This is a genomic window from Pseudanabaena sp. PCC 6802, assembly GCF_000332175.1.
GTDB lineage: Bacteria > Cyanobacteriota > Cyanobacteriia > Pseudanabaenales > Pseudanabaenaceae > PCC-6802.
In genome coordinates, this window is sequence record NZ_KB235914.1 from 3,028,105 (window position 1) to 3,085,457 (window position 57,353).

Here is a 57,353-nt window from a genome sequence, read left to right on the forward strand (position 1 = left end):
AATGCTTGCTCCGGGCGCAGTTCGCTCGGTAATGTATCCCATTTATTGCCGCCCACCGCCGCCAGCAAAACGGCATCGCTTGACTGGCACAGCGATAGCGTTTCCGCTGGCAAGGGATGTCCGGTCTCATCAATGGCAGCCCCACCAGCCAGCGCTGTTTCAAAGGAGAAGGATATCTCAAATTGTGGAGCGATCGCGCGCAAAACTGCTACTCCCACCTGCATAATTTCTGGCCCAATTCCATCACCAGGTAAGAGCGCAATCTTGTAATTCTTAGACATATCAGGCAAATTTAGGCAAATAATTCAAAGTTAAGGGACATTATATAGCGGTTTTCAATTGAGAACGGGTTTTATTTTTGGGGTGAAGGGGTTCCACCCCTTCTTGGGGGCAACGCCCCCAAACCCCCTACTCCTTCCGATCTGAAAACCGCTATAGCTTTCAGCGGTTAGCTTTCAGCTGTTATACCAATTCGCGAAAGCTATACTACGGAACTTAGATCCCCTGTTTGTTACTACAATTTTGGTATAAATTAGCTGCTGGCGGAGAAGCGGCGCACGGCAAACAGGCTGCCGAGCACGCCGACAGCGGAGCCAAACAGTAGCAGAATAATTGGCAACAGGAACTGGACGCGCAGATCGTTAAGCAGTCCTACAGTCAAAGATTTGATCAATTCCGGTTGATTGACGATCGCATCGGCCAGCAGGTTCAAAACGACCGATAACATGCCATAGGCAACTACGGCTCCGCCGATCCCGAATGCTACGCCTTGCAGGACGAATGGGAAATAGATCCAGGTGCTTGTCGCTCCTACCAACTGCATTACCTCGATTTCGCGGCGGCGCGCTAACACGATCAGGCGAATGGTGGTGCCGATCACGGCGATCGCGATCGCCGTAAATACGCTGGTAACAAGCGTGCCAATATTAGTCATAGCTTTGCGCAATTCCGCCAGGCGCTTGACCACCTCGTTGGTATACCAAACCTCATTCACGCCCTTCAGTCCGGAGATGCGCTTGGCAATTTCAGGTACGCGATCGGATGAAACGGCGCGGACTTTAAACTCATCTACGAGAGGATTTCCGCCTAGTTGTTGCGTTGCCTCTCCCATTTCAATTTTGCCAAGATCGTCTAACATGCGCTCCCAAGCCACATCTTTGGGAATCAGGTGCAGGGCTGTCACCCCGTCTACGAGCTTTAATCTCTGCTGCATTACTTCGGCACTGGCATCTTCATCCAGGTAGACGGATATTTCTAACTGGTTGCCCATCTGCCCCAGCAGTCCCTCTAACTGCCAGGAAACCTGCAAGCTGGCTCCAAACAGGAAAAGCAAAACCGCCACCGTACTCACCGCCGCCCAGTTCATCCAGCCGCCACGCTTGAGTCCCAAGAAAGTTTCCCGCAGTAGGTAATCTAACTTGGTCAACCATCTGGATATTTGCTTGCGTTCCATCACGATCTTTCCCCTCCGTTGCTGCCATTATCACTGCAATATATATAGCCATCTTTGAGATGCGCCACGGTATGATTGGCGGCGCGCACTAACTGCTCGTCATGGGTAGTCATCAGAATTGTCACGCCAAAAGAGTTGAGCTTGTTCAAAATCTTGATCGTTTGCCAAGCATTGTCCGGGTCGAGGTTGCCCGTAGGCTCGTCCGCCAGTAGTAGGGGTGGCGTGTTGACGATCGCCCTGGCAATACTCGTACGTTGCTGTTCCCCACCCGATAATTCTTCGGGAAAACAATCGGCTTTATGGGCCAGGCCCACCATTTTGAGTGCGGGCATGAGGCGGCGTTGAATTTCATCTTTGGCAAATCCCTGCGCCATCAGCACGAATGCCACGTTTTCAGATACGGTGCGGCGCGGAATTAATTTATAATCCTGAAACACGATGCCGAGACTGCGCCGCAGCATGGCTAGCTTATTCCCCTTAAGACCCTTGAGGTTAAAACCATTTACGAACACTTCCCCCTCCGTTGGTTGCTCCGCCCCATAGAGCAGTTTCAAGAGCGTAGATTTGCCCGAACCCGAATGTCCGGTGACGAACAAAAAATCACCCTTACAAAGTTGCAAGTTAATGTTTTGCAGGCCAGCAGACCCATTAGGGTAAATCTTCCGCACGTTTTCCAGCCTGACCGCGATCGCCTTGCGAGAACTGCGCGCCTGCGAGCTATCTGGCTGCACGCTTTCCGGCTGTGGGCTATCTGGTGCGGGGCGTTCCGTCTCCATGTCAGAACCTATATCCTCCTGCCTGCCAAATTTAAAAGGAAGTTTGAGCATGAATTAATTTTGGACACAGTTGTTGCGAGGATACATCATTTCCAGCGATCGTAAAAGCCCCACGCCGCGATCGCTCAGCAGAATTCAAGCCTAGAAATTTCTCCAGGCTTGCTCGGTAGCCTCATCTGCTGGGAATAAGCACTCAATTCGCAATTCTTGCAGAGTAATGTCATAGGGAGTGCCCAATGTGGCGGCTGATTAGCACGATCGCTTTTTTGGGCTTTGCATGGGTGGAATTGAAACGATTGCAAGTTTCGCGCCTATGGATGCTAGTGGCCTAACGTTTGGCATAGGACTTTCTTGCTCCCTGCCATTTTTCTTATACCGTCGCGAGTGCAGCCTCGGGCAGTAATCTCGGACAATAATCTCGGGCAATTAATGAGTAAGATACTAATTGAACGGCACCTGTAAAAATGCTCGTTCAATTGATTCTATTGATTTTTGGAGAGCGATCGATGACAGAGGTCGTGCTTTACATCGCAACTAGTTGCGATGGATATATTGCTCGCAGTAACGGCAGTATTGATTGGCTGTTAGACTTTGAGACAGCCCAAACCGACTATGGATACGGTGAGTTCTATGCATCGATTAATGGATTAGCGATGGGACGCAAAAGCTACGAGCAGGTGCTGAGCTTTGGCGAGTGGGCACATCCTGGCAAACCATCCTACGTATTCACTCGACAAAGTCTATCGTCCGATCGCGATGATGTATTCTTTACTTCGGCAACCCCGCAGCAATTTCTCTGCGAAATGGAGTCGCGGAACCTCCAGCGCATCTGGCTGGTGGGCGGCGCGGAATTAATCGCGGCATTTCTCGAACATCAACTGATTGATGAATACATCCTGTCAATCGTACCGATTTTGTTAGGGGAAGGCATTCCCCTGTTTATGCCGTTTGGTTCAGAGATGAGATTAAAGCTAATGGAAGTGAAGCGATACGCGAATGACTTGGTTCAGTTAAGGTATGTCAAATAGTCGCCTCGTTGACCTTACTCATATGCAATCCGAGTATGAATAAATATCAAGATCCCAGTTGCATCCTGTTAAATTGGGGATAATTAACAAAAGCATAGTTAGCGTTAAGCGTCCCTGTATGTTTATAGCGGTTTTCGTTTGAGAACGGGTTTTATTTTTGGGGTGAAGGGGTGGAACACGGCAGTGGCTCTAGCGGGGAACCCCCAAGACCGCCCTGCCTCCCCTTCTTGGGGGCAACGCCCCCAAACCCCCTACTCTTTCCGATCTGAAAACCGCTATAACTATGGAAAAGCTAGCTAGCAGTTGCCAGAAGGAGTTGTGAGGATCGGTAGAGAGATATAGTTAAATTCTATGGATGCGAGCGAACTCTTGCAACGGTATGCTACAGGAGAAAGAGATTTCAGGGCGGCAGACTTAAGTGACGGTGACTTAAGTGGCGCAGACCTGCAGGGCATTAATCTGAGGAATTCCATGCTATTCGGGATCGACCTGAGCGGTACCAACCTGATGGCAAGCGATTTGCACGGTGCCATGCTAAGACAGACAAATTTAACAAAAGCGCAACTTACTGGGAGTCGGTTAATTGGTGCGGACTTATCAGAAGCGATCTTGACCGATGTCGATCTGAGCGGTGCAAATTTGTGGCAAGCAACACTGCAAAATGCGACCCTCTGTAATGCCAACTTGAGCCGAGCGCACTTAAACCATAGCAACTTATCTTATGCGGATTTAAGATCGGCCAATCTGAGCCGAGCCAGTTTGAATGACGCAACCTTGACGCACGCCAACTTGGCTGAGGGGGATTTGAATCGAATTGACGGGATAGGAGCCAACTTGAAGCGATCTTACCTTCGGGGAGCCAATCTAGCACTCGCAAACCTGAGCAAGGCAATTTTACAAGAAGCGGACATGGACAGAGCTAACTTGGAAGGAGCTAATTTGAGCCAGGCCAATCTGCATCGAGTTATTTTGAATGGAGCTAATTTGACGGGGGCAAACCTGACGCAAGCCAATCTGATTGACGCTCAGTTGGTACTGGCGATTATGCGTGGAGCAAAGCTAGATGGGGCTGAGTTAATCGAGGCAAACTTGACCGAATCCGATCTGAGTTGGGCAAGCCTTCAGGACGCGAACTTAAGTGCGGCAACTTTGCACAAGACAATCTTGACAGATGTCGATTTAAGTTTAGCCATTTTGCGAGGTGCCGATCTAAGTTATACAAATCTGCAACAGTTGGAATTGCAAAATCTCAACTTAAACTGGACTGTGCTACCTTCATAAGGGAATTGCGTGAAAATTAAGACACCCTCAAACTCGACTGTGCTACCTTCTTAACTGCCATAATACCAATAACACATTGATGTCAATGACTGAAATATCTGTAAAACCTATGTCAACAACTTCGCTTGCTACAGAGCTAACTTCGCAAACGATCGCCCCTGACACCGAGCAATTCGATTCCTATGTCATGGGTACCTATGCCAGATTTCCCATATCGTTAGAACGTGGCAGCGGTTGTCGAGTATGGGACAGCAACGGCGAATCCTATCTTGATTTTGTGGCTGGCATCGCCACCTGCACGCTCGGGCACGCCCACCCTGCTATGGTAAAAGCTGCCACCGCGCAAATGCAAAAACTGCATCACGTCTCTAATCTGTTCTACGTGGCTCCGCAGGGAGAATTAGCCCAGTGGCTCGTGCAAAACTCCTGTGCGGACAAAGCCTTTTTCTGCAACTCTGGTGCGGAGGCAAATGAAGGGGCAATCAAGCTAGCGAGAAAATACGCGCACGTAAAGTTAGGGATCGACGCGCCGATGATTCTCACTGCCAATGCCAGTTTTCATGGCAGAACGCTTGCTACGATTACCGCCACCGGACAACCCAAGTATCAGAAAAACTTCGATCCCCTCGTGCCAGGATTTGACTATGTCCCCTACAACGATATTGCCGCTCTAGAAGCAACAGCAACCAAGTATGAAGGCAGGCTGGCAGCAATTATGTTAGAGGCTTTGCAGGGCGAGGGCGGTGTCTGTCCTGGCGATCGCGACTACTTCGAGCGCGTGCGTCAAATATGCGATCGCCACAAAGCCTTACTGATTTTAGATGAAGTCCAGGTTGGCATGGGGCGCAGCGGCAACCTGTGGGGATATGAAAACCTGGGAATCGAACCCGATATCTTCACCTCTGCCAAGGGTTTGGGTGGTGGAGTTCCGATCGGCGCTATGTTGTGTAAGAGTTTCTGCGATGTCTTCGAGGCGGGCGATCATGCCAGCACCTTTGGTGGCAATCCCTTTGCTTGCCAGATGGCTTTAACTGTTTGCCATACCCTAGAGCAGGACGATTTGGTTAATAATGCCAAAGAGCGCGGCCAGCAATTACAGGCAAACCTACATGCGATCGCTCAAAAATATAGCGATCGGCTAGATGGCGCGCGCGGCTGGGGGCTAATTCAGGGGTTGGTCATCTCGGAATCCCATGCACTTACATCTAGAGATATCGTTCAGGCTGGCATTGAACGCGGATTGCTCCTGGTTCCGGCTGGGCCGAAGGTGGTCAGATTTGTCCCCCCTCTGATCGTGACTGCGGCTGAAATTGAAGAGGCAACGGCTATTGTGACAGATGTCATGGCAAATCTAAGCTAGAGATTCTGTTGGCAATGCATCAATACGCTTACTCATCGTAGTTACAGCGGAAGAGCCGATCAGATGTCGTAAGTATGCGTACTTGCGCGTCTTGATGGGCGCAAATCCCATGCGTTCGTAGAGCCTGCGAGCATCGGGATTTGTATCTACTACATCCAGAACTACTGCTTGGAATTGATTCTGTCGAGCAATCTCAAATACAGCATTAATTAGGGACGTGCCGATCCCCTTACCTCGCATTGATGCATCCACGACGATAACATTGATAAACATTTCCGTTGGTTGGATGACTGTTGCAGCTAGATTAAACAGGAGAAAAATCAATAAGCCGCGCAGCCAGCCAAGTTCTTGGATAAAATGCGATCGCTGAAATTGAAAGAAGGGACGGTTCTCATATTGCAATCCCACAAATCCCACGAGTCGATCTTGATGAAGGGCAATCAACGCTAGTTCGGCATCCAGACTGCGTTCTAGAAGTGCAATACCCTGAACTTGGGAAACGCCGAGCGACTCCATTTGCCGACGGAATCCTTCGTAGCAAATGACTGCGGCTTGATGTCGCATTTCCTCAGGCATCCCGAGTTGAATTTCGATGTAGCTGTCTGATTTATCCACGGATATAGCGATGTATAGCGGTTTTCAGATCGGAAAGAGTAGGGGGTTTGGGGGCGTTGCCCCCAAGAAGGGGTGGAACCCCTTCACCCCGTCAATAAAACCTGTTCTCAATTGAAAAACGCTATCTTAGCCCTACAGGAACTGTTTGACAAGATTAATTTTATCTTTGTAAGGGGGATAGCGGAGCGGTAGATCGAAAAATCGCGATTTTTTTATGACGCTTTTGTAGTGTGAAAACGTATCAAACCCAGCCTTACCGTGATACTGCCCCATACCGCTATTGCCAACCCCACCGAAGGGTAAGGCTGGGTAAATGATATGTGAAATTGTATCGTTGATACAGCCACCACCAAACGATATTTCTCGTAAAACCCTTTCCTGATTGTCTCGATTGTTGGAGAAGAAGTAAAAAGCCAGTGGCTTAGGTTGAGAGTTAATTAAGGCGATCGCTTCGTCAAGATCCTCGTACTCCAAAACAGGAAGTAAGGGGCCAAATATCTCATCCGCCATAATTTTGCTGCGGGGCGATACGCGATCGATAACAGTCGGGGCAATATAACGCTGGGCAGGATCGCTAGTACCGCCAAAGATAATTTCCGAGGTTGCTTTGCAGTCGTCGATCAGGGTTGTCAGTCGCGCAAATTGCTTGTCATTCACGATCCGGGCATAATCTGGACTAGTTTGCGGGTCGTCGCCATAAAATTCCCGCACCGCCTCGCCGATGTGTTTTAATAATTCCGATTTAATTGCATGAGGAATCAAGAGATAGTCTGGGGCAATGCAGGTTTGCCCTGCATTAATAAACTTCCCCCACGTGATTCTTTTGGCTGCTAGTTTGAGATCGCAGTCTAGATCTACAAGGCAGGGAGACTTGCCGCCCAATTCCAGCGTCACAGGTGTAAGATGCTGAGCCGCTGCTGCCAGAACCAGGCGACCGATCGCCGCGCTACCTGTAAAAAAGATGCGATCGAACTTTTCTGCTAACAAGGACTGGCTGGTTTCTATTCCTCCTTCTACGACTGAAATAAAGCCGGGATGGAAGTGTTTGCTAATTATTGCCGCGATCGACTGCGATGCGTGCGGGGCAATTTCCGATGGCTTGACAATAGCGCAGTTGCCAGCGGCGATCGCGTTGACCAGGGGCGAGAGCGTCAGTTGGAGCGGATAGTTCCAGGGGCCGATAATCAGAACCACGCCCAATGGTTCTGGGTAGATGTAACTGGTAGCAGGCAGTTGCGTCCAGCTAGCAGCAACTTTTTGCGGCCTCACCCAGGATTTGAGATGCTTAAGAGCGTACTCGATCTCCTCCAGCACCATGAGGATTTCGCTCGTAAAGCCCTCAAAAGCAGGCTTATGCAGATCTGCTTTTAGAGCCTGCAAAATCTCAGTTTCGTGTTGTTTAATCGCCTGAGATAGTAACTGGAGCTGCTGGATGCGAAATTGTACATCCCTAGTTGCGCCACTGCTAAAGAACCGGCGCTGTTTTTCTAAGATCTCGTTTATCATTGGCGATCGCTCGGTTGCTGGCAAGAAATAACCCACCCCAAGAACTCAAAGTACCCGCGATGCGTTACATCTAACGCCTAACATATCCTACGATTGGAACGTTATTCAACCACAAGACCATAACAGCTAACAGCTAACTAAGCAGCGATTAAGCTATCGATTGTACTTTGTAGAGCCTCGACTAATTGTTGTTGTTCTTGAACGGACTCAGATGAGCCTTCTAGATTGACAATACTCTCCAAATTACCTCGCAGGGCATCCACAACATCCTGTACAGGGCGCAATATATCCTGCTGGGCTGCTACCCTACCTACAAGATCGGCAGTCAGTCGAATTTTTTCCTGTAGCTGCAACTCTAAAGTTTGAATTTCCTGGTAGTTTTGCTGGTGTCCGGACTTCATCCGATTCACGAGATCCTCTTGTTGGCGCAGTACTTCTCTTGCTGTTGCTACCGTACTTTCTACTTTTTTGAGTTCTTGTTCCTGATTTTGCTTGTTAGTCTCAATTTGCTCTACCAATGGCACCAGGCTTTGGGCAGGGCTATCAGGGCTACCTATCCCCTGGCGTTTTTCCAGAATCGATCGCTGTTGGTTCAAGATTGCTTGCCGCTCCTGGATCGCTCGCCGCTGACCAGCTAGGGTCTCATCCAGCATTTTGTATTCCTCTTCTTTAAATTCCTTCTCACTTTCCAACTCAATACTGGTGAAATCACTAGATTTTTCAATCCGGCTCTGTATCTCTGCAATCTCTCCCTCTAGAGAAGCCAATTCATCCTCTTGAGCACCAACATAGTTGGATGTCTTATCCAGCTCCTGCTGCCAGTTTTCCACCGCTGCCTCTAGCCGATCCAAAGGCATCTCTTCCAGTTCTTTCACCTCCTCCGGTGAGAGAACGTTAACCGTACCGCCAAAGCTTTCTACGATTTGATTAGCCTGATGTAATAGCTCTTGCTGTGCCTCTAACTGCCACTGCGCCATCGCCAGATTGCTTTCCTGCGATCGCACGATTTCTGTTTGCGCTCTCAGTTCGCCCTGGGCATCGGTCAAAGTCACCTGGGCTTGCTGCCACTGTTGCTTGCGAGTATTTAAGTCCTGCGTGAAGCGATTGAGTTCGTCCTGCAGTCTTTCTGACTGCGATCGCTGTAACTCTAAGGTTTGCCAAAACTGGGTCAGTACTTCCTGGCTATTGTAGAGCTGCTCTAGACAAGCGCTTACGCCCTGCAAGGAACCAGAACCTAAACTACCAGCTATCCTTTGAGCGATCTCGCGCAGGTAGTCAGCCTGTTCCTGGCTTAGCGTCGATGAACCCGCCTGTGCTTCAAATTCCCTTTGGGCGGCTTCAAACTGTTGTCGCCACTGCTCGAACTCTTCGCGATCGTGCCGCAGCTCTTCCTGTAACGCATCAACTTCCTGGCGTTTGGCATCGATGTATTCTAGTTCCTGTTCCTTTTGTTCCAGTTCCATCTCGCGCCGATGCAGTTCCTGGCTCTGATAATTTAAAGACTGCTTCCATTGCTCGATGTCTTCTTCAGACTGGCGGAATTTCTCTTGGGCACGGGTAAAGGTTTGTAGTATTAACACGAGCCGCTTAGTCGCATCCTGAACCCCTTGCACCTGTTTATTCGCATTTACCTCAGCTAAGACTAGTTGACCATCCTTAAGATCCTTAGTCTGGTTGGCATCCTGCACGGTCAGAATTTCTTCACTGCCTACAGCTTGCCAATTGTTTTCAGAGGTATTACGTGCAAGCAGTCGAATTTCAACTCTGGCACTGAGCATTGCTTGAGTTTTTCTAACTTCGGCTAAGTACTGCACGCTAACTCTTCTCCTAAATTCTTTAACTTCGTCAATGTTGGCTTAATCTTGAAAATTTGGCTCAGACTAAGTAAGCCTGAATACTTATGCTTGTTGCCGAATCTAGTAATTAATGAATACTAGCTCAATGTTTTTATTTTGGCAGACTATATTACATACTGTTCGCAACCTAAATAATATACAGCCTTAAATAATTAACTCAGTGCCTTAAATCTCTGGGATCGAGCGCATCGCGCAGACCATCACCGAGCAGGTTGTAGGAGAGCACGGTCAGAATAATCAACGCAGACGGAGCCCAGATCAACCACGGTTGCAGCACTATCACCGAAGCATTGGTAGCTAGAGAGAGCATGTTACCCCATGAGGGATCTGGCTGCTGAATACCCAGGCCAATCAGACTAAGCACGGACTCAGCAATAATAAAACTGGGGATAGATAAAGTGGCAGAAATAATAATAAAGCTAGCTGTCTGCGGCAAAATATGTTTCCAGATAATCCTCAAGGGACTGGCTCCTGTTGCCTTGGCAGCAGTAATAAATGTTGACTCCTTGATTGAAAGCACCTGCCCGCGCACTACCCTTGCTAAGCTAGCCCACTGCACGAACGAGACAATAAAAATAATCAGGGCAAATCTTTGGGCGTTGGTTAGCTGTTCCGGTAGGATCGCCGCTAGCGCCACTAACAAATAAATTGAAGGAACTGACATCAGTACTTCTACCACACGCATGAGAATCGCATCTAGCCATCCACCAAAGTAACCTGAAATTCCACCCACCAGGCTACCAATTAGGAACGATACGAACGTCCCTATAATCCCAATTGAAAGACTGATTCTGCCACCATACAACAGTCGCGTTAACTGATCTCGACCCTGATCGTCAGTACCCAGTAGGTTTAGCCTGCCTTCGCCACTAGTACTGAATAAATGACCGTTACTAAACAAGCGAATCATTGCTGGTTTGGTGCGATCGACAATTAACGATCGCTCGCCAGTTTCAAAGTTGACTTCACCTTGAGTAGTTGGGTAAACATGCGGACCGATTGATTCACCCTGTGCGTTTTGCCAGTAGATTTGAGTCGGTGGCAGTAGAGCGCTATTAGGTGGGCGATCGTCAAAACCATATGGGGTGATAAAGTCAGCTAATATGGCAGCGACATAAAAAATTATGAGAATCGCTGCACCCAAACAAGCTAGGGGGTTAGATCTTAGTCTTTTCCACCAATTCATAGGGCTTTATCTACAGTTATTTGTTGCGAATTTATTAGCTGTTAGTCGATTGGTTGAGTTCCCATCGATCTCATTACGCTGTCAGATGACCGAATAGATCTATCCTTTCAGAGCCTTATTGAAATTGCGGCGATAGCTACCGTTAAAAATTAGGGCTGGCCACAACAAAGCTAGCATTAGTTTATTGCTTGTAAAGTTTGTTTTGTCAAATCCAGACAGAAAGCGCCAAATTCCCCAAACATAAACACCGAGTAGAATTATTCCCACTAACTGAGGCATAATAATCGTCTCCACAATATAAAATTTCCAGACAGGTTTAAATCATATGTTAATATGTTATTCCGCAGATGGGCGGATGGCGGAACTGGTAGACGCACCAGACTCAAAATCTGGCGGGGCGACCCGTGAGAGTTCGACCCTCTCTCTGCCCATAGTTCGGTTGTAGCGAATATACTCAAGCAAGATCGCAAATAGGGAAGAGTTCTGCTCTTCCCTATTTGCTTTGCATGCAAAGATGTAGTACGATTGGCTCATGAAGGGGAGTAGCTAAACATCTGGCTAACCGTCAAAATGTCCGCCTGAATCGACATGCTGGCTACTGATTAAAGGTGCCCGGTTCAGGTGACAGGTGTAAAAGTTTTTCGAGCATCTGGCAGCGAGACCTTCACTAAGTTCGCAATCTTTTGTGAGCTTGGTGAAGCATTTCTCTGTCCTCACCAGGTTTACTCAAGGAGCAAGGCGAACGCGAATGAGTAACTTGAGAGAGACACTAAATGCTAACGAGTTTTACCGCAGGGTTATTACTGATTACGTTTTCTGAGCTGGGCGATAAAACATTTTTTATCGCCGTGATTCTGGCAATGCGCCATCCCAAGTCATTGGTATTTGCGGGCGTAATTGCTGCCCTTGCCTCCATGACCGTCATCTCTGTGCTGCTAGGGCAAGCTACCACCTTTCTGCCGCGAGATTACGTGCGCTATGGTGAGGTGGTGCTTCTGCTTATTTTCGGATTGTCGTTAATTTGGCAAGCCAGCCGCATGCCAAAACAAGCTTGTTTAACTGAATTGCAATCTGCTGAAGAGGCGATCGCTTCAAAGCCTAATAACCCAAAGCAATATAGGGGAATGCTGGGGATATTGCTAAAGGCATTCACCCTGACGTTTATAGGAGAGTGGGGCGATCGCACGCAATTCGCCACTGTTGCTCTAGCGGCAGGTAACGATGCGTTGGGGGTAACGTTGGGTGCAATATTAGGTCATAGTGCTTGCACGGTTATCGCGATAACTAGCGGATGCCTACTCGCAGAGCGGATTTCCGAGCGCGCGATCGCTTACATTGGCGGCAGTTTATTTATCTTATTTGCGGCGATCGCCTGGTTTAATTGAAACCACAAGGAATTTCTGAGTTTAAGCTGTGGTTAAGGATACAGTTTAGTCGTAAGTGGCTTGCTATGTTGGTTAGCTATAACAACACCTAGAGTAAATTGCCTGCGGGCATGTGAGGAGAAAAATAAATACAATGTGCAACACCTGGTTTCGCCATGTGCTGAGCATCCCATCGGGTTTATTGGGTGCCAGTCTGATTATGTTTGCCGCAGGGGCAAATGCCGAAGTTATTAAAAATACGGAAGCGAATTCTAGCATTCCACCCATCGTTGAAAGCTCCGTTTCCAAAACCACAGTTGCGCCAGCAGTTCAGACTGAGACTGCGATCGCGCCCACAACCAGTACTAACAGCCCATCCACCGTACCAGTAATCTCTCAAGTCGAGCCGACCACTCTACAGCAGATTAGCCAGTACAGTAATGAAGGGCGGATCGAGACCGCTCAGGTCACATCCGTATCGCAGTTGAGCGACGTGAAGCCGACAGATTGGGCATTTACAGCCTTGCAATCCCTGGTCGAGCGCTATGGTTGCATTGCCGGATATCCCGACAGGACCTATCGCGGCCAACGTGCCATGACTCGCTATGAATTTGCGGCTGGTGTTAATGCCTGTCTCGACAAAATTAACGAAATCATTACGGCTGGTCTAGCTGACAAAGTCAGCAAGGAAGACTTTGCCGCCGTCCAAAAATTGCAAGAGGAATTTGCCGCAGAATTAGCGGCCCTGAAAGGGCGCGTGGATACCCTGGAAGCCAAAACCGCGCAGCTAGAAGCGCAGCAGTTTTCCACCACTACCAAGCTGAGCGGCCTGGCCGTCTTTAACGTTACAGGTGCAAATGGCAATAATGTCAGACGCGAAACTGGACGTCGCGTGGGTGGGGGGCCTGAAGTGGAGACCGTCACCAGAAACCCCAACCTTACTTTCAGCGGTCTGGTCTGGCTGACCTTGAACACATCCTTTACTGGTAAAGACTCTCTAATTACGCAGCTCGCTGCCGGGAATGCGGTTTCGCCTGCCAACGCGTTTGTTTCCGCCGGACAATTCAACAACACGGGCGTACCTTACTTCGACCAAACCTCCGGCGCTACAGCGAACTCATTCATTCTGCGGGAGTTGTCGTACAGTTTCCCCATCTTCGGCGACAAGACGCGCTTGATCGTGGGGCCGCGTTTGAACTGGTACAAGTACTTTGACGATAATCGCTTCACCAGCATCTTTGATGGCGGTACGTTCAACTCCACCAGCAGTACTTTCTTGAGTGGAGTCAATCGTGGGGCTGGTGCGGTAATCGCGCATTCCTTCAACGATAATCTGGATCTGGCGTTGGGCTATCTGGCAGAAAGCAATGAATTTTTCACTAACAACGATGCGTCCAATCCCAATCGCGGTTTATTTGGTGGCACGAATATTCTGTCAGCAGAGTTGACCTATAAGCCGACGAAGGATATCAATTTGAGATTCCTTTACTCCCGCTACAATCTCCAGGATGATTTCCTGTCAACCATTGGCGGCGAGCCTCTGTTGGGTCTGCTCGACGATGGATTTGGCGGTAGGTTGAATAACGCTCAGTCCAATATCTATGCCTTCAACTTTGACTGGTTGGTGGCGAAGGGATTTGGTCTGTTTGGCCGCTATGCTTTCAACGACACGAATGTGAATGCGGCGATCGCAGCGCGGAGTGGAAATATCAATACTCAGACTTTCCAGATTGGGTTGGCTTTCCCTGACTTGTTTAAGGAAGGAGCAAAGGCGACGATTTCGTTTGTGATGCCCAATAGCATTACTGCTGGCAAGCGATTCTTTGTGTCTGGTTCTGGCGATGGCGGCACTCAGTACGATCTGGAGTTGTCCTATTACCTGCCACTGACCAAGAACATCGCGATCGCGCCCAACTTCTACTACATCTTCAATGCTAACAACTTCAGTGGTAACAACTTCTGGGTTGCCAATGTCAGCACTAGATTTAGCTTCTAGAGCAGATCTGCATAAGATTTTAGCACTCTCACATCGTAATACCCCCCTTCTCTAACTCAAGCGATGGAAGGGGTTTTTTGTGGCTGGTTATCCTTTTGAATATTTATAGCTATAGCCAATAGGCTTAGGACGGGGTGCAGGGGTGGAACCCCTGCGTGGGGGCGCAGCCCCCACACCCCCTGTCCTAACAGATCTGTCTACGACTATAAAAAGTTGTATTCTACGATACATTGAACTGTTGGTAACCTTGCTAGTGTCTCAGTAAGCTTTAACAAACTCTTTGTCTCTTTGAAACCAGGATACGCATTTAACTTAGAAGGGCGTTCCCACATAAGTTAAACTTTGCCGAAGCATCGAAAATTACATTAATAATAAATTGAATTCACGTAATGATGTGCTGGCGCGTGGTATAGCGCATCATTTTGTAGAGTTTACATGTTATTGCAGTTTGAGATCCAAAGCTATTCTGAGTTTAAAGGTGGCTATCTCGATCGCATTGCATTACTTTCCCTTTGCAGTCAGTAAGGAACAAATTTTGGAGGGCAACATTGGATAGAAACTCTTTGTACGTACATCGCCGTCAATTAATTCGCGGGCTGCTTGCTACTTCTGCTTTTGGCCTGACTTCTCAACTTTGGACGGGGTGTACGCCAACCGACCAAGCACCTGCTGGTACGCCAAGTCCAGGAACTACTCCAGCTAGCGGTACCACAGGTACGACAGGTGCATTGACAGTTGGTTTTATTTATGTTGGCCCCAAGGATGACTTTGGTTACAATCAATCTCACTTTGATGGGAAGGAGGCGATCTCCAGGTTACCCAACGTCAAGACTGTAGATGAAGCGAATGTCCCTGAAACTGCACAAGTTCAGGAAACCATGCTGAGTATGATTAACCAAAACGAGGCAACTGTACTTTTTCCCACTTCTTTTGGTTATTTCGATCCGCACATTCTGAAGGTGGCGGCTGATAATCCTAAAGTGCAGTTCTTCCATTGTGGCGGACTCTATCAAGAGGGCAAACATCCTAAAAATGTCGGCAGTTATTTTGGCTACATTGATGAAGCCGAGTATATTGCGGGTATTGTGGCGGCGCTGACCACTAAGTCCGGCAAGTTGGGATTTATCGCCGCCAAACCAATTCCTCAGGTGCTGCGCAATATTAATAGCTACACCCTTGGCGCTCGCAGCGTAAATCCTAAGGTAACCATGCAGGTAATCTTTACAGGCGATTGGGCTTTGCCCGTCAAAGAGGCTGAGGCTGCTAGCAGTATGATCGACCAGGGTATCGACGTTCTCACCTGTCATGTTGATAGTCCCAAGGTAGTAGTTGAAACCGCAGAAAAACGCAAGATCTTCTGTACTGGATACCACGTCAATCAATCTAAACTGGCTCCTAATGGCTATCTTACGGGTGCTGAGTGGGATTGGGGTACTGTCTATTCCAAGTATGTCGAGCAGTTGCAAGCTGGCAAGACTTTGCAAGATGGGGGAATTCCCCATCTCGTTCGTGGTGGTTTGAAGGATAAATTCTGCAAGGTGTCAGCCTATGGAAGTGCTGTGAGCGCTGCTACCAAAAAAGAAGCCGAAACTGCCTTAGCTAAATTTATGGATGGCAGTATGACGATCTATGCCGGTGAAATCAAAGACAACACGGGCAAGGTAGTAATTGCCAAGGAGAAACAATTGAAACAAACCGATCCAGATCTCGAAAAGATGGATTGGTTGGTGGAAGGTGTAATTGGCAGTACTAAGGGCTAAATTCTTTATGAGCAGTCTCCTTACTAACTGGCGATCTTGGGCTGAGAAAATCATCATCCCGATCGCGGCAATTCTATTTTCTCTCTTTCTATTTGGGCTATTTTGTGCGGCGAGGGGATCGAATCCCTTAGCCGTGTACGGGACGATTTATAAATCAGCCTTCGGTAACTCCTTTTCCTGGCAGGGTACTCTGGTGCGGGCAGCTCCTCTCATGCTCACAGCATTATGTACGGCATTGCCCGCTCGACTGGGTATGGTAATTATCGGCAATGAAGGTGCTCTGGTCATGGGAGGTGTTGGCGCGATCTGCGCGGGGCTTGCCCTGGGAACTTCCGTGCCCCCATTCGCCGCCCAAATTGGAATGGCGATGGGAGGAATTATCTTTGGTGGTTTATGGATTATGGCTGTAGGGGTACTGCGGTACTATCGCGGCGTGAATGAAACGATAAGTAGTTTGTTGATGAACTACATCGCGATCGCCGTTCTCAATACCCTGGTAGAAGGCCCCATGCGCGACCCTTCCAGCTTGAATAAGCCTTCTACATATCCCATTGCCGAAGCAAACTGGTTGCTGACTATCCCTGGTACAAGAGTACATTACGGTCTAATTTATGGTTTAATCGCTTGCGCGATCGCTTACTTCCTGATTCAGCGCACCACGTTTGGATTTGCCGTCCGCATGACTGGCGGTAACATTCGCGCTGCGCGGGTTGCAGGACTCCCAGTCGGCAAGTTAACCCTGATCGTTTGTTTTCTGGCAGGCTCTTGTGCTGGACTGGCAGGAATGGTTGAAGTTGCGGCAATTCACCATGCTGCAAATGCTTCTCTTAATGCCAACTACGGTTACAACGGCATTGCGGTTGCGTTTATCGCTCAGCAAAATCCTCTAGCAGCACTTCTCGTATCGATTCTGATTGGAGGGATTCTGGCTAGTGGTAGTGGTCTGCAAAGATCGTTCAATCTACCGGATGCAACGGTCTTGGTGTTTCAGGGCATCGTATTTCTGGTAATTTTGTTTAGCGAGTCGCTCTATGGCAAGTTCGACTTTTTTAAACAAAGAGAAGAACCGCCTGCTGCCGCTCCCCAGCCTCCACAGGTTGCCCCTGCTTCCTGAGATGCAGTGACGATATCTCAACATTAACCCTAAAAAGCGATCTGGAGAAAAACATCAATGGCAGCAGAAGCAACAGCAGATTGGTTGGGAGTGCCTTTGGCAATTATTGGAGGAACTCTAAGAGGAAGCGCTCCATTTTTGTTTGTGAGTTTGGGCGAATGCTTGACCGAAAAATCTGGAAAAATCAATCTAGGTTTAGAAGGAACGCTATTACTAGGCGCGATGACTGCCTATGCCGTTTCTTATCTCACCAGTAATCCCTGGTTGGGTGTATTGGCCGCAGGACTGTCTGGGATTGGCATGGGACTGATTCATGCCTGGCTATCGCAGTTACCACGGGTAAATGATATTGCTGTAGGCGTTGCCATGTTTATTTTTGGCAGTGGCATTGCTTCCTTCTACGGCAAGCCTTTTATTAAACCTCAAGCTCCTAAACTACCTCTGTTTGAGTTGGGGGCATGGAGCAATTATCCACCGCTACAGTCGGCACTCCAACTCAGTCCGATTTTGTTGATTGGTATTGCGATCGCTCCATTAATGTATTGGTTCTTTAAATCTACCCGTTGGGGCATGTACGTGCGTGCGGTCGGCGATAGTCCCAGTGCCGCCCGTGCAATGGGAATTTCCGTAATCTGGACGAGAACCTGCGCGATCGTGGCGGGTAGCTGCCTAGCAGGTATTGGTGGAGCTAGTCTTTCCCTTTATTATCCAGGTATCTGGCAAGAAACTATCTCTAGCGGTCAAGGGCTGATGGCAGTGGCTCTAGTAATCTTTGCGCGATGGAATCCGATTCAATGTTTGTGGGCAGCTCTATTATTTGGGGGAGCCCAAGCGATCGGACCCGCACTGCAAGCAGTCAGAATCAATGCTTTTCCTTACTTGTTCAACGCCGCTCCGTATATATTTACGCTAATTATCATGATAATTACCTGTTCTCCCAAACGGACGCTTGCAGGTGCTCCTGGTGCTTTAGGTACAAGCGACGCGTAAGGGCGAAGCATTCGTGCAAGAGAGTTTTTTTATCATGCAAGACTTATCTACACGAATGCTTCGCCCATCCAGGATCCCCACCCCAAACTAAGAACACCCTACAGCCTGTACAGACAATGTTCGTAGAAGCCGATCCCTACCCCTATCCCTATAACGGCGATCTCAAACCAGAGAATACCGTCTTTTTAATTATCGACATGCAAACCGACTTTTGCGGTATTGGTGGCTATGTAGACAAAATGGGATATGACATTTCCTTAACCCGCGCCCCAATTGAACCGATTAAAAACGTGCTGCAAGCCATGCGCGAAAAAGGCTTTCATGTCATGCATACGCGCGAGGGGCACCGACCCGATTTATCAGATTTACCTGAAAATAAACGGTGGCGATCGCGTCGAATCGGCGCAGGCATTGGCGATCCAGGTCCCTGCGGCAAAATCTTAACCCGTGGCGAACCAGGGTGGGAGATTATCCCCGAACTTGCCCCTTTACCCAGTGAGGCAGTAATCGATAAGCCCGGAAAAGGGTCGTTTTACGCAACGGATTTAGACCTGTTATTAAAGCGTAAAGGCATTCAAAATATTATTCTGGCAGGGATTACCACGGATGTCTGCGTGCACACGACCATGCGAGATGCCAACGATCGCGGCTATGAGTGCTTGCTACTCTCAGATTGCACCGCAGCTACAGACCACGGCAATCATTTAGCAGCATTAAAGATGGTCAAGATGCAGGGAGGCGTATTTGGTAGCGTGTCTGATTCTGAAGCATTAATTACAGCAATTAAACAATTGTGAGATCGAAGTGGTTGGAGGGCAGTTTTTTAACTAAAGGAGAAAAGTGATGTCAGATAGTATATCCCATGAATCAACGGATTTAGTCAGTCAGATCGAGAGCGAAGTAGCAACCGCAGTAGCCAATGGTGCAGGCTCCAAACCGCAATCTAATACGCGCGATCGCGTATCCGATCTCCCTCCAGAAGTTGAGGTTGTCAATCTAACCAAGCGGTTTGGCAATTTTACTGCAGTCGAGCAAGTTTCTCTCAAGCTCAAGCCTGCCACCTTCCACGCTCTACTCGGAGAAAATGGGGCAGGCAAAAGCACTTTAGTGAAATGTATGATGGGCTTTCACCCCGCTACCCACGGGGATATTTTGATCGGCAAGCGATCGCGTGAAATCAATAGCCCCCGCGATGCATGTAAATACAGTCTTGGTATGGTCTATCAACACTTCACCGTTGTGCCAGCGATGACCGTGGCTGAAAACCTGTTGCTCGTGCGCCCCGATATACCAATGGCGATCGACTGGTCAGCAGAGTATGAGAAATTGGAACGATTTATGGCAACTTCACCTTTCCAGATCGATCTAAATACACCGATTTCCCAGCTTGCTGCGGGGCAAAAGCAAAAATTAGAGATTCTCAAACAACTTTATCTCAAAAATCGGGTTTTAATTTTAGACGAACCTACATCCGTACTCACCCCACAGGAAGCAGACGAAGTTTTAGGCCTATTAAGAGAAGAAGTCAATGCCAGTCGCTTAAGCGTACTCATGATCAGCCATAAATTCCGCGAGATCGTGAAATTTGTGGATGAAGTAACAGTCTTGCGGAAAGGTAAATTCGCAGGACATGGATATGTGAAAGACCTCACCGTAGCTGACATGGCAGCCATGATGTTGGGGGAAAAACGCGAACCCAAAAAAGTTGCCAAAACAGAAACCAATCCCGAAACACCAATCCTGGAAGTTAAAGGTTTGTGTGCCAATAAAGATAATGGATTCCCTGCTTTAGAAGAACTAGATTTAACCATCCGAGGTGGAGAAATTGTGGGAATTGCTGGTATATCTGGAAACGGGCAGAGGGAACTGGTGGAAGTCTTGTCCGGACAACGCATTCCCACTGGCGGTCAGGTTTTGGTAAACGGCGAAGTCTATGGTGCCACAAGAGCCGAGATGCAAAAGCATCATGTCTATGCCCTGCCAGAAGAGCCTCTACGCAATGCCTGCGTTCCGCATATGAGCGTAGCCGAAAACCTGGCTCTACGCACATTCGATCGCCCTCCCCAATCTAAAGGCATCTTGTTGATTTTTAAAGCCATTAGAGATATGGCTAAGCATCTCATCAGCGTCTTTTCGATCAAAACTCCTTCTCCTGACACTCCGATTGGCAATCTATCAGGTGGAAACGTGCAACGCGCCGTGTTAGCTAGAGAACTTTCAGCCAACAAGATTAATCTCTTAATTGTCGCGAATCCTGTATTTGGACTCGACTTTAATGCGGTGGAATACATTCACGGACAGCTTGTGGAAGCTCGCAATTGCGGCGTAGCAGTGTTGCTTGTCAGCGAAGATCTCGATGAAATTCTAACGTTATCCGATCGCTTTATGACGATTAGCGGTGGCAAGTTCACCTATGAGAGTACGCCCTCTGAGGCTGACTTTGCCACAATTGGGCAAAAGATGGCAGGACATTGAGCTGAAATTAAATATAATGCTAAAACCAGATCGAGCTTTGATTTTCAAAGATCTATTCAATATCCATCAAAACCATCACAACCTGCCTTGGCAACCATTTCGAGAAGGCATAGATATCTATCGATTATATGGAGATGGTACGGGAGCGAGCGCGGCTCTACTGCGCTATCAAAAAGGTGCAAGCGTTCCCAGACATAACCACTCTGGCTTCGAACATATTTTTGTTTTGTCTGGGGAACAGAGCGATCGCAACGGCACCCATGTAGCTGGCACCCTGGTGATTAATCCTCCAGAAACCAGTCATAGCGTCACTAGTGAATCCGGTTGCATTGTTTTGGCGATCTGGGAAAAACCCGTCGTGATGCAAGTAGATGTCTAATAGCTCTTATCCTGGCTGGCTGAGCGAACCTCAAAGAAAGCGATATCTCTATCGATTAACTTCATAAATACTCCTACTCCTTGACGATAGATTACCAATTACTAATTAAATCTATGACTACGATCGCGGCTCAACCCTATGATTACAAACTTCCCACATCAGGGAAGTTCGCATTAGTAATTATCGATATGCAACGGGACTTTTTAGAGCCTGGTGGTTTTGGCGAAGCTTTGGGAAATGATGTGAGTCTGTTACAAGCGATCGTTCCCACCGTCAAAAAATTATTAGAAGCCTTTCGCAAGCACGGTCTACCAGTAATTCATACCATCGAATGTCACGCCCCCGATCTATCAGATTGCCCGCCCTCAAAATTGCATCGAGGCAAATCCGAACTAAAAATTGGCGATGAAGGCCCTATGGGAAGAATTCTGATTGTGGGAGAGAAAGGAAATAGCATTATTCCGGAATTGGAACCCCAGCCTGGAGAAATCGTCATCGCGAAACCAGGTAAGGGTGCTTTTTGCCGCACCAATTTGGAGTCTATTCTGCAAGACCAGGGCATCACACATCTTTTGTTTACAGGCGTAACTACAGAAGTTTGCGTTCAGACAACGATGCGCGAAGCCAACGATCGCGGCTATGAATGTTTGTTAATTGAAGATGGCACCGAAAGTTATTTCCCTGAGTTTAAGCAGTCAACCATTGCCATGCTGCGCGCTCAAGGTGGAATTGTGGGTTGGACGACGGATGCTGCCTCTGTCCTGCGATCGCTTGAGGCATATAGCTCTAGCTAAAAAGCTCAGTACAGGAGTCCATTGTATGCAGGAGAGGAGGGAATTATTTTTGTGGGGGATTTCCCAATAAGGGTAGGATAGAGTTGGCGAAGATGGCAGCTTGAGTGCGATCGCGCAGGTTGAGACGACCGAGAATATTAGTAACGTGATTCTTGACGGTACCTTCAGAGATATAGAGCTGGACTGCAATTTCGCGATTGCTCGCACCTGATGCAATTAGGTGCAATACCTCCCGTTCCCTAGCAGTGAGTTCGGCAAAGCCAGGAGGCAGATTGGAGGTGGGAGCGGGTTGGGGGGGCGATACTTTTGTCGATAGCTTGGTCAGGATACCAGGCCCAAATTGGGCATAGCCCTTGTGGATGGCACGGATGGCGGCGGCTAATTCCTCTGATGGTGTATCTTTAAGCAGGTAGCCAGTTGCTCCTACTCGGAGCGCTTCGGTGACGTATTCATCATCATCAAATGTAGTGAGCACCAGTACTTTAATCCCATCATACTTTTTGCAAATTTGCTGCGTTGCTGCCACCCCATCCATAATTGGCATCCGCACATCCATTAGTACGACATCTGGCAGGGCAGATTGACTGTCAAGCATTTCTAGAGCCTGCAATGCCGACTGTCCGTTATCAGCTTCAGCGATCGCTTGCAGATCGTCTTCCAATTCCAATAGTGCCTTGAGACCATCGCGAATGAGGTTCTGGTCGTCCACCAGCATGATGCGAATTTGAGATGTAGGTTCTGATTTACTCATGTTTAATTTTGCGGTATTGATATATACCCTTATTATCAAAGGTCGCAGGGGCGCAGCCCCCATTTTAGTTTTATTCCCCTCTCCCTGAGGGAGAGGGTGCAGGGGTGAGGGTTTCCAGATTTTCCGCGTAAGGCGAGTAATTAAATGGGAATATCATTGTAATAGATCGATATTATCCGATTTTTGGCGATAGGGGAATTTGGACAGAGATTTCACAACCATTACCTGCGGAACTGCGTAGATTAAATCGTCCTCCTAATGCTAGCGTGCGTTCGCGCATTCCTTGCAGTCCAAATCCCGTTCTATTGCGGTCTGCATAAAATCCCCTACCGTTATCTCGTATGGTGAGACATATAGCTAATGGCATGGATTCCAGCAGAATTTCAACCTGGAGTGGATCGATACTTTCGGGATCGATCGCATATTTGCAGATGTTAGTGAGCGATTCCTGGACAATGCGATAAATGGCTATATTGACCTCCATCGGCAAATTGAATGACAGTTGAATGCGGCATTTGGGCGCTATACCTGTTGTGCGTTGAAATCCTCGAACCAACGCATCGATCGCTACTTCTAAAGCTTTTCCCTCTAAAGGATCGGCACGCAGGGTGGAGAGCGAGCGCCTTACCTCCTGGAGAGCGGTCGAACCCAGTCGCTTGGCTTCAGCTAGAAAGCTGTGGGCGCGCTCGGGGTTGGTTTTCCCTAATTTCAGAGCAGTTTCTAGTTGAATATTCAATGCTGTGAGGACGTGGCCGAGAGAGTCGTGGATATCTCTGGCAATGCGATTGCGCTCCTGGAGCGTAGCTTGATCTTCAATTCGGAGAGCATAGGCTCTCAGTTGTTCGTTAGCGATCGCCAGGTTCTCTCGGCTCTGACGCTCCGCCAGCAAAGCATTCACCAACAGTAAAACGAAAACCAAACTCAGCAAAAATAAGAGCGTCAGACTAATCTGCAAGATCGATAATATACCTGGTAGATTTCGGATGTTAGGTAGCACTGTATTCTGAAAGCGTTCTCCTAGTCCTACTCCAAACAAACCACAACTGACACAGGCGATCGCCAGTCGTCCTGGCAGCATAAATCTCACGCAGCTTCGCATTGCTAACACGAGACAGAGCAGTGGGAATAGCCTGATCCCGCCGATGAGAATCGCTATCAAAATCAGTCCGCTCTCAATCGCAGTATAGATATAGCTATATCCAATAGGCTTAGGACGGGGTGCAGGGGTAGAATCCCTGTGTGGTGGTGTAACCCCCACACTACCTGTTCTCATAGATCTGCCTGCGACTATAAAAGACTTGCTGGATGCTGCAATGTATCCAGGTGGCACTAACCCCATTAAACTAAATCCAATCGTACTCGCAAAAGCGATCGGTACCGACCGAGGTACCCTATACAGTGGTGTGGGGGCGATTTCCGTAGTAATTGCGATCGCTAAAAGCACCCACTCTAAATAGAGAAGCAATGGCAAAGGGTGAGAGCGTTGTGGGTGATACTGATTCACGGTTTTGGAGTTGGCGATCGCAACAGCTAAGTTTCATAGAAAATCCTGTCCACAGTGTAGAACGATCTTTGGGATGCAAGATAGCATCTTCTGTCACGATCGAGATCGAGTTCCCCATGACCAAAGTCATGACTGCAATTGGCTCCAAGTAGCTGCTTGTTAATTTAAAGCGCGATCGTTTGTCCTGTAATGCGCTCTCTCTTTGATGTAAGGCAAAAAAGCTATCAGAAGGCAACGCAATTGTCGATAGGCAAAACGCTATTATGTGCTTAGTGAAAGTGTTCGATCTAAACCTACAAGTTTGCGAGGTCTAAGCCATGACGATCGCCTTAGAACAACCAACTACCAAAACGTTCCAGCGGTATAACGCCACTTGGCATGACTACGAGCTGCAACGAGATCGGGATGATTGCCACAAAATAGCCTTTAATAAAGGATGGTTATGGGTTTATATGGGATACGAAGGGCCAAACCACGCTCGCTTTAGTGACTTGCTCACAATCGTATTTGGTTTCTGGGCATTTCTACACCCCGATCCGGTTCTGGAGTCTTTTGGGCGTTGTCTGCTCGAAAGACCTGACACCCAAGCTTGTGCGCCGGATCTGGTTCTATATAAAGGAGAAAATATCCCTAGATGGAATGCTGGCGAGCCGCGCCGCATTGATTTGAGTCGCGATCGCGTACCCGATCTAGTAGGAGAGATTTCCGATACCACGCTCAGTTTAGACCTTGACGAACAAAAGCGCCTCTACGCTAGTCTGGGAATTGCCGAATATTGGGTAGCTGATGTTAAAGGATTGCGACTGTTTGCATTTGTACTGACGGCGACAGGCACATACGAAGCGATCTCCGAATCGCGAGTACTCGCTGGCTTGTCAATTAGTTTAGTCGAACAAGCACTAGAAAAGCTGGCGGAAACCACAAATACAGTTGCCGCTAATTGGTTTATGCAACAAATCCAGGCTACACTTTTGTCGCCCGAATAGCGATCGCTTATTCGTCGTACAGGCTGCCATCTGGCGCGATCGCTCCCTGTAAGTTTGCATATTTGAGATCTGCACCGCGCAGGTTCGCATGGGATAGATTAGCTCCGCTCAGATTGGCTCTTCTGAGATTCGCCCATCTCAAATCTGCCCCTTGGAGATCGGCTTCGCATAGATTTGCACTGCGCAGGTTGGCACCGCTCAAATGCGCGAGTATTAATTTTGCTTGTCTGAGATCGGCGTATGCCAGGTCAGCATTAATTAATTCCGCTGCGTAGAAATTGGCACCGATCGCTTGAGCATGACCCAATTCAGCTTCCAGAAGATTTGCTCTAAATAAATTAGCTCGGCACAGGCTAGCCGTACAAAGATCCGCACCTCTAAGATTTGCTTCCCTGAGATCGGCAGCTATGAGGTTAGCAGCATAGAGATCCGCACCTTGAAAGTCGCTTTGACTTAGATCTGCGCCAATGAGATTGGCAGATCTAAGACTCACCATCCTGAAGTCTATATTGGGTAGTTTGGCACTAACCAGATTGGCGTTGGCAAGGTCAGGATGTACTTGGGGATTGCGCCTGCGCCATTCCATCCATCTCGCAGTGCCTAGCTGAAGTACGGCAAGATGCTCTGTAGACATAACTAATTATTCATTGCGTCCGTGTAAGTGATGTTCCCGCCCTGGGGACATTTCAATGGCTGTGAGAGCAGCCTCGGCTCCAGCTAAAATATCCCGTTCTTCGCCGCCGAGATACAAGCGCCCAAAACTGCCTACAGCATTAATTTCTAAAATGTTTATGAGGGCAGCTTTTTCGGCTTCGTTGGCAGCTAGAGCTGCATAGGCAGCAGGCTGCACCTCAAGCACGTATAGAGTTTGACTGGCCAGAATCATTTGGCCGCGTCTAGTGCGGTTAATCAACTGCGTTTGGTGGGCATCAATGTTGCGGATAATTTGACTGGAAACTACCTGTGGCTTCAGGCAGTCGTGTTCCCTGGCTCCGATCGCTTCTAAAATTGCCCTACCGGCTGCCCGCGTTTCGCCTTGACGGCTGGAATGTATTTCCAAGAGACCGTAAAGTCTTTCTACCACCTGCACGCCCGGACGGACTGAGGCGGACTTGAGTGCCACATCGGTAATGCGATTGATTTCAATCCCAGGCGATATTTCAATCCACAGCGAGGTATCGCCTGGCAATGGTAAAAAACCAAGCGCTACCGTGCCCATATAGGCAGCATGTTGTGGTTGCAGGTTATCGAGATATACATAGCTGCGAAGATCTACACCCAAGGTCTAAATCTCCCCGTGCCGCAATCTTTCAAGGCATCGTTCGAGAATGGGGCGATTGGCTCCGCCACGCCAGCTAACGCAAAGCCGAGTTTTTAAGTTCAACCTGATTGGCTTCCTATATTTACTAATTTGCAAAAAGATCGTAGCCTGGATCGAGCCTAAATACTAGGCAATTTCTGGACGGCAAACAAAAACACCCTGTAATTTTACTTACAGGGCGCACTAACCTAAAAATAACTGTGAATAAATATTAAAGTGCGAGTGAGCGTGGCGCATCATCCAACTGGGTCTTTTTCTGAATAGCCAATTCGCATCAATTATCCCTGGCAACTAGAAGGCGCGGCTACACAAACAAAGCCCGCCTGCGCGGGCTAAGGGATATGATATTAAGCAGCAATGGCATCGCCAGCGTCAGCTACAGCTATTGGTTTTGACTGAGTTTGACCGCCTACCTGCACTTTAACTGTCTTTTTAGATTCTGTCACTAACTTAGGTAGCGCTATTGTCAGAATTCCATCGCGATAATCCGCTTGAACTCGATCGTGAGCTACTGCTACTGGCAGTGAGAAAGCGCGATGGAATTTACCATAGTTAAACTCAGACCAGTAGTAGCGTCGATCTTCCGTGGGCTTTTGGTAAGGACGATCGCCAGAAATTACAATGGATTCCCTCGTTGCCTCAATATCGAGATTGTTGGCATCAACACCGGGGAGATAGACTCTCAGAACGATCTGGTCTGGACTATCTAATAATTCGGCTCTGGGCACCCAATCGCTTTTTACACTTTTAGGACTGCGATCGATGTTACCTATTTCTTCAAATACGCGATCGATTTGACGGCTGAGCGTGCCAAAGTCATGTAAAGGATGTAAGCGAATCATCATTGACCTTATACCTCGATAAAATCTGCGATTATGTGCGATCGTGCGATCGAGACAAACCAGCAAACTGGTTGTTCTATTTGTTGTTTAGCGACTTCGATTTATCGCATGAGCTAATTGTGCAATAACTATCGAGAAACGCAGGTATGGTGAACCGCCCTACATCGGGTAGGGCTTACCTTACCCGCTTGATATTCAGATATTGCTTCAGCAGCTAATTGCTCGAGTAGATCTGGGGAACGAGCAAATGCCTCATCCCAGAGTGCTTCATCCTCGATTTCTTCTAAAATCATAGTGGCGATCGCATCTTGCTCGTGTGGAGATAACGTTTTAATTGTGCGATCGCCCGTTCGAGTAATTCCGTCATTAGCTTACCCCGTAGTACTTACAATACTTTTCGTAGTTGCATCCTAGCACCAGAGCATACAGAATAAACCAAGATTGAGGTTGTGTGGATTGCAAAGTGCAACCGCAAACGGGGTAGTGTCTGGACTACCCTGGCATCGATTTTGTTCTTTATCTATGAATTGGGCTTGCTAGACCGATCTGGATTTGCGGGTTTGAGCGACTGTGGCGTAGTGGATTTAGTCACGGCGGTTGGTTTTGCCTGCGACGATTTTTTGGGCTGGGTAGCAGCGGGCTTGGTTTGGGTGGGCTTGGACTTAGCCCCCGCTGTGGGCTTAGTTTGAGAAGACTTAGCGGGCGGCTTGTTGGCGGCAGGCTTCGTGGATGATGGTTTCGTGGGTTTGGTTGCGGCTGGCGGCTTCTCAGGTGCTGCTACTGGCTTCGTCGCCGTTGATGGCACGATTTGCGGCGGCGACAGCGGAGAAGTGGCAGGGACTAAATTAACCGACCCAGCAACGCGATTTTTGGCGACTTCGTTACCTATGACGTTATAGGTAACGTTTGTAGCATTATGTAAATCCATCGTCTTATTGCCTTTGATGATATTCATCCCAGGACTAGCTTCTGTGCCTAAGTCAGGGTTGGGTTGACCGTTGCGATCCTTGAGAATGACTATGCCATTGCGCTTGCTATTCGCAATCAGATTTCCACGCAGCGTTGGAGTGGCCAGGTTTGAAATTACAATTCCATCAACATTGTTGACAATGCGGTTGCCAGCAACTACGACCTGCGATCGCTGTCCGATCGACAGCCCGAATCCGGTATCGTCAAACTCATTCCCTTTGATATCGCCGAAACTCGAACCTAAAGCTGAGATGCCGCTAGCTCTATTTTTAGTGAAGAGATTGCTCGTAATAGTAGCGTTGGCCGTTCCCGTGAGGAATATACCATCGTGGGTTGTGTTGACAAAAGTGTTATTGGTAATTTGCACCCCCTGACTGGACTCCACCCAGAGTGCATAACCCCTAGCATTACTATTAGTCAGAGTAATCCCAGAGATTTGAGCGTTTTTTGCCGCTAGCATGGCAATATTCTGGCGAGCAAAAGTAGGGCTGATAAATACGCCACCGCCCTTAATTACGATATCTTCCCCCTTAGTACTGCTATTTCCTTGAATTCTTACGCCAGGTGTTAATTTGAGGGGAAATACTTCACCAGATTCAACGCTGTACGTACCCTTTGCCAGCATAATTGTCGTTCCAGGCTGAGGATTAGAGTTGAGAGCAGCAGTAATCGTACGAAATGGAGCGGTTTGAGAACCAGCCCCAGCCGCATCAGTACCGTTGGGCGAGACATAGATAACAGCAGCGGTTTGTTGCGCTACCTTAATGGGAAGGCTGGAATTACTTAAAGTATTAGCCAAGGTCGCCTCAGCCAAGACAGCGGCTGGCTGAATCCCAAAGGCGAGCAGCACGAACAACCCAACAGTTCTCTGAAACTTATGCATAGTCCTAATATTCCCAATTTAACGATCGCTAGAGATTTAACGCTCTCCCTTGACGCAGGCGATCATACCTTAGTTTCTTGAAATTACAAGTCGCCTAAAGGCATAAATGTTATAGAGACTCTTTTCGCCTTCAAACTCTTCTGGATTTTATCGATCCGAGCGCGTATGAATTCTTCCCATTTGCGAGTAAAAACGCAAGCCTGACTTTTGGAGTCTTGCGCGCAGTTGCGATCGCTTATTTCCTTGTAAATCGGTAAAGCTTGTTGATAGGCTTCTAAGGCTTGCTTGTAATGCCCTAAAGCACTATGAGCATCGCCCAGGGTACTGAGAGATTTAGCTGCTAGCTCGTTGTCTTTAAGTTCTCGGGAAATAGTTAGCGATTCTTCTAGAAAGGCGATCGCTTTCTGATGGAGTCCGAGCAGGTTGTGACCCAGTCCTAGATTGTGTAGAGATTTAGCTTCTCCCGAACGATCTTTAATTTCTCGATAGACGATCAGGGCTTTCTGCCACGAATCAACCGCAGATTTAAATTGGTGAGCCCGATATTGCCAATTGCCAAGTAGTCTCAGTCTATCTGCTTCGGCTGCACGGTTCTGGTTAGCCTGAGCAAAAAAGGTTGGTGAAGGATAAGGTGTATGGAAGAAAGGATAAATAAATATTGTCATTGGAGCTAATTATTGGGCTTGCAATGTAGCGCTCCTATATGAATTGTGAAATTTCTTAGCTGACCGCCGATCGCTTCATTTCGGATTGCTATAGCTCAATATAACCGCTCTAGGATGTAATCGGTTACGTCTAACAAGGACTGCTTGTGTACGGATGTTGGCAGCCACTCGATCGCATTAACTGCTAACTTGGCATGTGTCTTAGCTAGATCCCTAGAACGTTGGATGCCATCGCTCTTTTGCACTAAAGCTAAAGCATTAGCTAAATCGCCCGGCTCGTTAAATCCACCGTCAATTAACTCCTGTAGCTGAGGATATTCCTCCAAAGCAAATAGCACGGGTGCGGTTAAATTACCCTGCTGTAGATCCGAACCAGCAGGCTTACCCAAAGTCTCAGTAGAACTGGTGAAATCCAAAATATCATCCACAATCTGGAAGGCAATGCCAAAATGCCTGCCAAAATTAAATAGCTGCTCTGCCTGCATGCTATTAACACCGCTCAGCACCCCTGCCGCTTTTGAGCTACCCGCAATTAAAGACGCTGTCTTGTAGAAACTTTTTTCCAAATAGTCCTCAAGCGTTAAACTACAATCAAAAGCCGTTAAGCTTTGACGAATTTCCCCCTCAGCAAAATCCGTAATTACCTTAGACAAAAGCTTTACCACTTCCAGATTGTCTAAATTAGCTAAGTACCACGATGACTGAGCAAACAAAAAATCTCCCGCCAACACCGCAATACGATTGCCAAAACTGCTATTAACAGTCGGAATACCGCGCCGTAACTCCGCCATATCGATCACATCGTCATGCACCAAACTCGCAGTATGGATCATTTCCGTAATTTCAGCCAGGCGACGGTGACGCGGTGTAATGTCATGGGCGATCGTCGTGGCGCGAGACACCAGCAACACGATCGCTGGGCGCAAGCTCTTGCCCTTACCCTCAAATAAATGCTCTGCGGCTGCGTACAAAATCGGGTGCCTTGCCCCAACCAGATCCTTCAGATTGGCAGTTAGAGTGCGGAGATCGTCTTTTACCGGCGCGAATAGTTCGGCTGCTGGAGTCATGGGGGTGGGCTGCATAATTTTAAAAATCGATCTTATGGATTTTACATATCTTCATATATTGTAGGAGAATGTTGAGGAAGTTGCAGTCAAAGTAAAGTAACTTCAGCTTTGGGGTATAGGAGCACATGCCTAACTGCATTATGCAGAATCGTAGGACATGCCGATCGCATACCACAAACACATAACTGTCAAGTCCCTAAACAGGTAAACCTAATTTGCATGCTGGGACGATGTAAAGGTATGATGCCTTGTGTGGTATACACTATCAACAAAGCATAAAAATTTATTAAAATTTTTACAACTGCTGCTCGATCTGATCTACCTAACTCGGAAACTACGGAATGATGCCTCGGATCCTCATCATCGACGATGATCCCCTAATATCGGAAATGGTCACGGTAAACCTTGAAATGGCCGGCTATCAAGTCAGTCAGGCTTCTGATGGTATAAAAGGTCAAGCTCTCGCAATTCAACTAATGCCAGACATGATCGTACTCGATCTAATGTTACCTCGTGTCGATGGGTTCACAGTATGCCAACGTCTCCGACGAGATGAGCGTACTGCTGATATCCCAGTCCTGATGCTTACAGCTATGGGACAGACCCAGGACAAAGTAGAAGGCTTCAATGCTGGTGCCGATGATTACCTCACCAAACCATTTGAGCTAGAGGAAATGCTAGCGCGAGTAAGAGCCTTACTGCGGCGAACCGATCGCATCCCGCAAGCAGCTAAGCACAGCGAGATCTTGAACTATGGTTCGCTAACCCTTGTACCAGAAAGATTTGAAGCTATTTGGTTTAACAATACCGTCAAGCTCACCCACTTAGAATTCGAGCTGCTGCACTGTCTATTGCAGCGTCATGGGCAAACAGTTTCACCCAGCGAAATTCTCAAGGAAGTGTGGGGATACGAACCCGATGACGATATTGAAACCATCAGAGTACACATTCGCCATCTCCGTACCAAGCTAGAACCAGATCCGCGCCACCCCAAATACATAAAAACCGTCTATGGGGCAGGTTACTGCTTGGAACTACCAGCAATTAAGGATGAAGATGTGGATGCAGAAGCACCTGAGTCTGCATAAGCGACTTCTAGGTATCTCCCTATAGCTAGGTCGCACGGGCTAGCAGTAGTCAGTGCTACAAAGCTTCGGAACGCAATCTTGGATTATTCAGTAGAGTTCTAGTACACCAAAACTTTTTTTGGAGGGGGTGGAGGGGGTGAAATCCCCTGCTGGGGTCTTTGCCCCTATTCCCCCATGTTGCAAAATTTATGACTTGCCACACTAGCACGAAAATAGATTGATTAATCTTGTTGTGCCATTTATGTATAAAAATAACAAAGGAGATTTTAAACAAATAAGGCATGAAAATATTATTTGCGGCAGCAGAAGCATCACCGATTGCCAAAGTTGGTGGTATGGCAGACGTAGTAGGTGCTCTACCCCAAGTACTCCGCAAAATGGGGCATGATGTGCGGATTATAATGCCTTATTACGGCACGATACCTGATAAGTTAACTGAAACTCCTCAACTGGCATGGCAGGGTACTGCAATGTTTCAGGATTTTGACTTGTTTCAAACTGTGCTGCCTGGAACCGACGTGCCCCTCTACTTAGTTGGTCATGGTTCGTTTATCCCAGCCCGCATTTACTACGGCGAGGATGAGGATTGGCGGTTTACTTTATTTGCCAATGCCTGTGCTGAGGTGGCCTGGAATTTCTGGAAACCTCACATTATCCACTGCCATGATTGGCATACGGGCATGATTCCTGTATGGATGCACGAAACCTCAGACATTGCCACGGTTTTCACAATTCACAACTTGGCCTATCAAGGTCCCTGGCGCTGGCGACTGGAACAGATGACATGGGTGCCCTGGTTCATGCATTCCCACAATACGATGGCGGCGGGCGTTCAGTTTGCCGATCGGGTAAATACGGTTTCGCCCACCTATGCCCAGCAAATTGGGACACCTGCCTACGGTGAAGGTTTAGATGGCGTGTTGTCTTATCTCAATCCTACTGGGATTCTCAATGGGATTGATACGGCTAAGCTAGATCCTGCTAAAGATCGCTACCTGACCAAAAACTATACGGCAGATACCCTCGAAGACCGCATGTACAATAAGATTGCGCTTCAGGAAGAAATTGGACTACAGGTGAATAAGTCTGCCTTCCTGGTTGGCATGGTCGGTCGTCTCGTCGAGCAGAAAGGCTTAGATCTGTTAATTCAAGTTTTAGATCGGTTCTTAGCCTATACGGATGCTCAGTTTGTGGTGCTGGGTACGGGCGAGCGCTACTACGAGACGCAAATGTGGCAAGTAGCTTCGCGGTTCCCCGGTCGGATGTCGGCTCAGATTTTGTTTAACTCTGCCCTATCGCAGCGTGTCTATGGTGGTACAGATGCTTTGCTCATGCCCAGCCGCTTTGAGCCTTGTGGTATCAGCCAGATGATCGCATTGCGTTATGGTTCTGTTCCCATCGTCAGGCGTACGGGCGGTCTAGTCGATACGGTGCAGCATTTTGAGCCAATGCACGAAGCTGGCAACGGATTCTGTTTCGATCGCTACGAGCCGCTCGATCTGTATACCTGTTTAGTAAGAGCTTGGGAAGGCTTCCGCTTTAAAAACGATTGGCGTAAGCTGCAACAGCGAGGCATGGCAGGCGACTTTAGTTGGGATACTTCTGCCAAGCAATATTTAGAGTTGTATCGCTCTATTCCCAGCGTGGCAAATGTCGTTTAGATAGCTGTTGTCGCAAGCGCCCCGGTTTGAAAGGGAGGAGTGGGAGCATTGCTCCCACCGGGGTAAAATCCCTAAAGATTTATTGAAATCGCATCGACGGGGCAGGCAGGGATGCATTGCTCGCAAACGATGCAGCGCGATCGCGCGAAATTGAGTTTAAAGGTTTGTGGCTCTAGTTGCAAAGCGCCGCTAGGGCAAACGCCCGTGCACAGACCGCAGTCCACGCATAGATCTCGGTCGATCGCGATCTCGCGACCGTGTAAAGACACTTCGATATCCTGCGATCGCATCCATTCCACCGCCGACTCAATTTGATCGATGTCGCCCAGTAGCTCTAAAACCATCTTGCCCATTTGGTTGGGAGCTACTTGAGCGCGAATAATATTAGCGGCTACATTAAAATCTTTTGCCAAGCGATAGGCGACGGGTACGTGAATTGTGCTTTTGGGGAAGGTAAGATTTACTCTTTTTTTCATATCTTTAGCGCTTGCTTTAAAAGCCGGAAAGTTTACAATTGCAGGTAGTTTTGTCGATCGCTGATGTTATAGCGTTTTTCAATTGAGAACAGATTTTATTGACGGGGTAAGGGGTGGAACCCCTTCTTGGGGGCAACGCCCCCAAACCCCCTTCTCGTTTTTATCTGAAAACCGCTATAAGCAAAACTATAATCTCGATGGACGCAGTTAAATGCAGTTAAATTAAGACTTGAGGGTCGCAGGGGCACAGGCTCCTTTATGGTTCTTTTTCCCTAGTGGGGCACGGACATGGGTAAGGTATTTATATCAGCAGGTCACGGTGGGTTTGAAGGTACGTTGCGCGATCCTGGCGCGATCGCCAGCAGCACTACAGAAGCGGAAGAACTGATTGCTACCCGCGATTTGATCGTAACGGAGCTGCGCTCGCGAGGAATTGCAGTTGAGTCTCCTGATGACGATCTTAGCTTAGTCGGCACGATCGCCTGGATTAATGCTAGAGCATCTCGGCAAGATATAGCGCTAGAAATTCACATGGATGCGGCAAGCGATCCTAGTGCGCGGGGCACTTCTGCCTACTACATCGCCAATAATGGCGATCGCAAGCGCCAGGCAGAAATGCTGATCAACTCAATCATCCGACGGGTGCCAGAATTACCCAGTCGCGGCTCTCAACCAGATACGGCTGCTGCTGTGGGCAGGCTTGGCTTTTGTCGCGATGTCATCCCACCATCAATGCTGGTTGAGTTAGGGTTCTTGACCAACCCTCAAGATCTGCGTCTGATCCAAACAAGGCGGCGCGATCTCGCGATCGGTTTAGCTGATGGCCTGCAAGCCTGGCTGCGCGAAGTCACGGAAATCACGCTAGAGACAAAGCCAGTTGGGGAAACCCCTACTGTTACCACGCCGCCTGCGCCTATTATTTATCCCGAAGCTACCATTGACCTCAACGGGCAGATCTATGAGGAAAAGGCAATTATTGTCTCCGGCAATGCCTATATTCCCATCGATCTGGTCGATCGCCTCAACATCGATGTAGCTCAAGCCCCCAAAGTCCGCCGCCTTAGAGTCAAAAATGTGATTTACGTGCAGGCGATCGCCCTGCGCGACTACAACCTGAGCGTATCTTGGGAACCGAAAACCCGCACGGTGTTTGTCAGGAGCATTCTCAAGTTCTGTAGCGGTCAGATCGATCGAATTATGGGGCATGGGCACACCACAGAAATCCAGATGCTGATGTTTTTGAAGCACAACAACGATGATGCACTGGCTCAATATAAAGATATTGCCAACCTCTACCGCGAGGAAGCCACGATTGAGGGGGTTAACTATGATATTGCCTTCTGTCAGATGTGCGTGGAGACGGGTTTTTTACGATTCGGCGGCGATGTCAAACCCAGCCAAAACAATTTTGCAGGGCTGGGGGCGGTTGGCAGTGGGGCACAGGGACCTAGTTTTCCAGACCAACGTACGGGCGTGCGAGCGCAAATTCAGCACCTCAAAGCCTATGCCAGCACGGCACCGTTGGTGCAATCCCTCGTCGATCCGCGTTTTAGGTTTGTCACGCGCGGGATCGCACCATTAGTAAGCCAACTAACAGGACGCTGGGCGGCAGACCCCGACTACGACAAAAAAATTATGGCGACACTGCGTCGTTTATATGAATCAGCAGGGCTTTTGTAGGAATCTACTACCTGCGAAGAACTGACGTAATAATCACTGTAATCGTGGCGCTGGCAATCAATGTGAAGGCAAGTTGCACTACCCACTGGGTAGCTTGCTGGTAGTTACTGGAGTTTAGACTAAAAGGCAACAAGAAGCATCTCGCTAGATAGAAACTAGCGAGAGAGAGGATAAAAGGGAAGAAGTTGAGCTAAGCAGTTGCAGCGGAAGCTTTTTTGAGGGGCTTGGCATAGCGTTTTTTGACAGTAGGATAACGAATCCGTTGGGTTCGTTTTTTCCCAAGAGGCCAACCTGGAGACTTACCGCGAGGTTTAGGGTCAGGGGAAGGAGAGCCAATCCTGACCAAAACTAAAGCAAAAGCATTTGCAACTCGACCAGGAGACAATTTAGTCATCGGTTTCTGCCAAGGCAGAGGAGAGTCTTGGACAAGTTCACGAGCGAGCCACAATTGCCAAGTAAGTAAAGGCATCAAGTCCGACCAAGTCTCCATCTGAGCAGGGGTAGAAAGCTGAGGGATTGTCCAATGGAGACGTTGACGCACCAAGCGATACCAATGCTCAATGGCAAATCTGCGCAGATATTTTTGCCATACCTCACTCAAGATTGGCTCGTCTTTAGCGACCCAAATCAACCACAGGGGTTTCGATTCAGGCATATCAAGACGTTCGACCAGAATGAGTGTAAAGGGATGGTCTGCGGCTTGCTTTAAGTGCAGGTTTGGCCATCGACGAATTTGCAATCGTCCCAGTTTAGGCTCTGCAATTGTGATGTCTGCTTGGGGAATAGACCAAGTGTCAGAGTCTTTGAGGCTAAATTTCTCTCCATGCTTATGGGGTCGCCCATGCCCCTCGTAATCCTTTGGGGCATGATACAGAACCCGGTTGGGGCGTAGCCTGAGCAGCTTGATACACGGGATGTCTGCTGTTTGCTGCAAAAATGGTGCGCACCCATACTCGCCATCCCCCAGGAAAAGCACAGTCCCAGGAATTTCCGCACAAACCAAGCGTAACTGACTAGCGGCTTTCTGAATCGGGTTCTCGAAACTGGTGATCCGCTCATGCCGCAACGGTAAGGCAAAACTCCCTTCTGACTCTGGAATCCAGGCAATTGTGCTGTATCCTTGCCCCACCGTAACAGGTTTGCTTCCTACTCCCGGTTGAGGTTGATGTTCGTAGGTGCGTTCTTGTAATGTCACCGCATAGGGACGCGACCAGGCTGTATGGTCGCCCGCCAATATCGTCACCTCTGCTGCCGGCATTTGCTGTATGTATTGCTTCATCAAGTCTTCACGTGGAGGATGACTATCTTGCAGTGCTTCATAGATACTCGACCACTCCCTCCGAAATAATGGGCTTAACGAAAGTTCCACAAACGATGAAACACTCCGACTCGTCAGTACCGCATCCATCAAGTCGAACAGCGCATCTCTCCCGTTCCCTATAATTTCGTACGTGTACTTGCGAAATTGCTCAAGTTTATCCAAACTAATCATGATGAAGCTGTTGATTTTATAGTCTTTTCAGCTTCCATCATCAAGCGGTCAGTCTGCAATGGCTGGCTGCTTTTTACCACTTTTTAGTCTAAACTCCAGTAGTTACCGAAGCGATCGTTGAACTTTTCATTATTGCTGGTCAACTTCTCCACGTCTGTGGTTAACCTATTGAGGCGGTCGTTAAACTTCTCAACATCAATGGTTAACTTGTTGAGGCTATCTAAAACTTCCTTCTGAAAATCGCTGTCCGGTAAAGTATTCATAATCAATACGCCTCTAGATCTTGCTCTGAGGTTATGGTACTCAACAGTCCTTCGCAAGCGTCAAAAAGCAGGTCGATGACATAGTCAAAGCCATCAGCACCACCATAGTAGGGATCGGGTACGTCGCGATCGTCAAAGCGGCTGCAATAGCCACACATTAGTTGTACCTTATCTCGGTAAATACCATCTCGATCGAGTCGGAGAATATCGCGATAGTTCTCTCGATCCATAGCCAGGATCAGATCGAATTTCTCAAAATCCTGGCGGACAAACTGCCGCGCCGAGCCAGTCATCTCCAATCCGCGTTTGCGGGCGGCGGCATGCATGCGTCGATCCGGTGGCGAGCCGACGTGATAGCCCGCCGTACCAGCCGAATCGCAGATAATGCGATCGCCCAGACCAGATCGTGCCACCAGATGGTTCATAATATTTTCCGCCGAGGGCGATCGGCAAATATTTCCCAAACAGACAAATAAAAGTTTCAGTGGCAATTTCTGAAGTTCTCCTTTTTTCGATTTCAACGTTTTCAAAAAACTGCAACGCAGTTTTTTGAAAACGTTATTAAACGTCCTTTGCCGCAGAGCCAGAATAAACCAGACCTTTATGAAAATCTACGGTCAGGCGTTCGCCATCGCGAATATTTTGCGTGGCTTTTGCCACTCCTACCATCACTGGAATACCCAATTTCCGGCCAATTACGACCGCATGAGAATCTAAGCTCGATTCTTCGGTAACGATCGCAGCAGCGTTACGAATGACTTCGACATAGTCGACATCAGTATGCTTGACAACTAGAATCTCCTTGGGATGGAAGTCTTTGACATCAAGATAATTACTAGCAACGCGGGCGCGACCGCTAACCACACCTTGCCCAACACCTAACCCCTTGCCTACGACGGCAGAAACAAACTCGACCTTAATTAAATCGGTGGAACCAGCTACACCGGGCAACGTGCCAGCAGTCATGACAACCAGATCTCCGGCTGTGACTAACTTGCGCTCTTGAGCTATGTTTATAGCTGCTTCAAAATTTTGGCGAGCCGATGGTAAAGATAGGAGCATGAGAGGCTGTACGCCCCACACCAGTTGCAATTGCCTCGCCACATCCACCTGAGAGGTCACGGCCAAGATAGGAATAGGGGGACGGTATTTGCTGACATTACGTGCCGTAGCACCAGTTTTGGTCAGGGTGACGATCGCAGTAGCGTTGAGTTGGACGGCAATTTTACCGACCGCATCGCTAATAGCATTGGGAACGGAGCTACCCTCGCTCTGAACGGGATGGAGATTATGCTCTTTTTCAATGCGTTGAGCGATTTTATCCATCGTTTCCACGGCTTGAATGGGATACTTACCTACCGCAGTTTCATTAGAGAGCATCACGGCATCGGTTCCATCAATAATGGCGTTGGCAACGTCAGAAATCTCTGCTCTAGTCGGTCGGGGATTGCTTACCATACTATCCAACATCTGAGTTGCCGTGATCACGGGTTTGCCAAGCTGATTGGCTGTTCTGATCAGACGTTTTTGTAAGAGTGGAACTTCTTCGGCTGGCATCTCTACGCCTAGATCCCCTCTAGCAACCATGACGCCATCGCAGAGGGAGAGGATTTCGTGCATTTGAGCGATCGCTTCGTGTTTTTCGATTTTGGCAATTACATTGGCACTCTTGCCCGAAGCAGCAATCAGATCTTTAATCTCTTTGATATCCTCTGGATTGCACACAAAACTGAGCGCTACCCAGTCCACCCCTTCAGTTAAACCAAAGCGCAGGTCTTCACGATCCTTATCGGTCATGGCTTTCACCGAGAGGTGAACGTTGGGAAAGTTGACACCCTTACAATCTGATAACACGCCACCAATAACAGTACGGCAGTGCAAGCTCTCAGATTCTAAGTCAGCGCTCTCTACCTGCATTTCTACCTTGCCATCATCCAGCATGATCGTGGCTCCGACTGGCACCTCTCGCGCCAACTTGTCATAGCTAACCGAGCTAATCGTCTGGTTGCAGTCCACATCTCGACTGGTAAGCGTAAACATATCCCCCTTATTCAGGATTATCGAGCCATTTGCAAACCTGCCCAGACGAATCTTGGGACCTTGCAGATCCTGGAGAATGGCAACGGGTTGGTTCAGCTCCGATGAAATCTGACGAATAGTGCAAATATTGCGGTGGTGATCGGCATGAGTGCCGTGCGAGAAATTAAGCCTCATCGTGGTCGCACCCGCCTCAATCAGCTTGCGGATCATCTCAGGGCTGCTAGTTGCAGGCCCAATTGTGGCAACAATTTTTGTGCGGCGAAATACTTCTTTTACAGTCATTTATGGATTGGGTGCGTTAGAAAGAAGCTCATTTAGGTACGTAGCTAAAATATATGCCATATACCTTTTGCTTATTTCATTATATTTTTGTGAATACTAACATTATTACTGGCGACCATAATAATATTTTGGCGTGGCGGGTATTATAGCGTTTTTCAATTGAGAACAGGTTTTACTGACAGGGTGAAGGGGTTTCACACGGCAGTGGCTCTAGCGGGAAACCCCCAAGACCGCCCTGCCTCCCCTTCTTGGGGGCAACGCCCCCAAACCCCCTTCTCGTTTTCATCTGAAAACCGCTATAGCTATACGAAATCGCGTTAAGACGGGTTGCAGGAATGATCCCCCCTCCAGTGCGTATCCTCTGTATCCTCTACACTCTCACTGCAACCAGATCGCGAGATCGGGTGCAGCTACCACTGCAACACAATACCTTGGGAACTGAGGTGGTACTGCAATCGCGGCAGCATGAACCATCGAGTCACCACAGCTTGAGGAGTAAGGCTGGGATCGCCCTGGCGCAAAATCCAAGCCGCAGTTGCCCCCGCCGCTGCACCTACCGACCATTCACCCACATGAATTCTAGTAGAGGCATTAACAATATGGGTCACTGCAATACTTTTACCACCGATGAGGAGATTATCAATTTTCTGGGGGATTAAACCCTCTAAAGGGATAGAAATGGGACGAACGGATTCTTCCCCCACAGGTGCAGAACTGGCCGATCGCGATGGTTCCCAGTTACGATATCGGCAGCCGTGAATGTCGATCGCATAGTGAGTAATACCAACTACAGAACTGCGGAAATTCCTGGCACTAGAGAGATCTTTACGGATATCCTGTTCCCTTAAGAAAAACTGCGCCTGACCGTATGCCGGCCTGCCTAGAATGCGCCTGCCTTCACGAATATAAGGATAGATGCTCAAGCCTGACTCAGTAGGCATGGGCGTACCTCTGCCTGATAAATGAGAAAGGGGGAATTGAGGTGTAGTATATTTCTCAACCAGCCATTCTGAAAACAGTAAAGCATGATTCTCGCCTTCCTTGAGCGCATCTAAATTTAGACCGCCCAACCAGTTTTGACGCTGCCCAGAAGCCTGAATTTCCCAATCCGTCATAATCAAAGGTGGACTCATAACCCCCCAGTCATTGCCCTTGTTCCAGTTTACGATCGTGACATCTCCAGTGGAAGGATAGGATTTAAACGGATTAGTGCGTACCATGCTGATAATGCGGCGATAGTTAAACATGCTGCTGGGGCCAAACATGGGATAGCGTCCTAAGTCATAGTCCTCGCGATGTTCTTGTTTCGATAGTCCTGGTTGTACTTGCTTGAGTCGCTTAAGCGATTCTCCTTTATCATCTCTCACTATCAGTGCAAATGGGAATGTGAATGCCTGCGTGCAATCTGAATTATCCGCTACGGCATGTAATTCACCTGTAGTAGCAAAGCCTTCCGTCCCAAGACGGTGCGGGATATTAGCCCAGCCAATCAACTCGCCCGTGTCCGTGGCATCAATTACGATCATGTCCTTACCAGGGGGTGGTTGGAGCTTGATTGGGGTTTTCACAAATACGGCATCGCTTTCCCAGCGATACCAGGAGGACAGTTCGCGTGACAGCCTTCCCATTGGTAGGTAGTTGGGATTGCGCGCTTTACGCCTGACTGCGTGAATTGCCAGGATGCGATCGCCACTACGGTTAAAGTCAGCCCCTTTAAAGGCGATTTCTGTACCCCAACGACTACCTGGTGCCAGAGTAGCAGCTTCTTTAAGGATTGTCTCGGCAGCCGCAGCACCTGCGGTGGGAGGAAAGCAGAGGGTACCTACCCAGCAACTGTTGGTATGAGCGACCAGAGCGCTGGGATTAGCATGGGCAAGGGCAGGTGGCAGAGCGGTCTGCGCGGCGATCGCATTTTTAAACCGCATCCAACTGGTAGAGAAAGCATGTTGCTTGCGCATCAGCAGCGATTCGTCGATCGCGCTCACCCCTTGCGAGCTTACCTGTCCGCCTAACATGGGGGTCAGCTCGATCAAGCAAGTCCGCACCCCTGTTTCCATAGAGTGGTAAGCTGCCGCCACACCACCAAGCGAACCACCCACAATCGCCACTTCACACTCCCAAATTTCAGGATTGCCAGCAGGAGCTTGCACTATCGGCCAGCCATTGACATCTTGATGCGGGTTAGTTGAACTGGGCAAAGCTTTAGCTCTGTCAGGCGATTCGGCCAGGCGCGTCCAAATTGCCGATACGCTACCACTAATAACTAAGCCAACTAAAACCATCAAAAAAAACTTGGAAAATCGGAACTTAGGGGCAGACAATTTCATTAAAGTTGGCATATCGTGCTAGTTAGCGGTAATCGAAATTAGTGAAATATAAATGGTAACGATTGGTTAATTTGGCAGTACACTTGGCAGCACTATGTCGGCATAATCAGTCTAAATAGTTGGAGGCTATGAAGTTTTTCATCCCTCTGCCTATTGTATAGAAAAGCTATACCAGTTATGTTTGCAAAGCAATTTGCTCGATATAGCTCTCCGGCTAGAAAGCGATCGCATCATCATCAGTCAATCATAGTCATGGTTAAACAGATTCTTGTAGTGGACGATCAAGAAACAGTTCTAGGTGGAACTGTGGGGCCGCTTCAACAACAATACCCAGAAGCGGAAATTTTGACCGCACAAAATGCGCGCAATGCCATCGATCTGGCAGACAGAAACCAGCCCGATCTGGTGGTGATGGACTTATCCATGCCACAGGAGCATGGGGGGGAGGCGCTCAGCGATGTGGGGTTGCAACTGCTGCGCCATCTGATGACCAAATACAAGCAACTCAATATTGTGGTGCACAGCATCGATCCGATGCCTTTGGTGCGCTTGCGTCCCGCGATCGATTCCCATGAGGGTGGGTTTACCGTCGTCAGTAAATCCATGTCGATTTCCGAGATGCTAACCAGGGTGGATTGGGCGGTACAGGGACTCAACTATACCCCCCGCGAAATTCGTACGGGCGTTGAGGTCAGAGAAGAGTGGTTGGAGGTGCTGCACCTGGCTTTTAACGAAGCATTAACCGACAAAGCGATCGCCGACTACATGAAAGTCTCGGAGCGCACGGTACGCAATTACTGGAGCAAAATGCAGGATGCTTTGGCTGTATACCCCGAACCTGGTAAAAATATTCGCGTGCAGACTGGCAAACGTGCTAGGGAAGAGGGGTTAATTGACTAGATGCGTCAATCTTGAAGTGCTTGTCTCACTACCAGATTAATTAGCTGTAGATTGCAATTAGTGAGACGCGCTATAATCGCAACAGACATCACTCCATGCATAAACCTATTGGCTTGTTCCTAATGAATTCATACCTCCAGGTTAGTGATGTAATTGACTGGCAGCACCCGACAATTTTGCAGTTAGCCCAGCAGGTTGCATCCGCATATACATCGCCCACCGCAAAGGCAAAAGCTTGTTTTGAATGGGTGCGCGATCGGATTCAACACAGTAGCGATTACAAGATGAACCCCGTCACCTGGCGCGCTTCGGACGTGCTGAAGTATGGAACGGGATATTGCTTTGCCAAGAGCCATTTACTAGCGGCATTACTGAGGGCGATCGCTATTCCGGCTGGCTTTTGCTATCAAAGATTGAGCGTCTATGACGATGGCGAACCCTATAGTTTGCACGGTTACAATGCGATCTACTTGCCAGAGTTTGGCTGGTATCGAGTTGATGCGCGTGGCAATCGCTCGGATATTGACGCTCAGTTCGCGCCACCAGTAGAGAAACTTGCCTACGAGATTCGATTAGCTGGGGAGGCTAACTTTCAGAATATTTTTGCCGAGCCGTTGCCGATTGTATTGGAGGCTTTACAGAGTTGCAGCCAATGGGATGAGATGCGCAGAAATCTACCGGACGTTCCCTTGGAATCTCTAGAGAAATACGGTCTTTCCAGGTGTTTGAATTAGTCATACCAAATCCGCACGAGTTATCCCTATATAGCGTTTTTCAATTGAGAACAGGTTTTATTGACGGGGTGAAGGGGTGGAACCCCTTCTTGGGGGCAACGCCCCCAAACCCCCTTCTCGTTTTATCTGAAAACCGCTATACTGCTTGGCGACTGAAAGTCGCGGCTACACAAGCAAAGTCCGCCTTTGCGGACTCAAAGTAAAAGGGGGAAAATCAAAAGGATTTGGTATTATGTCTGCTTGCCCAGATATACTTCAATTACGCGGGGATCGTTCTGAACTTCGGCAATGCTGCCTTCGCAGAGAACAGAACCCTCATGCAATACAGTTACCTTGCGGTCGAGCTGCCGCACAAATTCCATATCGTGTTCGATGACGATAATGGAGTGCTTTTCAGCTAAGGAGAGCAAGAGTTCGCCCGTAGCTTCTGTTTCAGCATCGGTTAAGCCAGCAACGGGTTCGTCAACCAGAAGCAGTTCGGGAGCTTGAGCGATCGTCATGCCGATTTCTAGCCATTGTTTCTCCCCGTGTGAGAGCAAAGCCGATTGCATGTTGGCTTTACGACTAAGTCCGATTTTGTCTAGTAAATCGCTAACCTGGCGTTTCTCTGTCGCCGATTTGTGCTTAAATAGCGTGCCAAACACATCCTTGCGACGGTTGTAGGACAATTCTAGATTTTCCCTAGGCGTGAGATTGAGATAAACTCTGGGTGTTTGGAATTTCCTGCCAATCCCTTGAGCGGCAATCCGATCCTCGGAGAGCGATCGCAGGTTTCTGCCCTTAAATAAAACCTTACCTTGCGTGGGTTTTACCTTACCGGTGATGATATCCAAAAAAGTGGTCTTACCAGCACCATTGGGGCCGATCACTACGCGCAATTCGCCCTCATCCATACTAAAGTTTAGATCGTTGAGAGCTTTGAAACCGTCAAAGCTGACAGTGAGGTTTTCAATTTCTAGAATCTTTGCTTTCATAACTGCTTGGATCGCTTACTTCTAAACTGGAAACTTCCTCTAAGTTGTCTTCTAAACTGGGATAGGTAGTGGAGATTCTGCGCTTGCCCAGTAAAATTCTGAATCGCTCGATACCCTCAGTTCTCAGCCAACCGACAACGCCATTCGGCAATCCCATCACCACCAGCAAGAAAAGTCCACCAAGGAAGAACAACCAGATATCGGGGAACTTCTCTGACAGTAGGTTCTTGGCCGAATTAACCATGACAGTGCCCAGTACGGCACCGACTAGAGTGGCACGACCGCCTACAGCTACCCAAATTACCATTTCAATCGAAATGAGAATTCCCATTGCACGCGGCGAGACGGAACCGTTAAGTCCCGTGTATAGCGCCCCACCTAAGCCAGCGAGAGCGGCAGAAACTGCAAATACCAGAACCTTATAGCCCGTAGGATTGTAACCAGAAAATCTCACTCGACTCTCATCATCGCGAATCGCTACTAGCAGGCGACCGAAAGTGCCACTGGTGAGCCAGCGACACAGGGCATAGGCAAGCGCGAGGAAGGCGATCGTCAGGCAGTAGAAGACATATTTGGTACTGGGCGCGCTGGCGGTTGCTCCCAGGATAGTTTTAAAATCTGTCAAACCATTGGTGCCGTTAAAGAAAAGCAACTGACCGTTCAGGAAATAAACAAAGATGATCGTTGCGGCTTGAGTCAAGATGGAAAAGTAAACGCCTCGGATGCGATTGCGGAAGATCGTATAGCCCAGCAGTCCGCCCACTAACGCAGGCAGAATTACAGTTGCGGCAGCGGCAAATGCAAACGAGCGAAAGGGACTCCAAAACCAGGGTAGTTCCGTGACGCTACCATACAGGCTCATAAAATCCGGTAACTGGCTGGTGGCATCGGGAGGGATCTGGAGTTTAATGTGCATGGCGAGGGCATAACCACCCAAACCAAAAAATATGCCATGTCCCAGACTGAGCAAGCCCGTATAGCCCCAGATCAAATCTATACCCAGAGCCACGATCGCATAGGCGAGAAATTTGCCTAGCAGTTCCAGCCAGAAGTTATTTAGCAGTCTGGGCATCACGAGGATCAGAACCAGGGCGATCGCTACAACAATCGCTACTTCGAGCAGCAGCTTACGTTTTTGCCAATTGGAAGCTGTGGGCTTTGGTGCAACTTCAGAAGTCATTTATTTATTAATTTATAAGAAACCGCGTTAGGCATCGACCGTACGACCCTTTTCAGGAAATAAACCCGTGGGTTTAACTTGCAAGAAGATAACGATCAGGATAAATACCATTACTTTTGCCATGTTGGCATCGGCAAAAACCTTAAAGAACTCAACTAGAGGTGGTGCGAATGAGAATAACGGTATCAGAATACCCGAACCAATTATGTAAGAAGCGATCCCGATTGCCATAGCGCCGACAATGCTACCCACCAACTTACCAACCCCACCAACCACAACCACCATAAAAGTTTCCACAATATAGTCCTGACCAGTATTAGGACTGACAGAACCAATTAGGCTTACTGCCACACCTGCAATACCGGCCAGACCGGAGCCTAGGGCAAAGGTAAGGGCATCTACTGTTTTGGTGGGAATCCCCAAGCAGGCGCTCATATTACGATTTTGGGTTACTGCCCGCATGCGCAATCCCCAGGACGATCGCTGCAAAAACAGGTAAATTCCTAAAACGCATAACGCGGTTAACCCAATGATAAATAGTCGAGTGTAAGGTAACTGAAATCCTAGTTCTACACCGCCCCGCAACCATTTCGGTGCCGTAACTGCTACACCCTGCGCGCCAAACCAGGGCTTGGTCACGGCTAACTTATAGGTCTGAGCCAGAAACCAGCCCGTAGCGACGGCAATTCCGGTAGATAGAGCCAGCAGCCCAGGTTTTGTCCACGCCGTGATGCGATCTAAGCGCTGCAAGATCCACGTTGCCCCAAAAAACAGCAAGCAAAAGATAGCCAGCGAGATTGCCAAGACCAAATTCACGCTGCGGATAAACTGCTGCAAGATTAAACTCACACCCCAGGTTGCCAGAAGGGTTTCTAACGGTCGTCCGTAGAGATGCCGAATTACGCCTTTTTCCAAGACCAGACCCACCAGAGCCGTTACCAGGAAAGCCAGCGGTATTGCCAGAATGATGTAGAGGTCGTAGAAGGAGATCCGTATTGTCTGAAAAATATCGATAATGTAACTGTTCTCGAAAGGCTTAGCTGCAATTTGAACGACATAGGTAGTGTATGCACCCAGCATGATCAGTTCGCCATGTGCCATGTTGATTACTCCCATCAGTCCAAAGGCGATCGCCAATCCCAATGCCGCGATTAACAAAACCGAACCAATACTAATCCCATTAAATAAAGTCTCTAATACCTTAACCAAGATCTCCAATGACTTTCTGCTCCCATCGCAAATAGTAATTAACCCAGTATTTCGGGACACCAGTAGGGTGGGCATTGCCCACCCTACTAAACAAACTTATAAAGATGAGCCTGGATTAACCATGCAACCCAAGCTCATAATCTATCAATACGATCGAGAAGGAGGAGTATTAAATTTTATACTTCCCGCCCTTAGATTTATCAGCCCAGTTACAGCCATAGCCTTTCGTTTCCGCCACGAACTGATTCCAAGGTAGCGGATCGACCACTTTCGGAGTTTCATACACGATCTTAAACTGACCGTCTTCGGCAATTTCACCAATCCGCACGAACTTGGAAAGGTGATGGTTGTTGTTCATAGTTACCTTGCCTTCAGGGGCATCAAAGGTTTGACCGTAGGCAGCTTCTCTTACTTTTTCGAGATCGTCGGCGGTACCAGCCTTTTCTACAGCCTGCTTCCAGATATAGACCATGATGTAGGCAGCTTCCATCGGGTCGTTGGTCGGGCGATCTTTACCATATTCCTTTTGGAATGCTTCGACAAATTTCTTGTTCGCAGGCGTATCTACTGACTGGAAGTAGTTCCAAGCAGCATAGTGCCCTTTCAAAAATTCCACGCCGATCGCTTTGACTTCTTCCTCGGCAATGCTGACCGACATGACTGGGTACTTATCCGGCTTCAACCCTGCCCCCTGCAATTGCTTAAAGAAAGCAACATTACTGTCGCCGTTCAGCGTGTTGTAAATGACTCCGCCGTTGGGCAAGGCGGTTTTGATTTTAGTAATAATCGGCGTTACTTCCGTACTACCCAATTCCAGATAGTCTTCGCCAACTACCTTGCCACCTTTGGCGGCTAGCTGAGCCTTGATGATGTTATTAGCAGTTCGAGGAAAGACATAGTTGGAGCCAACGAGGAAAAATTCCTTGCCTTTTTTCTCTAGCAGCCAATCAACCGATGGCTCGATTTGCTGGTTTGGTGCTGCACCAGTGTAGAAAATATTCTTGGAACATTCTTGTCCTTCATACTGCACGGGGTACCACAGCATGTGGTTCTTGGACTCGAATACAGGCAGGACGTTCTTGCGGCTTGCCGATGTCCAGCAACCAAATACGGTTGCCACTTTATCCTGTTCGATTAGCTTGGTTGCCTTTTCTTTGAAGGTATCCCAGTTAGAGGCTCCATCTTCTACAATGGCCTCGATCTGCTTGCCCAGGACACCACCTTTGGCATTAATTTCCTTGATGGCTAACTGCTCGGCATCAACTACGCTCTTCTCGCTAATTGACATAGTGCCGCTTAAGGAATGCAAAATACCAACCTTAATTGTATTGCCTGATGTGGTAGTTGCTGGAGTAGCGGCAGTTGTGGTAGTGGCAGCAGGAGAAGTAGCAGCAGGAGAAGTAGTAGCTGTTGGTTGTTCGCTCGAACCACAGGACTTGATCAGCATGCTAGTTCCTAGTGCAGCCGATCCGTAAACTAAAAACCTACGCCTATTAAATTGCATAGCCATGTTATTTAAAGTTGCTCCTCATAGTTAGGTTGGTGTTCAATACACAGCGTCTTTAATCGTTCACGATCTTTAAAATGTTGAGGCTAGCTAAAACTTAGAATCCTGGTGCGATCGCTGCCAAGCAGGTTTTGGTAATCAAACCAACTTACACTTTGAACTTCTTAGAGACTCAAGACGTTACAAGTAATTAGTTTTATTAAAAATTCGGATTGGTACACCTCGCAATTTGACCTATCGCGATCGCAAAAACATGACGCGAAACGCATGTAATTAGGAGCCTGTTAGAGCTAAGCCACTGTGAATTAAAGCACCGCGATTAGTAGCTAATAGTATTACGAGATACAGCTTTTTATACCTTCTTAACCATTGATTAACTATTTCAATTTCAGGTATCTGGTAAAGGGGCTGTGTTTCCTTGCAGCAGAGCAATAGCTATTTAACTCTTGCAATAGCTGTTTAGCTGCTGGTCAACGTTGATTAACTTCGGCCCCACGTCTTGCAAGCTCCTGGAGCTACGCTCTAATTCTGCCGCGTTCCTGTTTTTAATAGCACCAGCCAGGCTGCGCATATCCTTTGCTCCGATACTGACTAGATCGGCATACTGAGTTTGGAAAGATTTGAGCTTGTCATCGCTCAGGCTAACTGCCTTCATGTCGTTGTTGAGACTGTCAAGCCGATCGGCAAGTTGCCCGATTTTATCAGCTATTTTGTTTGGATCTCTTTCACCTTTAAGAGCTTCCGAGTTATTAGCAAAATCTTTAGCTTTGTTAGCAACAGTAGTAAATTTGTTGCATTGGGCAACCTTACTTTCACCACAGGCAACCGCCAAGAAACTCAATAACGTAGAGGCGATCGCAACTGGGAAAACCCTTCTCAAAACACTTCTTTGCGCAGTAATCATTTGGTATAGGTCTAAAGATTTGTCAAGAAGTAGGTTAGCACATTGCCAATCTTTTTTTCAGGCGCTCGTACCAACCATAACAATTAGAACTATTTTGATAAATCTAGGCTAGCGGGCTTTCCTGGTTCTCAGATGTTGATGAATTGTCCTGGTTCTCAGAGCTTTGAGGATCTGTTTTCGCAGTTAGCTTCTCTCGTTTCTTGCGTTCTGCTTCCACTAGATCGGCCATCATTTGGCGCGATTGCTCTACTTTTTCCAGAGTAGAGCAATATAGATCGATATCTTTGGTTAGTCTGTCTTCGCCAAGATTCAAGGTTGTGCCCACTTGCTTTAAAATCTCCTGTCGCCGATCGTTTTTGGCGATCGCTTCTGGTTCGGCAGTTTCCAGCAATGCATATAAACCAATGGCAAACAGGCGGCTGTACTTAAATTTTTGATTCGCGGCGATCGCTCGTATCTGTCCCGTGAGCGGATCGAGGTTAACTACTGACTCTAAAGTAGTAAGCAGATTTTTTACCTCACCTGGAGATCTCATTACTAACTCGTTCAAACGCTCTGCGTCCTGGCGCAGGCGATCGCGATCGAGCAGCAGTGCTTGGCACATGGCAGTGAAAATAGCCTGACTGTCTGCTTCAGGTTGATAGCCAGCCGTAAATTTATCGAATGCTGTCGTTAAGCCAAGCGCAAAGATGGGGTCATACGCAAAGTTTTGATTCACGACGAGCAAATGCACCTCAACTAACAGCTCGTCAATGACGCGGCGATATACGGAATTAACCGGCTTGGGAAATGCCTTGTGAAAATCGCGCTTGGTATCAGAGACAGTACGAACAGTATTCACGATCATTATTTATTGTTACTTTTCTTAGTATAAAAGCTAGAAATGTTTTTTGTGGGACTTCACGAATATTTTGACAATCGATTGTGCGTACTCAGGCTGCGGGGAGCAAGATTAATCGACGCTGTAAGAGCGATCGCACTAAATCTACACTCATCTCTGGGTAACTTGCCAAAATTTCCGATACTGTAACCCCGCGATCGCAGGCTTGCATAAATTGGAAATCCAAATCGGATAGGTGAGCTATTTGATAATCCGGATCGAACAAACATTTACTCTCCCATCCACTCAAACAGGGATGTCTCTGCGGGATAACATCTAAGATGTGCCTATCTACGCTCCAATCTGCCTTAGGCAAAGGCGGACGAGAGAGGAAAAATTCGTAGTGAGCGATATCGGTATCTAGCAGTTCGATGAGGCGATATTTTGGTCGTTCGGGTAAAGCTTGCGCTTGCGCTAGTAATTCGGGGTTATTGCCCAACAGTCGATCGAGCTGCCATGTTTGTGGATTGGAGAACCCCACAAACTCCAGTCCAGACACGCCGATCAGATCGAACAACGAGTCAATCGTGTAGTCGATTTCATGGGGATGCACGTACATGTCAGCAAAGCATTCATCGCGAGTATTCTCTAACTGCCAGCGGGTCTTTTCCCGCTGTACCAATCGATTCGATGGCGGTAAGGCAGCAAATAGATCGCGCCCTAATTGCACGCCGCGCTTGACATCTGATGTTTGCTGTTGTGCTTGCAGGATGGCGATCGCCTCTTGCATCAATCTGATTTCCCAGCGACCGATGGCAGCATAGACAAAAATATGTAAAATCCCACCTGGAGCTAGTTTGCTGGCTAAAGCTTCGATACCTTTCTTGGGGTCGGACATATGGTGCAGTACGCCCACGCAGTTAATCGCATCAAACTCGCCTTCAATTTGCGCCAGGTCGTAAATGCTTAAGTGATGGAATTCGATCGTGCGATCGCCCCCTGGGGCGCTACGGTTGATTCTTTCCCGCGCTACTGCTAACGTCCCAGGACTAATATCCACCGCCACTATATTTGCGGTAGGATTCAGGTGCGCTAAATACTCCGTACTGACACCACTGCCACAACCTGCATCGAGAATGCGCGGTGAGGTGTTTTGGGGTAACAAACCACCCGTACAAAATCCATAGGCCGCCGGCCAACTCCAGCGCCAGTTATATCCTGGCGGAGCCTCATCTATAATTGGATCGGGCGGGAAAGGATAGGTATCGTAGAGATTAGCAACGGCAGTAGTAACGGCTTGAAGATCTGATTGGCGATCGGACATGATAGTGCGAATATTGCTATTTGGCAGCTAGATCAGTTTAACCCCTATATGCATCAAAATGGAGAGTAACCCCATACCTGAACCAGTGCATTATGTTTTTGTCAATCGTGTCTATAATCATGTAATCATGTAATTAAATGTAGTATCTTTGTCAGCCTAATGTCTAAGATTTAGTGCCTGCTAATTCAGCCTTCCAGGAGCATTCAATGACCAAATCGCTTATTGACCCAGTTCAGGAAACCCCAGATGAAATGGCGGAAATTACAACTACTGTTTATCTGAAAGATGGAAAAACAGAACAGGTAAAACTTGCAGAGCTAGATAACTATCTCAAGGCAAATCAAGAGAAAATAGAACCCCGTAAAGTCAATCCGAGGCGATCGCAAATTAAACATAAGAATGCATGACTAGGTATAAACAACCACTGTTATGTTAAGACTTTCGGCTACATACTCCTGTAGATCGAGCTGTCTTTGAGTTTGAGCAAAAAACATATTGCAATTTACAAATAATTTGTAGTTGGTATTGGGATCGTCTTTTCTACTAGGAGTGTATTCCAATTCCTTGCCTAGCTCTACATAAACGTAGAATATGGAGCTTCTTATCTGTTAGGACATGGGGGTGTGGGGGCGCAGCCCCCACGCAGGGGTTCCACCCCTGCACCCCGTCCTAAGCCTGTTGGCTATAGCTATACAACAGTAATCTAAGTAGCAAGCCTGAAATTTTGTTGGTAACGAATGGTTAGTAAAGTAAATAGCGATCGCCACCCTGCTAAAAGTCAACCGATCGCTCTTGGCATCTCGGGAGCATCGGGCACGATCTATGCGGTGCGATCTCTAAAATTCCTGCTGGCGAATGGCTATCATGTCGAACTGGTAGCTTCAAAAGCGGCCATTATGGTGTGGCAGTCAGAGCACGAAATGGCAATGCCTGTCAATCCCAAGCAACAGGAGCAATTCTGGCGCGATCGCTGTGAGGAAAATGGTGGAGCGCTCAACTGCCATGCCTGGTCTGATGTGGGAGCCAATCTTGCTAGCGGTTCGTTTCGCACGATGGGGATGGTGGTAATTCCCTGTAGTATGGCGACAGTTGCTAAAATTGCGCAGGGCTTGAGTTCCGATTTACTCGAACGCGCTGCCGACGTGCATATTAAAGAAGGGCGTAAACTAGTGGTCGTACCTAGAGAAACACCTTTCAGCCTCATACACCTCCGCAATCTGACCGCGCTGGCTGAGGCCGGAGTCAGGATCGTCCCTGCTATACCCGCCTGGTACCATCAACCCCGTACGATTGAAGATCTGGTAGATTTTGTGATTGCCCGCGTATTCGATCAACTGGACATTGACTCCGATCTGATTCAACGCTGGCAGGGGAGAAGTAAACCATGAACGATAATTTGGACAATTCCGATCGGCCACCGATCGCTCAGCTAATTGGATTGACGGCGGCGATCGCCTGTGCGGCGGCGATATTGCTGCAAAACCTGCAACCACTGGTAACAGTTTATTTCCTGGGGCAATCTACGATTTCTATACCGCTTAGTTTTGCCATGTTGGCGGCATTTCTTAGTGGGGCATTAGCTGCTGCGATCGCTAATGCCATTGCTAACGCGCTCGGTCGCCGCAATTCTGCAACCACTGCCACTAGCGCGGCTAATACCGCTAGCAGTACTAACGATAGTGGCGTAAAAGATAATCCCGGCCAAACAGCTAAGCGATCGCTGCAAGACGAAGACGAAGATCTCTATACCACTTATCCGCGATCGGGCAGCAAAACCACCATTCAAGATGACGACGATGACGATGACGACGATGACGATGACGACGATGACGACGACAATCGCGACGAAATCTACGTTAAGTACATCCGCAGGTAACCAGGTGGGCAATGTCCGCCCTATATTTCAAAGCTTCTCTAGATAGCTCAATAAATCTGCCATTTCCTGCGGTTTTGGCTGAAATTGCGGCATGGGCGGAGTTTCGCCACTGACCACCTGATGAATCAGTCGGATTTTGGACAGGCGATCGGAGACCCTTTCCAAACTTGGTCCGACTTTGCCTGCCGCCCATTGACCGTGACAATCAACGCAGTTCATTACAAATATAGACCTGCCCTTCACCGGATCGCCAGATAAAGACAAGACCGATTTCGTGTAGTCGTCCGGTTGAGGTCTGAGGTAAATAGCAAGGGCGACAAAGCAGCACAAAGCTATCGCAATAATTGCCGCCCAGACCAATTGCAGCAATAGTTGCTGTGGAGTTGAAGCCGTATTTAGTCCTTCATTATTCACAACTTGATTTGAGACTTAGATAGAATCCGACTTTGGCAGCCTTACGAAAAAGTAAATATATGAATCTTTAATGTTCATAATATATCTTAAAAAATCTACAGGCTCCCATTTTGCTGCACAGAATGTTTGATTCAAACAGCATTTTAGCCCCACATTCGCTCGATGGCGATCGGGATGAAAGCCTCGTAGTGGTACTATATCGAATACACAGCAGGACGTACTGACACTAAGGCTTTTTGGCACTAGCAGGAAAACTTCGTTGCTATACAAATTTGTACAGGGATATATAAGGAATGTTTAATTATGGGAGGTAATGACCGCCTAATTAGAGCTGCCAGAGGTGAGGAGCTAGATCGCCCACCCGTATGGATGATGCGACAAGCGGGTCGCTATATGCAGGCATATCGCGAGCTGAGGCAGAAGTACCCTACGTTTCGCGAGCGATCGGAGATTCCCGAGCTAGCGGTAGAAATTTCTCTGCAACCATTTCGTGCTTTTCATCCTGATGGTGTCATCATGTTTTCAGATATCCTGACACCATTGCCAGGAATGGGGATTGACTTTGAAATCGTTGAAAGCCGTGGCCCCGCGATCGATCCCCCCATTCGCACTAAAGCCCAGATCGATGCCTTGCGAGAGCTTGACCCAGAAACATCCTTACCATTTATTCGCAAGATCTTGACCACCTTAAAGCATGAGATTGGCGATCGGGCGACTTTATTGGGGTTTGTGGGAGCGCCTTGGACTTTAGCTGCCTATGCTATTGAAGGTAAAAGCTCAAAGGATTACACGATCATTAAGGCGATGGCATACTCCGAGCCAGAGATGTTGCATAGCTTTTTAGCCAAACTGGCGAAATCGATCGCCACCTACGTGCGCTTTCAAATCGATTGTGGCGCTCAGGTCGTGCAATTATTTGACTCTTGGGCAGGGCAACTCAGCCCTAGCGACTACGAAACATTTGCACTACCCTACGAGAAAATGGTGGTAGATGAGGTCAAAGCAACCCATCCGGACACGCCGCTGATCCTTTATATCAACAGCAGTGCGGGTATTTTAGAACGGATGCCCAAGTCAGGCGTAGACATTGTCAGCCTTGACTGGACGGTGGATATGGCAGAAGCCAGAGCCAAGCTGGGCAATATTGCCGTACAGGGTAACCTCGATCCGTGCGTGCTGTTTGGCCCGCAGCCATATATTCGCGATCGCATTTTGGAAGTTATTCAAAAGGCAGGCAAGACCGGACACATTATGAACTTGGGGCATGGCATCTTATCCACTACCCCTGAGGAGAATGCCAAATTTTTCTTTGACACCGTCAAAGGTTTTAGTTTCTAGCTTGTCTCTAAATCAAACCCCAAAAGCAATTTGTAAGGTGGGCAATGCCCACCCTACAGTTCGGGGCTACAGTTGAGGGCTTTGGGAATGCATTAAAATGCAAGTAGCCCATTATTGTTTCACTTAACAATGCTTTGCTGTCTTAACCCCGACTGCGATCGCCCCATCAATCCCGATAATCTTAACTACTGCCAAAACTGCGGTACTGCCCTAACAACATTACTGCGCGGTCGCTTTAAGGTAATAGAACCAATTGGTAGGGGTGGTTTTGGGAAAACCTACCTGGCAGAAGATACCGATAAGCTCAACGAACACTGCATTGTTAAGCAACTAGCATATCAAGCGCAAGGCACCTGGGCAGCCCAAAAAGCAGTAGAGCTATTTAGACAAGAAGCTCAGCAGTTACAGCAACTGGGAGAGCATCCCCAGATACCGACGCTACTAGCCTATTTTGAAGAAGGCAGCTACCTCTATCTAGTACAGCAGTTTATTAAGGGGCAAAATCTGCTGAAGGAATTGCAGCAAAATGGCCCGTTTAACGATGCTCAAGTTACCCAGTTACTTACTGATATCTTGCCAGTTTTGCAATTTACCCATGCACGGGGCGTAATTCACCGCGATATTAAGCCTGAAAATATTATGCGGCGCTCCAGTGATGGCAAGCCAGTTCTGATTGACTTTGGCGTAGCCAAGCTAATATCGCAAACCGTAGTTAGTGCGGCAGGGGCAGCGGGCACTCAGCTTGGCTCGTATGGGTATGCCCCACTAGAACAGCTCAATGAAGGTAAAGCCAGCTATGCTAGCGATCTATACGCGCTTGGCGCAACCTGTTTCCAGCTTGTAAGCGGTACAAATCCATATGAGCCGTGGGCTAGTGATGGCTATACCTGGACGTCGAACTGGCGGCAATATGTCACCACGCCAATTTCACCCCAGTTGGGTCTGGTCATGGATAGATTGCTGCAAAGAGAAGTGCGCGATCGCTACCAAAGTGCGGCCCAGGTTTTACAAGATTTGCAAACTGCGGATACAACTACTATTGTCACGCCTGCGTCCAATCCTACTCCTCCTGTCGTGCCGCCAACAGTTGCATCGCCTCCTACACCACCTTTGGCATCGCCACCACCAGTAACTGCTAATAGCGTGCCGCCAACCGCAGTTGGTATCCCTGCTACTACACCTGCTGCTAGAGAACCTGCCTATCAGAATTATCAAAACCCCCAGAATTATCAGCCTGTAGGCTTTGGCCAATTTACCGGTCAACCTACAGTTGAAGCCCCAAAGCAACCGAGAAATAACCTTGGTTATTTCGTCGGCTTAGGGGTTGCGATCGCACTTGGAGTAGGAATTTTCAGTAATTGGTCGGCTGTTGGTTTGCTAGTACAAAGGATTCTTCCCGGAACCCCCACCACCTCGCCATCACCATCCGCTTCTCCTACTAGTTCTCCCACTACTGTTGCGACATCTACTCCCACCACTGAGCCAACTTCTACTCCTACAGGCAATGTTCCGGAACTAAAAACACTAGTTAAAGCTTCTACACCTGCAACTGGCACGAGTTCGCCCGATCGATTCCTCAAAGTAAGGGCAGAGAACCCCCAACCTTTCACATATAAGAATGGACTCTTTGAAATTGATATTCCAACAGGTTGGACGCTAACAGATAACAGTAAATCAGGGGAAGTAATTGCATTATGGTTCGATTCCACCAGAAATGCTCTCATCTCAGTGAACATCTTCAATGGTGATAATCTCTCTGCTGACAAAGCCCCTGAATTTCTGCAAACCTTTTTAAGAAATACCTTTGGTTCTAAACCTGGCTTTTATGTGGAAAACCCAATCGTCCAATCAGATGGCAGTACGCTGATTGTTTGGGGCTATTTAGAAACGATTCAAGGTGCAACGGATCGAATACAGGGTAATAGCTATATTCAAAAAGTAGG

The 57,353-nt window shown here is 48.1% G+C and carries 54 protein-coding genes, 1 tRNA gene and 3 pseudogenes (2 of these 58 only partly in view); 24 read left to right on the forward strand and 34 right to left on the reverse strand.

Features of this window, described 5'->3' with window-relative positions:
- From leuB to PSE6802_RS35930, 4 genes and pseudogenes are all read right to left on the reverse strand, one after another.
- Window positions 1–281: the 5' end (the start) of a 3-isopropylmalate dehydrogenase gene (gene leuB, locus PSE6802_RS0119685; protein WP_019501759.1), read on the reverse strand. Its footprint begins 805 nt before the window's first position; 281 of the gene's 1,086 nt are visible here — the first part of the coding sequence; it begins with the start codon at window positions 279–281; its stop codon lies beyond the left edge, outside the window.
- Window positions 282–532: 251 nt separating this feature from the next.
- Entirely contained in the window at window positions 533–1,453 is a 921-nt protein-coding gene (locus tag PSE6802_RS0119690; RefSeq protein WP_019501760.1) for a cell division protein FtsX, read from the reverse strand.
- Entirely contained in the window at window positions 1,453–2,229 is a 777-nt protein-coding gene (ftsE, locus tag PSE6802_RS0119695; RefSeq protein WP_019501761.1) for a cell division ATP-binding protein FtsE, read from the reverse strand. The genes PSE6802_RS0119690 and ftsE overlap by 1 nt, the downstream gene beginning before the upstream one ends.
- A gap of 141 nt (window positions 2,230–2,370) precedes the next feature.
- A pseudogene (locus PSE6802_RS35930) lies at window positions 2,371–2,472 on the reverse strand (helix-turn-helix domain-containing protein); the annotation flags it as partial.
- Window positions 2,473–2,693: 221 nt separating this feature from the next.
- Here PSE6802_RS35930 and PSE6802_RS0119705 point away from each other — a divergent pair.
- The 3 genes from PSE6802_RS0119705 to PSE6802_RS0119715 all read left to right on the forward strand — a co-directional run bounded on the left by PSE6802_RS0119705 (window position 2,694) and on the right by PSE6802_RS0119715 (window position 5,898).
- Window positions 2,694–3,257 (forward strand): dihydrofolate reductase family protein, encoded by a 564-nt coding sequence (locus PSE6802_RS0119705; RefSeq protein ID WP_019501763.1) that lies wholly within the window; start codon window positions 2,694–2,696, stop codon window positions 3,255–3,257.
- Between the two features lie 351 nt (window positions 3,258–3,608).
- Window positions 3,609–4,538 (forward strand): pentapeptide repeat-containing protein, encoded by a 930-nt coding sequence (locus tag PSE6802_RS0119710; RefSeq protein ID WP_019501764.1) that lies wholly within the window; start codon window positions 3,609–3,611, stop codon window positions 4,536–4,538.
- A gap of 109 nt (window positions 4,539–4,647) precedes the next feature.
- Window positions 4,648–5,898, forward strand: a complete 1,251-nt coding sequence (locus PSE6802_RS0119715) for an aspartate aminotransferase family protein (RefSeq protein ID WP_019501765.1) — start codon at window positions 4,648–4,650, stop codon at window positions 5,896–5,898.
- On the opposite strand, the gene PSE6802_RS31345 is transcribed toward PSE6802_RS0119715, so the two are convergent.
- The 5 genes from PSE6802_RS31345 to PSE6802_RS0119740 all read right to left on the reverse strand — a co-directional run bounded on the left by PSE6802_RS31345 (window position 5,890) and on the right by PSE6802_RS0119740 (window position 11,340).
- Complete coding sequence (locus tag PSE6802_RS31345) at window positions 5,890–6,513, reverse strand: GNAT family N-acetyltransferase (protein WP_019501766.1); 624 nt, start codon at window positions 6,511–6,513, stop codon at window positions 5,890–5,892. The two genes, PSE6802_RS0119715 and PSE6802_RS31345, sit on opposite strands and share 9 nt — an antisense overlap.
- A 132-nt stretch (window positions 6,514–6,645) precedes the next feature.
- Window positions 6,646–8,019 carry an aldehyde dehydrogenase gene (locus PSE6802_RS0119725; RefSeq protein WP_019501767.1) on the reverse strand — a complete coding sequence of 458 codons (1,374 nt, stop codon included), beginning with the start codon at window positions 8,017–8,019 and terminating at the stop codon, window positions 6,646–6,648.
- A 137-nt stretch (window positions 8,020–8,156) separates the two neighbouring features.
- Entirely contained in the window at window positions 8,157–9,833 is a 1,677-nt protein-coding gene (gene hmpF, locus PSE6802_RS0119730; protein WP_019501768.1) for a pilus motility taxis protein HmpF, read from the reverse strand.
- 199 nt (window positions 9,834–10,032) lie between these two features.
- Window positions 10,033–11,061: an ABC transporter permease gene (locus PSE6802_RS0119735; RefSeq protein ID WP_019501769.1), complete on the reverse strand. Its 1,029-nt coding sequence runs from the start codon at window positions 11,059–11,061 to the stop codon at window positions 10,033–10,035.
- Between the two features lie 99 nt (window positions 11,062–11,160).
- Window positions 11,161–11,340 carry a hypothetical protein gene (locus tag PSE6802_RS0119740; protein WP_019501770.1) on the reverse strand — a complete coding sequence of 60 codons (180 nt, stop codon included), beginning with the start codon at window positions 11,338–11,340 and terminating at the stop codon, window positions 11,161–11,163.
- Window positions 11,341–11,410: 70 nt separating this feature from the next.
- Between PSE6802_RS0119740 and PSE6802_RS0119745 the strand changes: the two genes are divergently transcribed.
- The 10 genes from PSE6802_RS0119745 (at window position 11,411) to PSE6802_RS0119795 (ending at window position 21,933) form a co-directional block, all read left to right on the forward strand.
- Window positions 11,411–11,492: transfer RNA gene (locus PSE6802_RS0119745), tRNA-Leu, on the forward strand.
- A gap of 342 nt (window positions 11,493–11,834) precedes the next feature.
- A complete protein-coding gene (locus PSE6802_RS0119750) occupies window positions 11,835–12,446 on the forward strand; it encodes a TMEM165/GDT1 family protein (protein WP_019501771.1) in 612 nt (203 codons plus the stop codon).
- A gap of 133 nt (window positions 12,447–12,579) precedes the next feature.
- On the forward strand, window positions 12,580–14,421 hold the full coding sequence (locus PSE6802_RS0119755; RefSeq protein ID WP_019501772.1) for an iron uptake porin: 1,842 nt from the start codon (window positions 12,580–12,582) through the stop codon (window positions 14,419–14,421).
- A 548-nt stretch (window positions 14,422–14,969) separates the two neighbouring features.
- Window positions 14,970–16,181 (forward strand): BMP family ABC transporter substrate-binding protein, encoded by a 1,212-nt coding sequence (locus tag PSE6802_RS0119765; protein ID WP_202950715.1) that lies wholly within the window; start codon window positions 14,970–14,972, stop codon window positions 16,179–16,181.
- Between the two features lie 7 nt (window positions 16,182–16,188).
- Window positions 16,189–17,295: an ABC transporter permease gene (locus PSE6802_RS0119770; protein WP_019501775.1), complete on the forward strand. Its 1,107-nt coding sequence runs from the start codon at window positions 16,189–16,191 to the stop codon at window positions 17,293–17,295.
- A gap of 57 nt (window positions 17,296–17,352) precedes the next feature.
- Entirely contained in the window at window positions 17,353–18,285 is a 933-nt protein-coding gene (locus PSE6802_RS0119775) for an ABC transporter permease (RefSeq protein WP_019501776.1), read from the forward strand.
- A gap of 116 nt (window positions 18,286–18,401) precedes the next feature.
- Window positions 18,402–19,082: a biuret amidohydrolase gene (gene biuH, locus PSE6802_RS0119780; RefSeq protein WP_019501777.1), complete on the forward strand. Its 681-nt coding sequence runs from the start codon at window positions 18,402–18,404 to the stop codon at window positions 19,080–19,082.
- A 46-nt stretch (window positions 19,083–19,128) separates the two neighbouring features.
- Entirely contained in the window at window positions 19,129–20,760 is a 1,632-nt protein-coding gene (locus PSE6802_RS0119785; RefSeq protein ID WP_019501778.1) for an ABC transporter ATP-binding protein, read from the forward strand.
- Between the two features lie 16 nt (window positions 20,761–20,776).
- Window positions 20,777–21,139 carry a cupin domain-containing protein gene (locus tag PSE6802_RS0119790; protein ID WP_019501779.1) on the forward strand — a complete coding sequence of 121 codons (363 nt, stop codon included), beginning with the start codon at window positions 20,777–20,779 and terminating at the stop codon, window positions 21,137–21,139.
- A 113-nt stretch (window positions 21,140–21,252) separates the two neighbouring features.
- Window positions 21,253–21,933: a cysteine hydrolase family protein gene (locus tag PSE6802_RS0119795; RefSeq protein WP_019501780.1), complete on the forward strand. Its 681-nt coding sequence runs from the start codon at window positions 21,253–21,255 to the stop codon at window positions 21,931–21,933.
- Between the two features lie 43 nt (window positions 21,934–21,976).
- On the opposite strand, the gene PSE6802_RS0119800 is transcribed toward PSE6802_RS0119795, so the two are convergent.
- The 3 genes from PSE6802_RS0119800 to PSE6802_RS34150 form a co-directional block, all read right to left on the reverse strand.
- Window positions 21,977–22,684 carry a response regulator gene (locus PSE6802_RS0119800; RefSeq protein ID WP_019501781.1) on the reverse strand — a complete coding sequence of 236 codons (708 nt, stop codon included), beginning with the start codon at window positions 22,682–22,684 and terminating at the stop codon, window positions 21,977–21,979.
- Between the two features lie 172 nt (window positions 22,685–22,856).
- A complete protein-coding gene (locus PSE6802_RS0119805; RefSeq protein WP_202950716.1) occupies window positions 22,857–23,957 on the reverse strand; it encodes a sensor histidine kinase in 1,101 nt (366 codons plus the stop codon).
- A 118-nt stretch (window positions 23,958–24,075) separates the two neighbouring features.
- Window positions 24,076–24,423, reverse strand: coding sequence for a hypothetical protein (locus PSE6802_RS34150; protein WP_019501783.1), 348 nt, complete (start codon window positions 24,421–24,423; stop codon window positions 24,076–24,078).
- An 82-nt stretch (window positions 24,424–24,505) separates the two neighbouring features.
- Between PSE6802_RS34150 and PSE6802_RS0119810 the strand changes: the two genes are divergently transcribed.
- Window positions 24,506–25,174, forward strand: coding sequence for a Uma2 family endonuclease (locus tag PSE6802_RS0119810; RefSeq protein WP_019501784.1), 669 nt, complete (start codon window positions 24,506–24,508; stop codon window positions 25,172–25,174).
- 7 nt (window positions 25,175–25,181) lie between these two features.
- Here the strand turns inward: PSE6802_RS0119810 and PSE6802_RS0119815 are convergent, their stop codons facing one another.
- The 7 genes and pseudogenes from PSE6802_RS0119815 to sds form a co-directional block, all read right to left on the reverse strand.
- Complete coding sequence (locus PSE6802_RS0119815) at window positions 25,182–25,808, reverse strand: pentapeptide repeat-containing protein (protein WP_026103428.1); 627 nt, start codon at window positions 25,806–25,808, stop codon at window positions 25,182–25,184.
- A 6-nt stretch (window positions 25,809–25,814) separates the two neighbouring features.
- The gene (locus PSE6802_RS0119820; RefSeq protein WP_019501786.1) at window positions 25,815–26,456 is read right to left on the reverse strand and encodes a microcompartments protein; all 642 of its coding nucleotides are present in this window, start codon (window positions 26,454–26,456) and stop codon (window positions 25,815–25,817) included.
- A 386-nt stretch (window positions 26,457–26,842) separates the two neighbouring features.
- The gene (locus PSE6802_RS29755) at window positions 26,843–27,340 is read right to left on the reverse strand and encodes an Hsp20/alpha crystallin family protein (protein WP_019501787.1); all 498 of its coding nucleotides are present in this window, start codon (window positions 27,338–27,340) and stop codon (window positions 26,843–26,845) included.
- A gap of 125 nt (window positions 27,341–27,465) precedes the next feature.
- Window positions 27,466–27,704, reverse strand: a pseudogene (locus PSE6802_RS29760) (hypothetical protein).
- A gap of 153 nt (window positions 27,705–27,857) precedes the next feature.
- On the reverse strand, window positions 27,858–29,189 hold the full coding sequence (locus tag PSE6802_RS29765; RefSeq protein WP_019501790.1) for a DUF1565 domain-containing protein: 1,332 nt from the start codon (window positions 29,187–29,189) through the stop codon (window positions 27,858–27,860).
- An 83-nt stretch (window positions 29,190–29,272) separates the two neighbouring features.
- Complete coding sequence (locus PSE6802_RS0119845; protein WP_019501791.1) at window positions 29,273–29,854, reverse strand: tetratricopeptide repeat protein; 582 nt, start codon at window positions 29,852–29,854, stop codon at window positions 29,273–29,275.
- 95 nt (window positions 29,855–29,949) lie between these two features.
- Window positions 29,950–30,921 carry a solanesyl diphosphate synthase gene (sds, locus tag PSE6802_RS0119850; protein ID WP_019501792.1) on the reverse strand — a complete coding sequence of 324 codons (972 nt, stop codon included), beginning with the start codon at window positions 30,919–30,921 and terminating at the stop codon, window positions 29,950–29,952.
- Window positions 30,922–31,265: 344 nt separating this feature from the next.
- On the opposite strand from sds, the gene PSE6802_RS0119855 reads away from it, so the two are divergent.
- A complete protein-coding gene (locus tag PSE6802_RS0119855; protein ID WP_036946669.1) occupies window positions 31,266–32,009 on the forward strand; it encodes a response regulator transcription factor in 744 nt (247 codons plus the stop codon).
- A 281-nt stretch (window positions 32,010–32,290) separates the two neighbouring features.
- A complete protein-coding gene (gene glgA, locus PSE6802_RS0119860) occupies window positions 32,291–33,670 on the forward strand; it encodes a glycogen synthase GlgA (RefSeq protein ID WP_019501794.1) in 1,380 nt (459 codons plus the stop codon).
- 71 nt (window positions 33,671–33,741) lie between these two features.
- Here glgA and PSE6802_RS0119865 read toward each other — a convergent pair whose 3' ends face one another.
- On the reverse strand, window positions 33,742–34,146 hold the full coding sequence (locus tag PSE6802_RS0119865) for an NIL domain-containing protein (RefSeq protein WP_019501795.1): 405 nt from the start codon (window positions 34,144–34,146) through the stop codon (window positions 33,742–33,744).
- A 288-nt stretch (window positions 34,147–34,434) separates the two neighbouring features.
- On the opposite strand from PSE6802_RS0119865, the gene tftA reads away from it, so the two are divergent.
- On the forward strand, window positions 34,435–35,826 hold the full coding sequence (gene tftA, locus PSE6802_RS0119870) for a hormogonium tapered terminus morphoprotein TftA (protein WP_019501796.1): 1,392 nt from the start codon (window positions 34,435–34,437) through the stop codon (window positions 35,824–35,826).
- A 7-nt stretch (window positions 35,827–35,833) separates the two neighbouring features.
- Here tftA and PSE6802_RS36095 read toward each other — a convergent pair.
- The 6 genes and pseudogenes from PSE6802_RS36095 to PSE6802_RS0119895 all read right to left on the reverse strand — a co-directional run.
- A pseudogene (locus PSE6802_RS36095) lies at window positions 35,834–35,935 on the reverse strand (ssr2422 family thylakoid membrane protein); the annotation flags it as partial.
- An 81-nt stretch (window positions 35,936–36,016) separates the two neighbouring features.
- Complete coding sequence (locus tag PSE6802_RS0119875) at window positions 36,017–37,318, reverse strand: NF041680 family putative transposase (RefSeq protein ID WP_019498766.1); 1,302 nt, start codon at window positions 37,316–37,318, stop codon at window positions 36,017–36,019.
- Window positions 37,319–37,401: 83 nt separating this feature from the next.
- Window positions 37,402–37,581 carry a hypothetical protein gene (locus tag PSE6802_RS0119880; protein WP_019501797.1) on the reverse strand — a complete coding sequence of 60 codons (180 nt, stop codon included), beginning with the start codon at window positions 37,579–37,581 and terminating at the stop codon, window positions 37,402–37,404.
- A gap of 2 nt (window positions 37,582–37,583) precedes the next feature.
- The gene (locus tag PSE6802_RS0119885; RefSeq protein ID WP_071592355.1) at window positions 37,584–38,072 is read right to left on the reverse strand and encodes a low molecular weight protein-tyrosine-phosphatase; all 489 of its coding nucleotides are present in this window, start codon (window positions 38,070–38,072) and stop codon (window positions 37,584–37,586) included.
- Between the two features lie 70 nt (window positions 38,073–38,142).
- Window positions 38,143–39,903 (reverse strand): pyruvate kinase, encoded by a 1,761-nt coding sequence (pyk, locus tag PSE6802_RS0119890; protein ID WP_019501799.1) that lies wholly within the window; start codon window positions 39,901–39,903, stop codon window positions 38,143–38,145.
- Window positions 39,904–40,313: 410 nt separating this feature from the next.
- Window positions 40,314–42,242: an FAD-dependent oxidoreductase gene (locus PSE6802_RS0119895; RefSeq protein ID WP_156815602.1), complete on the reverse strand. Its 1,929-nt coding sequence runs from the start codon at window positions 42,240–42,242 to the stop codon at window positions 40,314–40,316.
- Window positions 42,243–42,482: 240 nt separating this feature from the next.
- Between PSE6802_RS0119895 and PSE6802_RS0119900 the strand changes: the two genes are divergently transcribed.
- Together PSE6802_RS0119900 and PSE6802_RS0119905 are read left to right on the forward strand one after the other, a co-directional pair.
- On the forward strand, window positions 42,483–43,130 hold the full coding sequence (locus PSE6802_RS0119900; RefSeq protein WP_036946672.1) for a response regulator: 648 nt from the start codon (window positions 42,483–42,485) through the stop codon (window positions 43,128–43,130).
- 122 nt (window positions 43,131–43,252) lie between these two features.
- Window positions 43,253–43,864, forward strand: a complete 612-nt coding sequence (locus PSE6802_RS0119905; protein WP_019501802.1) for a transglutaminase-like domain-containing protein — start codon at window positions 43,253–43,255, stop codon at window positions 43,862–43,864.
- A gap of 230 nt (window positions 43,865–44,094) precedes the next feature.
- Here the strand turns inward: PSE6802_RS0119905 and urtD are convergent, their stop codons facing one another.
- From urtD to PSE6802_RS0119940, 7 genes are all read right to left on the reverse strand, one after another.
- Entirely contained in the window at window positions 44,095–44,838 is a 744-nt protein-coding gene (gene urtD / locus PSE6802_RS0119910) for an urea ABC transporter ATP-binding protein UrtD (protein WP_019501803.1), read from the reverse strand.
- Entirely contained in the window at window positions 44,813–46,018 is a 1,206-nt protein-coding gene (gene urtC / locus PSE6802_RS0119915; protein ID WP_019501804.1) for an urea ABC transporter permease subunit UrtC, read from the reverse strand. Before urtC ends, urtD begins: the two co-directional genes overlap by 26 nt.
- Window positions 46,019–46,045: 27 nt before the next feature.
- Entirely contained in the window at window positions 46,046–47,230 is a 1,185-nt protein-coding gene (gene urtB / locus PSE6802_RS0119920) for an urea ABC transporter permease subunit UrtB (RefSeq protein ID WP_026103430.1), read from the reverse strand.
- A gap of 166 nt (window positions 47,231–47,396) precedes the next feature.
- Window positions 47,397–48,737 carry an urea ABC transporter substrate-binding protein gene (urtA, locus tag PSE6802_RS0119925; RefSeq protein ID WP_026103431.1) on the reverse strand — a complete coding sequence of 447 codons (1,341 nt, stop codon included), beginning with the start codon at window positions 48,735–48,737 and terminating at the stop codon, window positions 47,397–47,399.
- A 436-nt stretch (window positions 48,738–49,173) separates the two neighbouring features.
- Window positions 49,174–49,638 carry a hypothetical protein gene (locus PSE6802_RS29775; RefSeq protein WP_019501807.1) on the reverse strand — a complete coding sequence of 155 codons (465 nt, stop codon included), beginning with the start codon at window positions 49,636–49,638 and terminating at the stop codon, window positions 49,174–49,176.
- 103 nt (window positions 49,639–49,741) lie between these two features.
- Window positions 49,742–50,479, reverse strand: a complete 738-nt coding sequence (gene psb29 / locus PSE6802_RS0119935) for a photosystem II biogenesis protein Psp29 (protein ID WP_036946680.1) — start codon at window positions 50,477–50,479, stop codon at window positions 49,742–49,744.
- Window positions 50,480–50,570: 91 nt separating this feature from the next.
- On the reverse strand, window positions 50,571–51,782 hold the full coding sequence (locus tag PSE6802_RS0119940) for a class I SAM-dependent methyltransferase (RefSeq protein ID WP_019501809.1): 1,212 nt from the start codon (window positions 51,780–51,782) through the stop codon (window positions 50,571–50,573).
- Between the two features lie 206 nt (window positions 51,783–51,988).
- Between PSE6802_RS0119940 and PSE6802_RS0119945 the strand changes: the two genes are divergently transcribed.
- The 3 genes from PSE6802_RS0119945 (at window position 51,989) to PSE6802_RS0119955 (ending at window position 53,658) form a co-directional block, all read left to right on the forward strand.
- The gene (locus PSE6802_RS0119945) at window positions 51,989–52,189 is read left to right on the forward strand and encodes a hypothetical protein (protein WP_019501810.1); all 201 of its coding nucleotides are present in this window, start codon (window positions 51,989–51,991) and stop codon (window positions 52,187–52,189) included.
- Between the two features lie 330 nt (window positions 52,190–52,519).
- Window positions 52,520–53,170 carry a flavin prenyltransferase UbiX gene (locus PSE6802_RS0119950; RefSeq protein WP_019501811.1) on the forward strand — a complete coding sequence of 217 codons (651 nt, stop codon included), beginning with the start codon at window positions 52,520–52,522 and terminating at the stop codon, window positions 53,168–53,170.
- A complete protein-coding gene (locus tag PSE6802_RS0119955) occupies window positions 53,167–53,658 on the forward strand; it encodes a LapA family protein (protein WP_019501812.1) in 492 nt (163 codons plus the stop codon). Before PSE6802_RS0119950 ends, PSE6802_RS0119955 begins: the two co-directional genes overlap by 4 nt.
- Window positions 53,659–53,685: 27 nt before the next feature.
- Here the strand turns inward: PSE6802_RS0119955 and PSE6802_RS0119960 are convergent, their stop codons facing one another.
- On the reverse strand, window positions 53,686–54,072 hold the full coding sequence (locus PSE6802_RS0119960) for a c-type cytochrome (RefSeq protein ID WP_019501813.1): 387 nt from the start codon (window positions 54,070–54,072) through the stop codon (window positions 53,686–53,688).
- A gap of 303 nt (window positions 54,073–54,375) precedes the next feature.
- Here PSE6802_RS0119960 and hemE point away from each other — a divergent pair, with 303 nt between their 5' ends.
- Both hemE and PSE6802_RS34510 read left to right on the forward strand, forming a co-directional pair.
- Window positions 54,376–55,410 (forward strand): uroporphyrinogen decarboxylase, encoded by a 1,035-nt coding sequence (hemE, locus tag PSE6802_RS0119965; protein ID WP_019501814.1) that lies wholly within the window; start codon window positions 54,376–54,378, stop codon window positions 55,408–55,410.
- A gap of 129 nt (window positions 55,411–55,539) precedes the next feature.
- Window positions 55,540–57,353, forward strand: the 5' portion of a protein-coding gene (locus tag PSE6802_RS34510; RefSeq protein WP_019501815.1) for a serine/threonine-protein kinase. 118 nt of this gene lie beyond the right edge of the window; 1,814 of the gene's 1,932 nt are visible here — the first part of the coding sequence; the start codon lies at window positions 55,540–55,542; the stop codon falls past the right edge of the window.

What these genes read in the sequence shown, in the direction of transcription:
- PSE6802_RS0119715 (WP_019501765.1), top strand. Translation starts at nt 4,648, where the DNA reads ATGTCAACAACTTCGCTTGCTACAGAGCTAACTTCGCAAACGATCGCC.
- PSE6802_RS0119880 (WP_019501797.1), bottom strand. Translation starts at nt 37,581, where the DNA reads ATGAATACTTTACCGGACAGCGATTTTCAGAAGGAAGTTTTAGATAGC.
- PSE6802_RS0119940 (WP_019501809.1), bottom strand. Translation starts at nt 51,782, where the DNA reads ATGTCCGATCGCCAATCAGATCTTCAAGCCGTTACTACTGCCGTTGCT.
- PSE6802_RS0119725 (WP_019501767.1), bottom strand. Translation starts at nt 8,019, where the DNA reads ATGATAAACGAGATCTTAGAAAAACAGCGCCGGTTCTTTAGCAGTGGC.
- PSE6802_RS0119805 (WP_202950716.1), bottom strand. Translation starts at nt 23,957, where the DNA reads ATGAGAACAGGTAGTGTGGGGGTTACACCACCACACAGGGATTCTACC.
- sds (WP_019501792.1), bottom strand. Translation starts at nt 30,921, where the DNA reads ATGACTCCAGCAGCCGAACTATTCGCGCCGGTAAAAGACGATCTCCGC.
- urtC (WP_019501804.1), bottom strand. Translation starts at nt 46,018, where the DNA reads ATGACTTCTGAAGTTGCACCAAAGCCCACAGCTTCCAATTGGCAAAAA.
- PSE6802_RS0119905 (WP_019501802.1), top strand. Translation starts at nt 43,253, where the DNA reads ATGAATTCATACCTCCAGGTTAGTGATGTAATTGACTGGCAGCACCCG.
- PSE6802_RS0119770 (WP_019501775.1), top strand. Translation starts at nt 16,189, where the DNA reads ATGAGCAGTCTCCTTACTAACTGGCGATCTTGGGCTGAGAAAATCATC.
- PSE6802_RS0119785 (WP_019501778.1), top strand. Translation starts at nt 19,129, where the DNA reads ATGTCAGATAGTATATCCCATGAATCAACGGATTTAGTCAGTCAGATC.
- tftA (WP_019501796.1), top strand. Translation starts at nt 34,435, where the DNA reads ATGGGTAAGGTATTTATATCAGCAGGTCACGGTGGGTTTGAAGGTACG.
- PSE6802_RS29765 (WP_019501790.1), bottom strand. Translation starts at nt 29,189, where the DNA reads ATGCATAAGTTTCAGAGAACTGTTGGGTTGTTCGTGCTGCTCGCCTTT.
- PSE6802_RS0119865 (WP_019501795.1), bottom strand. Translation starts at nt 34,146, where the DNA reads ATGAAAAAAAGAGTAAATCTTACCTTCCCCAAAAGCACAATTCACGTA.
- PSE6802_RS0119950 (WP_019501811.1), top strand. Translation starts at nt 52,520, where the DNA reads ATGGTTAGTAAAGTAAATAGCGATCGCCACCCTGCTAAAAGTCAACCG.
- PSE6802_RS0119795 (WP_019501780.1), top strand. Translation starts at nt 21,253, where the DNA reads ATGACTACGATCGCGGCTCAACCCTATGATTACAAACTTCCCACATCA.
- PSE6802_RS0119810 (WP_019501784.1), top strand. Translation starts at nt 24,506, where the DNA reads ATGACGATCGCCTTAGAACAACCAACTACCAAAACGTTCCAGCGGTAT.
- glgA (WP_019501794.1), top strand. Translation starts at nt 32,291, where the DNA reads ATGAAAATATTATTTGCGGCAGCAGAAGCATCACCGATTGCCAAAGTT.
- PSE6802_RS29755 (WP_019501787.1), bottom strand. Translation starts at nt 27,340, where the DNA reads ATGATGATTCGCTTACATCCTTTACATGACTTTGGCACGCTCAGCCGT.
- PSE6802_RS0119790 (WP_019501779.1), top strand. Translation starts at nt 20,777, where the DNA reads ATGCTAAAACCAGATCGAGCTTTGATTTTCAAAGATCTATTCAATATC.
- PSE6802_RS0119855 (WP_036946669.1), top strand. Translation starts at nt 31,266, where the DNA reads ATGCCTCGGATCCTCATCATCGACGATGATCCCCTAATATCGGAAATG.
- biuH (WP_019501777.1), top strand. Translation starts at nt 18,402, where the DNA reads ATGTTCGTAGAAGCCGATCCCTACCCCTATCCCTATAACGGCGATCTC.
- PSE6802_RS0119750 (WP_019501771.1), top strand. Translation starts at nt 11,835, where the DNA reads ATGCTAACGAGTTTTACCGCAGGGTTATTACTGATTACGTTTTCTGAG.
- PSE6802_RS0119955 (WP_019501812.1), top strand. Translation starts at nt 53,167, where the DNA reads ATGAACGATAATTTGGACAATTCCGATCGGCCACCGATCGCTCAGCTA.
- PSE6802_RS0119945 (WP_019501810.1), top strand. Translation starts at nt 51,989, where the DNA reads ATGACCAAATCGCTTATTGACCCAGTTCAGGAAACCCCAGATGAAATG.
- PSE6802_RS0119705 (WP_019501763.1), top strand. Translation starts at nt 2,694, where the DNA reads ATGCTCGTTCAATTGATTCTATTGATTTTTGGAGAGCGATCGATGACA.
- PSE6802_RS29775 (WP_019501807.1), bottom strand. Translation starts at nt 49,638, where the DNA reads ATGATTACTGCGCAAAGAAGTGTTTTGAGAAGGGTTTTCCCAGTTGCG.
- PSE6802_RS0119690 (WP_019501760.1), bottom strand. Translation starts at nt 1,453, where the DNA reads ATGGAACGCAAGCAAATATCCAGATGGTTGACCAAGTTAGATTACCTA.
- urtD (WP_019501803.1), bottom strand. Translation starts at nt 44,838, where the DNA reads ATGAAAGCAAAGATTCTAGAAATTGAAAACCTCACTGTCAGCTTTGAC.
- ftsE (WP_019501761.1), bottom strand. Translation starts at nt 2,229, where the DNA reads ATGGAGACGGAACGCCCCGCACCAGATAGCCCACAGCCGGAAAGCGTG.
- PSE6802_RS0119755 (WP_019501772.1), top strand. Translation starts at nt 12,580, where the DNA reads ATGTGCAACACCTGGTTTCGCCATGTGCTGAGCATCCCATCGGGTTTA.
- PSE6802_RS0119845 (WP_019501791.1), bottom strand. Translation starts at nt 29,854, where the DNA reads ATGACAATATTTATTTATCCTTTCTTCCATACACCTTATCCTTCACCA.
- pyk (WP_019501799.1), bottom strand. Translation starts at nt 39,903, where the DNA reads ATGACTGTAAAAGAAGTATTTCGCCGCACAAAAATTGTTGCCACAATT.
- PSE6802_RS0119800 (WP_019501781.1), bottom strand. Translation starts at nt 22,684, where the DNA reads ATGAGTAAATCAGAACCTACATCTCAAATTCGCATCATGCTGGTGGAC.
- PSE6802_RS0119775 (WP_019501776.1), top strand. Translation starts at nt 17,353, where the DNA reads ATGGCAGCAGAAGCAACAGCAGATTGGTTGGGAGTGCCTTTGGCAATT.
- PSE6802_RS0119735 (WP_019501769.1), bottom strand. Translation starts at nt 11,061, where the DNA reads ATGAATTGGTGGAAAAGACTAAGATCTAACCCCCTAGCTTGTTTGGGT.
- PSE6802_RS0119875 (WP_019498766.1), bottom strand. Translation starts at nt 37,318, where the DNA reads ATGATTAGTTTGGATAAACTTGAGCAATTTCGCAAGTACACGTACGAA.
- PSE6802_RS0119710 (WP_019501764.1), top strand. Translation starts at nt 3,609, where the DNA reads ATGGATGCGAGCGAACTCTTGCAACGGTATGCTACAGGAGAAAGAGAT.
- urtA (WP_026103431.1), bottom strand. Translation starts at nt 48,737, where the DNA reads ATGGCTATGCAATTTAATAGGCGTAGGTTTTTAGTTTACGGATCGGCT.
- PSE6802_RS0119895 (WP_156815602.1), bottom strand. Translation starts at nt 42,242, where the DNA reads ATGCCAACTTTAATGAAATTGTCTGCCCCTAAGTTCCGATTTTCCAAG.
- PSE6802_RS0119815 (WP_026103428.1), bottom strand. Translation starts at nt 25,808, where the DNA reads ATGTCTACAGAGCATCTTGCCGTACTTCAGCTAGGCACTGCGAGATGG.
- PSE6802_RS0119740 (WP_019501770.1), bottom strand. Translation starts at nt 11,340, where the DNA reads ATGCCTCAGTTAGTGGGAATAATTCTACTCGGTGTTTATGTTTGGGGA.
- PSE6802_RS0119900 (WP_036946672.1), top strand. Translation starts at nt 42,483, where the DNA reads ATGGTTAAACAGATTCTTGTAGTGGACGATCAAGAAACAGTTCTAGGT.
- hemE (WP_019501814.1), top strand. Translation starts at nt 54,376, where the DNA reads ATGGGAGGTAATGACCGCCTAATTAGAGCTGCCAGAGGTGAGGAGCTA.